This window comes from Halopseudomonas sp. (genome assembly GCF_036961105.1).
Classification (GTDB): domain Bacteria; phylum Pseudomonadota; class Gammaproteobacteria; order Pseudomonadales; family Pseudomonadaceae; genus Halopseudomonas.
This window is the reverse complement of the sequence record NZ_JBALWW010000010.1, coordinates 55,024-112,694: the sequence shown is the minus strand read 5'-3', so window position 1 is coordinate 112,694 and position 57,671 is coordinate 55,024. Positions and strand designations below refer to the sequence as shown.

Sequence of the window (57,671 nt, the reverse complement as noted above, 5' to 3'; positions counted from 1 at the left end):
GCGGCGAACCAGGCAGGGTCAAAGCGCAGCTGGGCGTCCATACGCATGGCCAACATGCCCAGATAATGCATACAGCCGATGCCGGCGCCAACCAGAATGCCACCCAAGCCAAGCTCGACCCAGCCCAGTTCAGCCCGCGACAACAGCTGCAGGGCCACCAGGGACGCGCCCATGGCGGGCAGGATCGAAAGCAGGGTAATCACCGGATCGAAGCTGATCTGCATGCCGATATCCAGCGCCAGCATGCCGATAAAGTGCATGGCCCAGATACCGCCCGCCAACGCCGCAGCGCCACTGACCACGGCGCCATTGTGGGTCGAGCGGGTAGCCGCCTTGCGCGCCAGCCCGGCGACCTGCAGGGCCAGCCACGCGGCGGCAATGGCAAGCATGATCGACAGGAACATCAGCGAATGGAGGTGATGGGCGTGCAGCAGCGGGCCGGGATTCAATTCGGCCTGATAAAACCAGGAACCTGTCAGCAAGGCTTACTCCCGCTCTGCGCCAGTGCCCGGGGACGGGCCAGCGTCGTCTGCTACCTGTTAAAGAGGAGGCACAATGTCATCATAAGGCCACCCGGGCAGGCTGCCTAGTCGGCAGAGGAGTAGCTGTGTATCACACTGTATCGGCGGAGGAGGTGCCGGCTTTACTACCGTTCAGCAGGTATTGCCAATGGGTACGAATGGTGGTGAGCGACTGCTCGCCACCCAGCTGGCCGCGAAACAGCAGCACGCTGCCGAGCACCGTCGAGTATTGAATCAGTGCCATGGCCCTGGCCGTGCCGGGGGCGACCAGCGGCTCCAGCAATTGCGCGGTCTGCTCCACCCTGGCGGCATCGACTCTTGCCACTACCTCACGCGCGTAGGGGGCGCGCTGGGCGTAATCACGAATGGCAAACTCCACCTTCATGCGTTTGAACTCCACCGCCGGGCCTTCAAACATCAACTTCAGCACGCGGTCGACTTCCTGCTCCGGGCCCAGATCCGGGTTCTGCCCGGGCTGCCAATAGCGCAATCCCTGCATGCGCAGCGCTTGCCATTGATCGAGAAATAGCTGAATGAAGCTGCCAAGATCATCGAAATGCCAGTAGAAACTGCCGCGCGTTACTTTCAGGCGTCTGGCCAGCGGCAGTACGCGCAACTGATCGAACCCGCCTTCCAGAATCGCCTCGGTCGCGGCGATGAACCAGTCCTGCTGGCTGAGGACCGCCCGTCCGGTAGGGCGGCCGCGTGGTTTGGGTTTGCTGGGTGCGGGCATTACGGCTGTCTCGTTGGTACGCAAAGGCGGCATTATAAGCCAGACAAAGGCAGCGTCATACGGCTTTCCATACACAGTTGACAATACACATGTGTATTGAGACTTTGGTTGCCAGGACGCCCGCAGCCGGGCGATTGCGAACCGAGTCAGGAGTCACGTCATGTATCAGCAAACCGAACGGGGTCTGGATCTGCAGAAGCGCGTTGCAGCCTTTATGGATGCGCACATCTTCCCCAACGAACAGGCCTACGAGGAAGAAATCCGCGCCAACGAAAAGGCCGGCAACGCCTACACCACCGTCAAGCTGATGGAAGAGCTCAAGGCCAAGGCGCGTGCCGAAGGCCTGTGGAACCTGTTTCTGCCGGAAGCCGAGCACGGCCCGGGATTGACCAACATGGAATACGCGCCGCTGGCCGAGCTGATGGGCCGGGTACCGGGCATGTGGGCATCGGAAGTATTCAACTGCGGCGCGCCGGACACCGGCAACATGGAAGTGCTGGCGCGCTACGGCAGCAAGGAACACCAGGAACGCTGGCTGACACCCCTGCTCAACGGCGAGATTCGCTCCGCCTTCGCCATGACCGAGCCGTTGGTAGCCTCTTCAGATGCAACCAACATCGAAACCCGTATCGAGCGCGATGGCGACGAGTACGTGATCAATGGCCGCAAGTGGTACATCTCTGGCGCCGCCAATGACCGCTGCGAAATCATGATCGTGATGGGCAAGAGTGACCCCGAGCATCCCAATCGCCATCAGCAGCAATCGATGATTCTGGTGCCCAAGGACACGCCCGGTGTGACCATCCTGCGTGACCTCGGCTGCTACGGCTACATGGATCCGCCCTACGGCCATCCGGAAATCGTCTTCGACAACGTGCGCGTGCCAGCCAGCAATATGCTGCTGGGCGAGGGCCGGGGCTTCGAGATCGCCCAGGGCCGCTTGGGGCCTGGCCGCATTCACCATTGCATGCGCGTAATCGGCCAGGCCGAACGCGCGCTGGCGCTGATGTGCGAACGCCTGAGCAAGCGCGTGGCCTTTCACAAGCCGCTGTCGGAGCAGGGTGTATGGCGCGAGCGTATTGCCGAGTCGCGCATCATGATTGACCAGGCACGCTTCCTGGTAATGAACGCGGCCTACCTGATGGATACCGTGGGCAACAAGGTGGCAGCCAAGCAGATTGCGATGATCAAGGTGGCGGCGCCGAACATGGCCTGTCAGGTGATCGACTGGGCGATCCAGGCGCACGGCGCCGGTGGCTTCTCGTCTGACTTCCCGCTGGCGCAGCTCTATGTCTACGCCCGTCATCTGCGTACCGCCGATGGTCCGGATGAGGTGCACCGCAATGCGATCGCCAAGGCCGAGCTCAAACGCTTCCAGTAATGTGCTGACCGGTGAGCAGCCCGCAGTGTCACTCGATGCTATGGGTTTGATCGTTCCCACGCTCTGCGTGGGAACGCTGGTGAGGACGCTCCGCGTCCGTTTTTGAGTTGCATTGCCGGAAGGAGTGTCTTCTGGCGAGTCGTTTTTCGCCTTGACGGCGAGCCAAGGGGGACCGCTTGCCCGGCCCCCCTTAGCGATCCCCCGGGGCACCCGGCTACGCGGCCCTTCGGGTTCGCTGCGTTGCTCGAACGACCGGGGATGCTCGCAAACTCGGCGCTGCGCACCTCAGACATCGCGAGCACCTTTTTCCCGGTAGTTCTGCGCTACTCGCCCGCGTAGACGGGACGTTGGTTCGTGCATTCTGAGAGTTTCGATCGTTCCCACGCTCTGCGTGGGAATACCTGCCAGGACGCTCCGCGTCCGCTGTGCTGGTGCGTGCAATGAGAGGCCTCGGAGGGAGTGGACGCGGAGCGTCCAGGCGGCGGGTTCCCACTCGGAGCATGGGAACCATCGTGCGTTACTCGCAGCACCACCAGTATCACCGTGCGATCAGCGCCTCAACCTCGGCAATGCGCGCTTTCAGCGTCGCCATATCATCACAGCGCAGCGTGGCGTGACCAACCTTGCGACCGGCCTTGAAGGCCTTGCCGTAGTGGTGCAGGTGGCATTGCTCGATGGCGGTGACCTGGCTGGCGTCGGGCACTTCACCGATGAAGTTGAGCATGGCGGCTTCGCCCAGGGTGGCGGTGGCGCCCAGCGGCAGACCGGCGATGGCGCGCAGGTGGTTTTCGAACTGGCTGCACTCGCTGCCTTCGATGGTCCAGTGGCCGGAGTTGTGTACGCGCGGCGCGATCTCGTTGGCCTTTAGGCCGCCATCCACTTCAAAGAACTCGAAGGCCATGACGCCGACATACTCGAGTTTGCTCAGCACCTTGCTGACGTAAGCCTCGGCCTGCGCCTGCAGCGGGTGCGCGGTGCTGGCCACCGACAGCTTGAGGATGCCGTTCTCGTGGGTGTTGTGCACCAACGGGTAGAAACGGGTCTCGCCATCGCGGGCGCGCACGGCGATCAGCGACACCTCGCCGGTGAAGGGCACAAAGCCTTCCAGAATACAGGGCACGCTGCCCAGTTCGGCAAAGGCACCGACCACGTCTTCGGGATGCCGCAGCACCTTCTGGCCCTTGCCGTCGTAGCCCAGGGTGCGGGTCTTCATCACCGCCGGCAGGCCGATGCGCTTGACTGCGGCATCCAGATTGTCCTGCGACTGAATGTCGGCGAACTCGGGGGTAGGGATGCCGAGTTCCTGGAACATAGACTTCTCGAACCAGCGGTCGCGGGCGATGCGCAGGGCTTCGGCGTTGGGGTACACCGGGACGAACTGCGACAGGAAGGCCACGGTTTCGGCGGGCACGCTTTCAAACTCGAAGGTTACCAGATCAACCTCATCGGCCAGCTGGCGCAGGTGGTCCTTGTCGCTGTAGTCGGCGCGAATGTGCTCGCCGAGGGCCTGGGCGCAGGCGTCCGGTGCCGGATCAAGGAAGACGAACTGCTGCCCCAGCGGGGTGCCGGCCAGGGCCAGCATGCGGCCCAGCTGGCCGCCACCGATAACACCGATTTTCATGGTCGATTCCTCAGGTCTGACGCGGGTCGTCGTTGTTCAGCACGTTCTCGGTCTGCTGCGCGCGAAAATCCTGCAGCGCCTGGCTGAACTCGGGGTGCTTGCCGCCCAGTATGCTGGCCGACAGCAGCGCGGCGTTGATGGCGCCGGCCTTGCCGATGGCCAGGGTGGCGACCGGCACGCCGGCGGGCATTTGCACGATGGACAGCAGCGAGTCGACACCGGACAGCATGGACGACTGCACCGGCACGCCGAGCACCGGCAGATGGGTCTTGGCCGCGCACATGCCGGGCAGATGGGCGGCGCCACCGGCGCCGGCGATGATCACCTCGATACCTTTGCCTGCCGCTTCTTCGGCGTACTGGAACAGCAGGTCGGGGGTGCGGTGGGCAGAGACCACCTTCACTTCGTAGGGAATGCCCAGTTGATCCAGCATATCGGCCGTATGGCTCAGGGTGGACCAGTCGGACTTGGAGCCCATGATCACGCCAACCAGTGCGCTCATCTGTTTTGTGCCTCGCTCAGTGTTGCCGCCCGCGGGCGGTAAAAACCAACAAGCCACGGCAGCGAGCTGTCGTGGCTTGGAGAACACAGTTCGGGCGCTTCGGAGAACCGGCCGAGCTGCAAAATAGAATCAAGCGGCGAAGTATACCCCGATTGCCGACAATGCAGAATGCCGTATTGCCACATAAGCAGCTAGCTGGGGTCCCAGCCCCCTCAGCGCCGGGAGGAAACCGGGTAACGCGCCCGCGGAGTGGCCATCGGCAAGGGACCATCACCGATCTGGCGAAACTCGTTGGTTTCCGAGTCGTAGGCGCGAATCTGCGCGGTCTCGATGTCGTACACCCAGCCGTGGATAAACAGCTCGCCACGGGCCAGCCGCGAGGCGACCGACGGATGCGTTGCCAGATGCTGCAACTGCGCGATCACGTTCTCTTCGGTCATCATGCCGAGCTGCTCTTCCTGGCAGCTGCAGTTGTCTTCTACCACGATCTTGGCGACTTCGGCGTGGCGCAGCCAGGCCTTTACCGTGGGCAGCGAGTCCAGCGTGGCGGGGTTGAGCACCGCTTTCATGGCGCCGCAGTCGGAGTGGCCGCAGATGATGATGTGATGCACGTTCAGCGCCAGCACCGCAAACTCGATGGCGGTGGATACGCCCCCCATCATCTGGCCGTAGGGCGGCACCACGTTGCCGACGTTGCGCGAGACAAACAGATCGCCCGGCGAGCTCTGGGTAATCAGCTCGGGTGCGACGCGCGAATCGGCGCAGGTGATGAACATGGCGCGCGGCGTCTGCTCGTGCGCCAGTTTCTTGAACAGCTCCTGCTGCTCGGGATAGACCTCGTGGCGGAAGCGGTTGAAGCCGTCGACAATCTGCTTGAGGGCTTCTTCGGCCGTTTCAGTATGATTTGCATCGTTATTCATGTCGTAAGTCTCAATCATCGGTTTGGGCTATAGACGATCACTGTGGCACAGACGACACCGGCGCCAGGAGGCGCCGGTGCAGTAATTTGTCAGCCAGTGTTTCCACCGGCTGCCGGCGCGTGGATCAGGCTTCGATTTCGATCAGGATATCGCCGGGGGTTACGCGGTCTCCCTTGGCGACGTTGACCGCTTTCACGGTGCCGGCGATGGCGGCCTGAATCTCGCTCTCCATCTTCATGGCTTCGCTGACCAGTACCGCCTGGCCGGCCTTGACGCTGTCGCCCACGGCAACCAGTACGTCTACCACGTTGCCAGGCATGCTGGTGGTCACGTGGCCCGGCTCGCTCGCCTGCTTGCGCTTGCCGCTGCCTTCGCCGACGAAGGCGTTCAGCGGCTCGAAGACGGCCTCTTCCGGCATGCCGTCCAGGCTCAGGTAGAAGTGACGCTTGCCATCGCCCTTGACGCCCACGCCGGTGATATCGACGCGGTACGACTCACCGTGCACGTCAATGATGAACTCGGTAGGCACGCCTTCGCTGGCTGCGGCGGGAGCGCCTTCGCCTGGCAGCGGCAGCAGTTGTTCCGGTTTCAGGGTGCCGGCTTCGCGTTCTTCGAGGAACTTGCGGCCAATATCCGGGAACATGGCGTAAGTCAGCACGTCTTCTTCGGACTTGGCCAGCGCGCCAACTTCACCGCGCAGGCGATCCATTTCCGGCTTGAGCAGGTCGGCGGGGCGTACATCGATGACCTCTTCGCCGCCGATGGCCTGGCGTTGCAGCTTCTGGTTGATCTGGCCCGGCGCCTGACCGTAGCGGCCTTGCAGGTACAGCTTCACCTCGTTGGTGATGGTCTTGTAGCGCTCGCCGGCGAGCACGTTGAACACCGCCTGAGTGCCGACGATCTGCGAGGTGGGCGTCACCAGCGGTGGGAAACCGAGGTCTTCACGCACCCGCGGAATTTCCGCGAACACGTCCTGGATGCGGTCCAGCGCGCCTTGCTCCTTCAACTGGTTGGCCAGGTTGGACATCATCCCGCCCGGCACCTGATTGACCTGCACGCGGGTATCCACGCCGGTGAAGTCACTTTCGTACTGGTGGTACTTCTTGCGCACGGCGTGGAAGTACATGCCGATTTCCTGCAACAGCTCCAGGTCCAGACCGGTATCGAACTCGGTGCCCTTGAGCGCGGCCACCATGGATTCGGTGCCCGGATGGCTGGTGCCCCAGGCCATGGAGGAAATCGCGGTATCGATATGGTCGGCGCCGTTCTCGATCGCCTTGAGCTGGCACATGGAGGCCAGGCCGGCGGTGTCGTGCGAGTGGATGAACACCGGCAGGTCGAGCTCGGCTTTCAGCGCCCTGACCAGTTCGCCGGTGGCGAAGGGGGTCAGCAGGCCAGCCATGTCCTTGATGGCAATGGAGTCCACGCCCATGTCGGCCATGGCGCGGGCCTGCTTCACGAAAGCCTCGACCGTGTGCACCGGGCTGGTGGTGTAGGCGATGGTGCCCTGGGCGTGCTTGCCGGCGGCCTTGACCGCTTCAATGGCAACCTTGAGATTGCGCACGTCGTTCATGGCATCAAAGATGCGGAACACGTCAATGCCGTTCTCGGCGGCCTTGGCGACAAAGGCGCGAACTACATCGTCGCTGTAATGGCGATAGCCGAGCAGGTTCTGGCCGCGCAGCAGCATCTGCAGGCGGGTGTTCGGCAGCGCGGCGCGCAGTTGGCGCAGGCGCTCCCAGGGGTCTTCCTTGAGGAAGCGCACGCAGGCGTCAAAGGTCGCGCCGCCCCAGACTTCCAGCGACCAGTAGCCGACCTGATCCAGCTTGTCGCAGATCGGCAGCATGTCTTCGGTACGCAGACGGGTCGCCAGCAGAGACTGGTGGGCGTCGCGCAGGATGGTATCGGTAACGGTGATTTTGCGTGTGTTGCTCATTTTCTGTTCCTCATCAGCTGCAAGCTTCAAGCGCCAAGCTGCAAGCGGTGTGTCTTGTCGCTTGCGGCTTGAAGCTTGCCGCTAGTGTCATAGTCCGGCGTGGGCGGCAATCGCGGCTGCGATGGCGAGCGCCAGCTCCTCGGGTTTGCGTTTGATCGAGTAGTTCAGCAGCTCGGGGTGGGCTTCCACGAAGCTGGTGTTGAACACGCCGGAGCGGAACTCGGCATTACGCAGGATTTCCTGGTAGTACGGGGTTGTGGTCTTGACCCCCTGCAGGCGCATGTCGTCCAGCGCACGCAGGCCGCGGTCCAGCGCCTCTTCCCAGGTCATGGCCCAGACGATGAGCTTGAGACACATGGAGTCGAAGTTCGGCGGAATGGTGTAACCGGTGTAGATCGCGGTATCGACCCGCACGCCCGGACCGCCCGGTGCGTAGTAGCGGGTAACCTTGCCGAAGGAGGGGAAGAAGTTGTTCTTCGGGTCTTCGGCGTTGATCCGGAACTGGATCGCAAAGCCCTGGTGCTGGATGTCTTCCTGCTTGATCGACAGCGGCAGGCCGGAGGCGATGCGGATCTGCTCGCGGACGATGTCGACGCCGGTGATCTGCTCGGTAATGGTGTGCTCGACCTGAACCCGGGTATTCATTTCCATGAAATACACTTCGTCGTCGGCCAGCAGGAATTCGACGGTGCCGGCGTTCTCGTAACCGACCGCCTGCGCGGCCTTGACCGCCAGATCACCGATGTAGGCGCGCTGTTCCGGGGTTAGCTGCGGGCTGGGCGCGATCTCGATCAGCTTCTGGTTGCGGCGCTGGATCGAGCAGTCGCGCTCGAACAGGTGCACGGTGTTGCCGAAGCTGTCGGCGAGAATCTGCGCTTCGATGTGTTTCGGGTTGACGATGCACTTCTCGAGGAAGACTTCCGCGCTGCCGAAGGCCTTGGTGGCCTCGGAGATGACTCGCGGGTAGGCCGATTCCAGCTCTTCGCGGTTGTTGCAACGACGAATACCGCGACCACCACCACCGGACGTTGCCTTGAGCATGACCGGGTAACCGACGCGCTCGGCTTCGCGCAGCGCCTCGTCAAGATCTGCCAGATTGCCTTCGGTGCCGGGGGTGACCGGTACGCCGGCGGCGATCATGCTGCGGCGTGCTTCGGTCTTGTCGCCCATGCGGGTAATCACATCGGCTGCCGGACCGATGAACTTGATGCCGCGCTCGGCACAGATCTTTGCCAGCTCAGCGTTCTCGGACAGGAAGCCGTAGCCCGGGTGCAGGGCGTCACAGCCGGTTTCTACCGCCAGGTTAACCAGTTGGCGCGGGTTCAGATAACCGGCCAGCGGGTCGCTGCCGACGTTGTAGGACTCGTCGGCGCGTTTGACGTGCAGGGCATAGCGGTCGGGATCGGTGTAGACCGCAACCGAGGTGATGCCCATCTCCGCGCAAGCGCGGACGATGCGAACGGCAATCTCGCCCCGGTTGGCAATCAGAATTTTCTTGATCACGTACGCGTTCCTCGTGTGGGTGATCGAGTGGATGCTCGAAAGCTTTGCGTATCACCACGCCGGTGCGTGGCCGACGGGCGATACATTGCAAAATATTTCTTTGCTTACCCTAGGGGGCTGGCCTGCACATGTGAAATGAATAATATTTGGCTTATCTATAAGTAATTGCTTATACATGAGCCATGAGTCATCATTTCCGCCGCGTGGCGCGCTGTCGTCGAGCTTGTAAGAGCCTCCATACAGGATAGACCCTATGCGTAAATCGCTGCTGCGAATGACCCTGCGCCAATTGCAGGTGTTTCGCGCCGTGTGTGAAAGCCGCTCCTATAGCCGCGCGGCCGAGGCCATGTCGTTGACTCAGCCGGCGGTGAGTTTGCAGGTTCGCCAGCTGGAGGAGCAGGTCGGGCTACCGCTGTTCGAGTACGTGGGGCGCAAGCTGTACCTGACCGAGGCGGCCGAATCCCTGCTGCAGGCCAGTGGCGACATCTTTGATCGGCTGGACAGCCTCGAGATGAACCTCTCCAGCCTGCAGGGGAGCTTGCGTGGCGAGTTGCGGCTGGCGGCGGCGAGCAGCATCCAGTACGTGTTGCCGCACCTGTTGGCGGCGTTTCGCCGGCGCTTCCCGGAAATCAGCTTTCGCGTGGACGTGGCCAGCCGCGCACAGATCATCCAGCGGCTGAACGACAACCGCGATGATCTGGTGTTGATGGGGCTGGTGCCGGCGGATCGCGCGCTGGAGTTCTTTCCCTTTCTGAACAATCCGATTGTCGCGGTGGCCGCGCCCGATCATCCGCTGGCCAGTCAGCAACAGCTGCCGTTGTCGCGGCTGGAGGATGCCATGGTGTTGCAGCGCGAGGCTGGCTCGGGCATTCGCAAGGCCTGCGACGAATTCCTGCAACTCAAGCGCGTGCATCTGCAGCAGACGATGCAGCTGGGCTCGACCGAGGCGCTGGTGCAGGGCGCGATTGCCGGACTGGGCGTGGCATTGGTGCCGGGGCACGCGGCGGCGCCCTATATTCGCCATGGCGAGCTGGTGTGCCTGAATGTGGTGGAGCTGCCGCTCATGCGCAGCTGGTGCGCGGTGCATGCGCGCGGCAAGCGCCTCAGCCCGGTGGCCGAGGCGTTTCTGGCCTTCCTGCGGGAAGAGCGGGCACTGATTCGCCGTCTGGCCGAGCCCTTCGAGCCGCCAATCCCAATGGCCACCAGGGCAGCGGCAGCGCCTCAGTAAAGTCGCTGCGAGCGCTGGTCGGTCTGGCCAAGCAGTTCGGGGAAGTCGCAGAAGGTCGCCTGCAAGTGCTGGCTTTCGCGGTAATCTTCAATGGCGCGCCGATAGGCCATGCGCCGCTTGTCTTCCTGGCGGCGCCGCTCGCGGCGCAGATTGTTAGTCGAGCTGCTGTCACTGAGGTAGTCTGGATCAAAGGCCATGAGGCTTTCTCCCGCGTCACTGAGTTTTGGGCAACGGGCTCATCTTGCAGCGCACGGGATGACGTGATGATGACAGGCGATGACCGTCTGTCGCCAAATATGGAGAGCATGGAATGTTCGAGCTGGACCGGCACCTGGCGCAGGACATTGTCGACCGCGCCATGGCAATCCTGCCCTACAACGTCAACGTGATGGACCGCCAGGGGCTGATTATCGGCAGCGGCGACAGCAGCCGGCTGGATACCCGCCACGAGGGCGCGCAGCTGGTGCTGGCCAACCAGCGGGTGGTGGCGCTGGATGAACAGGCTGCTGCCTGTCTGGAAGGCGTCAGGCCCGGCATCAACCTGCCGCTGCTGCATGGCGGTCGTCTGGTGGGCGTGCTGGGTATTACCGGCGATCCTGATCAGGTACGGCCCTTTGCCGAGCTGCTGCGCATGACCGCTGAGATGCTGGTCGAGCAACGCGTGCTGCAGGCCGAGCAGCACTGGCGTGGCCAGCAGCAGGAGGCCTGGCTGGTCAACCTGCTGGACCGCAAATATGGGGTCGACAACCTCACCGAAGACGCCGAGCGCCTGCGCATGCGCTGGAGCTGGCCATTGCAGCCCTGCCTCATCTGTCTGGCGGCGGAAACCGATCATCAGCATGCCCAGGGACAACTGGTGATGCAGATGCGCAGTCGGCACCCCGCCGACATCATTCTGCCGCTGGGCCTGCATGATGTGCTCTGGCTGCGCAGTGGCAAGACCCACGCGCCCAAGCAGAGCTGGCTGGATAACGTCGACAAGCGCGAATGGCCGGTAGGACGCCTGCTGATTGCCGAGCCGGTAGCCAGTCTCGCCGATTTGCGCGAGGCCGGCGAAGCGCTGCTCAACCTGCGTGACTATGCGCAGGATCTGCGCCTGTCCGAGCGCCTGATTCGCCTGGTTGACTATCGCCTGGCAGTGCTGTTGCATCATCTGCAACCCTCCTGGACCGTCCATCAGCTGCTGGCGCCGCTAGAACCGCTGCGCCAGGCTGACGGCACCGGTCAACTGCTGCATACCCTGCGCATCTGGCTGGCGCACAACGGCCACGCGCAGAGCTGCGCGGCGGCTTTGGGCATTCATCGCAACAGCCTGCGTTACCGCCTGGAGCGCATTGCCGAGATCACTGGACTAAACCTTGATGCCATGCCGCATCGGGTCCTTCTGAGTATCGGATTGTCCCTGTTGCCCGAGCAATAGAGTCTGACAATTTGGGCATCTGACCAGATTCAGGCGCGAAATTACCCTATTTTGTAGTGCTTATGCATAGGGCATTTGTTGTGCGGCTGGGCAACAATGTTGACCTGGCTGCGCACTTTCGTGCTGGCAGCGCTATAACCCATTACGGCACACACAATAAAAAGGAGTTCAGTCATGGGTCTGGTCCTGATTCTGGTCGCCCTGATCGCGTTTATCGTTCTGGCGACTGCCCGCCTCAAGTTACATCCCTTTCTGGCCTTGCTGGCTGCCGCCCTGTTGGCGGGTTTTGCCTATCAGGTGCCGACTATGGAGATCGTCAAGACGATCACCTCGGGCTTTGGTGGCATCCTCGGTTACATCGGCATTGTCATAGTGCTGGGCACCATCATCGGCGTGATTCTCGAGCGCAGCGGCGCCGCCATTACCATGGCCGAAACGGTCATCAAGCTGCTGGGTGAACGCTTCCCCACGCTGACCATGTCGATCATCGGCTATCTGGTGTCCATCCCGGTGTTCTGCGACTCCGGTTACGTGATTCTCAACTCGCTGAAGAACGCCCTGGCGGCGCGCATGAAGATCTCGGTGATCGCCATGAGCGTGGCGCTGGCGACCGGCCTCTACGCCTCGCACACCTTTGTGCCGCCCACGCCCGGTCCGATTGCCGCCGCCGGCAACCTGGGGCTGGAGAACAATCTGGGTCTGGTGATTCTGGTCGGCCTGGTGGTCTCCATGGTCACGGCGCTGGCGGGCATGCTCTGGGCCAACCGTTTTATCGGCAAAGACATCGAGCTGGTGGATAACGGCACCCACGTAATGGACAGCGAAGACTACGAGCAGATCCGCGCCAAGTACGGCGTGCTGCCCAGTGCCACCAAGGCCTTTGCGCCGATTTTCCTGCCGATTGGCCTCATCTGCCTGGGTACCCTGGCCAACCTGCCGGCCAAACCGGTGGGCGAGGGCTTGGTGTTTACCGTACTGGCCTTTCTGGGGCAGCCCGTGGTGGCGCTGGCTGTGGGTCTAGGCCTGGCGTGCACGCTGCTGCGCTCGGACAACAAGCGTGAGGAGTTTCACCAGCGGGTGGTCGAAGGCATTCAGGCTGCGGCGCCCATTCTGCTGATCACCGGTGCCGGCGGTGCCTTTGGCGCCATGCTGAAAATCACCCCGCTGGGCGATTATCTGGGCGCCACGCTGTCGGCGCTGGGCATAGGTCTGTTCATGCCCTTTATAGTCTCGGCCGCGCTGAAGTCGGCGCAGGGCTCGACCACGGTCGCGCTGGTCACTACCTCGGCGCTGGTCGCGCCGCTCCTGGGCCAGTTGGGTCTCGACAGCGAGATGGGCCGGGTGCTCTGCGTCATGGCCATTGGTGCCGGTGCCATGACGGTATCGCACGCCAACGACAGCTTCTTCTGGGTCGTCACCCAGTTCAGCCGCATGAGCGTTGGCACTGCCTATAAAGCGCAGACCATGGGTACTCTGATGCAGGGCATTGCCGGCATCATCACCGTCTGGCTGCTGAGCCTGGTACTGCTCTGATGAAACTGGTTATCGCCCCCGATTCCTTCAAGGAAAGCCTCAGCGCCCGCGCCGTGGCCGAGGCCATTGCCACCGGCTGGGCGCGGGTCTATCCCGATGCCGAATTGCTGCTTTGCCCCATGGCTGACGGCGGAGAAGGCACGGTGGATGCGGTACTCGCGGTCACTGCCAGCGAGCGCCGCACATGCGCTGTACAGGGTCCGCTGGGAGCGCCGGTACAGGCGCACTGGGGCTGGCTGCCGGGACGCCAGGCGATGATCGAGATGGCCGCGGCCAGCGGTTTGCATCTGGTACCGGCCGCCGAGCGGGATGTGCTGCGCGCCAGCAGCCACGGCACCGGCGAGCTGATTCGCGCCGCGCTCGACGCCGGTGCGCGGCGGCTGGTGCTGGGCCTGGGCGGCAGTGCGACCAATGACGCTGGCGCCGGTCTGCTGCAAGCACTGGGCGTGCGTTTTCTGGATGCCGATGGCAAGGAGCTGCCGCCGGGCGGCGCGGCGCTGCAGCAGTTGCAGCACATCGATCTGACCGGACTCGATACGCGGCTGGCGCAGCTCGAAGTGATGGTCGCCGCCGATGTGGATAACCCGCTATGCGGCCCCACGGGCGCCTCGGCGATCTTTGGTCCGCAAAAGGGTGCCAGTGCGCAGCAGGTCGCTCAGTTGGACCAGGCACTGGCGCACTTTGCCGATGTAATGAGTGCCACCCTGGGCGAGGACGTACGGCACTTTCCGGGCGTCGGCGCCGCCGGCGGTCTGGGCTTCGCTGCCAAGGCGGTACTCAAGGCGCAGTTTCGCCCCGGCGTGGAGCTGGTGGCTGAGCTGTGCGGGCTGGCCGAGATGCTGCAAGGGGCTGATCTGGTGATCACCGGGGAAGGCCGGCTGGATGGCCAGAGCCTGCACGGCAAAACCCCGGTCGGCGTGGCCCGGCTGGCGCGTAGCGCCGGGGTGCCGGTGATCGCTCTGGCGGGCAGCCTGGGGGAGGGTTATCAACGGTTGTACGCTGAAGGCATTGCCGCCGCGTTCAGTCTCGCGCCTGGCCCGTTGACGCTAGAGCAGGCAATGCAGGAAGCTGCCGATCAGTTGACCGCACGGGCTGCCGATCTGGCGCGGCTGTGGCAGATTGCCGGTAGCGCGGGCCTGTCGCGGGCTCAATAAAAAACGCCCTTCGCAGCAGCCGGTTGGCTGGCGCGAAGGGCGCGGGTACTGCTCAGACGCGCACTACCGCTTAAACGGTCAACATCTGATAGATGCTGGTAACACCGTTACTGCCAACCCTGTCAGCGGAGTCCAGCGGTGACCAGTTGCGGTTTGAACCCATGAAGGAGCGGTGGTCCAGTTCCAGCAAGCCGATGATGACCTCGGCCACCAGACGCGCACCGACCGGGCCCAGACCTTCGCCTTTGCTGAAACTCTTTACGCCATCCATACGCCCGATCACCCGACCCTCCGCCAGCATGTAGAGCCAGAGCGGGGTGGCCTTGGGCAGTCCCAGTTTATCGCCGGCTTCGCGCACCTTGGCAATATCGCCAGCGTTGATTTCGCTGGCGCCACTAGCCGCCATGCACTCCGCTACCTGCTCACCCGAAGGCACCAGAAAGCTCTGCGCGCGCAGCAGGTTGCGTACCGCCAGCGAACGCTCGAAGGCCGGCGTGCTGGGGTCCATGAAGGGCAGGTCTAACAGGGCGCTGGCCAGTTTGGTATCCACCTGACCGGCGCGCTCGTAGTCGCCATTGCCGCTGTCGAACAGGGCTTCCCAGTCGACTACGCCATCGGTACTGGCCACTGGGCTGAAGCCGCGCCCCAATGCCGAGCTGGGGCTGAACAGCACATGCTGAACCCCGCCAGGTTGCACCCGCATCTTCTGCGGAATCATGGTGTGGCCGAAGCGATAGGCTGCAGTGGCAAACTCGATGGGAATGTAGGCGGCATGGCTGCCGTCGCACTCGGGCCGGTAAACCTTGCGTCCGTTGGCGAGAATGTCATCCACCACCCAGTCACCGCAGATGGTGCGCAGAAACTCGTTCACCACCAGCCACTGATAATGCCAGGTGGTGACACGCCTGGCGTCTTCCCAGTCACGGTGCACCTGGTCATACACATGATTGTGAAAGCGCAACATGCCGAGCTGCATCTGAGAAATCACTCGATTTTCATCGTTGCGTGGGTCGCCGATGATAGCGGTGCCCTTGGCGTTGCGTGGTAGGTCGTGATGACGCAAGTCGTTGGGGTCGGCGGGGGTGACGTAGTCACTGCCGGTCAGCAGCTTGTGGCCATCGTAGAGGTAGGGGTGCGCCTCCGGCCCGTCGCCGTAGATGCAATCCAGGTCCAGCGTGGGGGTCCGAACGTTGGTAATCTCACCGGGTTCGTTGTTGTTGCGCAAGGATGAGCTGGCGTCCAGGGTGACGTCGTGGTCGACAAACTGGCCAAAGAAGATCAGTCCGGCAGCCACATTCTTGGTCAGATTGGGCAGGCCGGTATCTTCCATTACGCCGCCGGCTTTGCCGATCTCGTGCAGCAGGGCAGGGTTGAGGTACAGCGGGGGGAGTTGCGGGAACAGGCGACCGAAGCGATCAGCCTGGTTTTCACCGAACAGGCAGAGATGACTCATACCCTTGAACGGCATGGTACCGTGATGTTTTACAGCCATAGCGCTATCTCCTTTAGTGCGTTGGGCTTATTGTTCTGCGTGGCTAAACACAGGCTCGCGTTGCACAACTCCAATCTGCGCAGCGGACAGCAGCGTTAATAAATCTAGGCCTGTGACGCGGTTAGCACAAGCTATTGATTTTTAATGTCTATTTGATATCAAAAAGACATTACCCCGGCATGTTGCATGGGTATTGTCGAAGCGGCGAACTCGGCGTGCCGTGATATAGAATGCCGACCCGAATGGCCCGGCACCGAGGAAGACAAGGCACATGGAATTGCGCGGTAAGCTGATTAACTGGAATGACGACAAGGGGTTCGGCTTCATCCAGCCGGCAGACGGCAGCGAGCGCCTGTTCGTGCACATTTCTGCGGTGCGCGGTGACGCCCGTCCGGCGGCTGGCAGTGCGGTGTATTACATCGCCGGCAAGGATGAGCGCGGCAGAGCGCGAGCCGAGCATATGCGCGGTGAAGGCTTGAGCATCGATAACGCCGGGATCAGGCAGAAGCCTCAGAGCAAGCCGCGCAGCCGGGTGTCCAAGGGCCGCACCGAGCCCGTCCGCGCAGCGGCAGCGCGACGCTCCAAGCCGCGCGCGGAACCCGCTCGGCTGCAGCGCCTGCCACTCAAGCTGGGCATATTGGCCCTGCTGCTGGCGTTGCCGGTGCTGGGCAGCATCAGCCTGCTGATGCAGCGGGCGACCCTATGGCCTTTGCTGGCGTACCTGCTGGTGAGCATCGCCAGCTTTGTGCAGTACGCCATCGACAAGGGCAGCGCCGAGACCGGCCGCTGGCGCACGCCGGAAAACACCCTGCACATTACCGAGCTGCTCGGTGGCTGGCCCGGCGCCCTGATCGCCCAGCAGGTGTTTCGACACAAGACGCGCAAGGCCTCGTTTCAGACGGTGTTCTGGTTGATCGTGCTGCTGCACCAGCTGTTCTGGTTTGATCGGTTGGTGCTCAATGGGCAATTCATCAGGACCGTGGTGACCGGCTGAGAAGAGCAAGCGCCAGGCTGTCGCGGGCTTGCTGCGCAACGGCGAGCTTTTACTCGATCAGTACAGGTCGCGCCGGTAGCGCCCGCTCTGGCTCAGCTCGGCCAGGGTCTGCTCACCGAGCAGCTGGCGCAGACAGCTATCGACATCACGGCCCATGCCTTCGAGACTGCCGCACAGATAGATGACCGCACCCTCGGCAAGCCAGCTGTGCAGGACGTCGGCAGCATCGCGCAGGGCATCCTGAACGTAGCGCTGGCGACCGTCGCGTGAGTAAACCAGATCAAGCCGCTGCAGATGGCCGCTGCGCAGCCAGGCCTGCAACTCGTCAATCAGCAGCGCGTCGCGACTGGCACTACGCTCGCCAAACAGCAGCCAGTTGCGCGATGAAGGATTGCTGGCGCGCTCCTGCAGGTGCGCACGCAAGCCAGCGAGGCCGCTGCCGCTGCCGATCAGGATCATCGGCGTGGCGGCGTCCGGGCCGTGAAAGCCGGGGTTGCGCCGGATGCGCAGGTCGATGCTGTTGCCGACCTCGGCATGCTGACACAGCCAGCCTGATCCCAGGCCAGGCTGGCCATCGGCCTGTTGCTGCAAGCGCACCAGCAGATCCAGGCTGCCCTGATCCAGGCTGGAGGCTATCGAGTACTCACGGTGGGGCAGGGGCGCAAGTTCAGCCAGCCACTGCTCGAGGCTCTGGTCAGCGGCTACCTGGCGGCGCTGCGGCAGATGACGCCGGCTCAGCGCTTCCTGTAGCGACTGCCCGTTTGGCAAGGTTGTCTGCCCAGGCAGGCCCTGTTGCTGCAGCCAGTCGGTGACTTTCTGCGCGGCGTGACGCGGGCCAATTTCCACGATGTCGCCGGCGCACCAGTCGACGGCCTCGGGGCTGTGCAGGCACAGATGATAAATCGGCGCACTCTGGCTGTCGGGGTTGAGGCAGATACGCTGGCGCAGTTGCCAGGGGTGGTAGTGCGCCGGTTGCCAATCGACAAAATCGCTGTTGCCGCTCAAATGGCCCAGCTGTTGCTGCCAGTGCCGCAGCGCACCGGGATCGAGCCGGTCAACGCTGAGCAGATCAAATAACGGTCGGGCGCCAAGCTGCAACAGACGTTGCTGCAGTCGTTGGCCAAAGGCGCAGAAGTGCGAATAGTCGCTGTCGCCGAGCGCCAGCACAGCGAACTGCAATTGCGGCAACGTGGCCTGATTCAACAGCTCGCGCTCGAAGCGGGCACCGCTGTCTGGCGCCTCCCCCTCACCATAGGTACTGACGACCAGCAGCAGGCGCTCCAGGCGTGCCAGCTGTGCCGAATGCAGCTGATTCAAGGCGATGCAGCGCGCCGCCACGCCGCTGTCGATCAGTTGAGCGCAGCTGCGCTCGGCGAGCAACTGGGCCTGGCCGCCCTGGCTGGCGTGGGCAATCAGCAACTCCCCAGCTTGAGTGCTGACTGTGTTGCGCTGCCGTGGCCAGCAATAATGCAGGCACAGGGCGAGATAGGTGACGCCGATCAGCGCGGCGCAGAGCTCGCGCGCCGGCTCCAGCCAGAGCAGCAGCGCAGCCAGGAACAGGCTGACGGGCAGTGGCCAGTGACGCAGCAGGAAGGAACGGCGGTTGCTCAATGTCGGTCGTTTCGGTTGAAGAGTGGAGCGTGCTGGCGCCGGGCTGGCGTCAGTACGCAGGCGAACATCAGGGCGCCAGGACTTCCAGGGTGGCGCTGTACGAGGCATTGCGCTCGGTGGCTGGCGCACTGACCCCGGCGCTGCTGCGCAGCTCGGCTTCCAGCCAGTACATGCCGGCTTCTGGCCAGGTGATGCTGACCTTGCCATCGGCATCGCTGGTGGTGGTGAGTTCACCCAGATCGTCACGATAGCGGCTGCCGCCGCGAATGACGCTTACGGCAACACCGGGTGCCGGTGTGCCGTCCAGCAGGAAAATGAATTGCGCCGCTTCACCGGCATACAGATCATTGGGGTGGGTAACGGGCGCCAGTTCCAGGCCCTTGCCGGTGGGTTCCAGTACGCTGTCGGTCGGGTTGCCGGAGGTGACAAAGACTTCCATGCGGCTGTTGCGCTGGGATACTTTCAGCTCTTCGGCATCCGCTGGCACCTGCTTGGCGAAGTCCTCGGCCGAGCCCATCCAGCGCTGGGTCTTGCCTTCTGCCTTGTAGCTGGCGAACAGGCCGTTATTGGCAATGGCCAGCTTGTAGGTACCCTTCTCGGTTAGGTGCACGTCGAAGGTGCTGCGGTAGCGGCCGATGCTGCCATTCTCCGCTTCCACGGCGCTGCCGTCCGGCGCCAGAATCTGCAGTACGGCCGGCGTGCGGCGGGCGTCCGGGTTGCTTTCGATCTTGCCGATGCCCTGAATGCGCATGGGGAAGTGCTCGAAGTAGAACAGATCGTTGGAGACCGCTGCGTCCACGGTGATCCAGGGGTCTTCACCCGACAGGACAGTGGCCGAGGGCAGCATCCAGGCGCGGTGCGCCTGGGCCGAAAGCGGAAGGCAAACGGCGAGGGTCAGAGCGGTCCATCTTACGAAGGGGTGCATGGCATATTTCCTTGATTGGTTGAGTTTCACGGGGTCATGTTCAGGCTGATCTGGCCCAGTTCGCTGCTGCCCCGGGCACTATGACTGGTCGCTTCCCGCGGTGGCCAGGTAAAGGGCACGCGCAGCAGTTCGCGGCCGCCAACTTCGCGCGCGGCCTCTACCACCAGGCGATATTCACCGGCGGGCAACTGCTTGAGCGGCGCCTGCGCATCGGTAAAGGTCAGGCTGTGCTGGCCGGCAGTACGGGTCGCGCCGCTGACGCCGTCAACCGGCATCTCCAGGCTGCGGCCACTACGCCGCCACCATTGGCGCATGTCCTTGAGCCACTTCTCACCTTCCTTGTCCTTGAGCTTGACGTCGTACCACACAGCCAGATCAGCCACATGGGTCTGGTCCGGCTGCTCCAGCCAGATCGCGACATAGGGACGGTGATATTCCGCGACCTGCAAGCGCGGGATCTCTACCTCAAGTTGCAGCTCGGCAGCCAGCACAGGCGTGCTCAACAGAGCGCACAGGGGTAGCAGCAGACGTTTTGACATGGCGGTGTCCTTAGTGAATAAACAACAGGGCTAGAAGAACCGGAATGACCAGACCCAGGGCAACCAGGGGCCAGGTGCCGGGGCGGTTGCCGGCGTAGCGTTGCAGCAAAAACAGGCCGCTGAGGCAGAAGATGCCGCACAGACCGGCAAAGATATCGATGAACCAGGACCAGGCCGCGCCGGTATTGCGGCCCTTGTGCAGGTCATTCAGATAGGCGATCCAGCCGCGGTCGGTGCTCTCGTATTCCAGCGCGCCGGTTTCGGTATCCAGGCTCAGCCAGGCGTCTCCGCCGGGGCGGGGCAGGCCGATATAGAGTTCGCTGTCCGACCACTCGGCCGCGCGCCCATCGAGGCGAATGGCCAGCTCGGCTTCCAGCCACTGGCGCAGCTTCAGCGGCAGGCCCTGGGTGGGCTTCTTGCCCTGCAGCTCCGCCAGCAGTGCCTCGGGCAGTTGCGCCAGGTGATTGGTGACGGCAGGCGTCGCCTCGATCTGCGCCGCGTGATTCAGCGTGATGCCGGTAGCGGCAAACAACAGCATGGCCACCAGACACAGCGCGGAGCTGATCCAGTGCCATTGCCGCAAAGTGCCGAGCCAGAGAGAGGAGAGCATGACGTCCTTGTGCGCAGTGAGTGGCAGTGAGTGGTTTGCGGTCATGCCTGTGCGCAATGCGCATAGGCCTTCGTGCAATAGCTGCCGGCGATGACAGGGTGCCGCCGCCGCAACAGACAATAATGAGGATGATAATGAATCGCAAATAAAAAAGATTCAATTTTCAATTGGCGCGCAGAACCTTGGCAGTCACGGCAGGACCGCGCAAAGGCTGTTGCTCAGTGGGTTTGAGCGATTTGTAAGCTATGTAAAGTCGCGCCCCGATCCTGGAGCGGGCGGCCTGGGCACAGACCAAAACGGGCTTAAGAGCGGCTATGCGTCGGCGGCTTCTGCCATCCATCAAATGGCGGTCTGGCGCGGTTAAGGTGAATATTCCAACCGCGGGAGGAAACGCACAGAGGGCGCAGCAGCGAGCGGATCCGCTGCCGGCAAACAGGCGCCAGGCCTGCCGCACGCCGGGTGGGAGCGGCGGCAGGCCTGCGCGCGAAGGGCTTTAAATCAGCACGCCCTGGCTGCGCAGGTAATCGTCGTAGCTGCCGCTGAAGTCGGTCACGCCGTTATCCGACAGCTCGATGATGCGGGTCGCCAGCGAACTGACGAACTCGCGGTCATGGCTGACGAATACCAGGGTGCCGGGGTAGTTCTCCAGCGCCAGGTTGAGTGCCTCGATGGATTCCATGTCGAGGTGGTTGGTCGGCTCATCCATCAGCATCACGTTGGCCTTGCCGAGGATCAGCTTGCCGAACAGCATGCGGCCCTGCTCGCCACCGGAGATCACCTTCACCGATTTCAGAATCTCGTCGTTGGAAAACAGCATCCGGCCGAGGGTGCCTCGCACCAGCTGCTCGCCGCCCTGGGTCCACTGGCTCATCCAGTCGAACAGGGTGTAGTCGTCCTTGAAGTCCTCGGCGTGATCCTGGGCAAAGTAGCCTATATCGGCGCTTTCAGCCCATTTGACCTCGCCCTTCATCGGCGCCATTTCACCCACCAGGGTGCGCAGCAGGGTGGTCTTGCCAATCCCGTTGGGGCCGATGATGGCGACCCGTTCGCCGGCTTCGATCTGCAGACTGAAATTCTTGAATAGCACCTCGCCATCGTAGCCCTGGCTGACGTTGTCGAGTGTTACCGCCTGACGGTGCAGTTTCTTGTGCTGGTCGAAGCGAATGAAAGGGCTGACGCGGCTGGACGGCTTGACCTCATCCAGTTGGATCTTGTCGATCTGCTTGGCGCGGCTGGTCGCCTGCTTGGCCTTGGAGGCGTTGGCCGAAAAGCGACTGACGAAGGTCTGCAGTTCGGCAATCTGCGCCTTCTTCTTGGCATTGTCCGACAGTAGGCGCTCGCGCGACTGGGTCGCTGCGGTCATGTACTCGTCGTAGTTACCGGGGAACAGACGCAGCTCGCCGTAATCCAGATCCGCCATGTGCGTGCACACGCTGTTGAGGAAGTGACGGTCGTGGGAGATGATGATCATGGTGCTGTTGCGCGCCGTGAGAATATTTTCCAGCCAGCGGATGGTGTTGATATCCAGGTGGTTGGTTGGCTCGTCGAGCAGCAGCAGGTCCGGATCGGAAAACAATGCCTGCGCCAATAGCACCCGCAGCTTCCAGCCGGGCGCCACTTCACTCATCGGGCCAAAGTGCTGTTCCAGCGGTATGCCCAGGCCGAGCAGCAGCTCACCGGCGCGGGACTCGGCGGTGTAGCCGTCCATCTCGGCGAACTCGGTCTCCAGCTCGGCTACGGCCATGCCGTCTTCCTCGCTCATTTCCGGCAGCGAGTAGATGCGGTCGCGCTCGGCCTTGACCCGCCACAGCTCTTCGTGGCCCATGATCACGGTGTCGATCACGCTGAAGTCTTCATAGGCGAACTGGTTCTGCCGCAGTTTGCCCATGCGCACGTTCTGCTCCAGCATTACCTGGCCGCCGGAAGGCTCCAGCTCGCCGCCGAGGATCTTCATGAAGGTCGACTTGCCGCAGCCATTGGCGCCGATCAAGCCATAGCGATTGCCATTGTTGAATTTGACGGAAACGTTCTCGAACAGCGGCTTGGCGCCGAACTGCATGGTGATATTGGCGGTGGAGATCAAGGAAGAGTCCTGCTGGAGCTGAAGATGGCTGGGCACGCCAGAAAAGGCGCGCGGCGCATTGTACTGGCTATGAGGCGCCAGTGACAGGGGAGCGGGCTGCGCACAGACCGGCGGATGGACAGCGCCCGGGTTTATGGTTGTATAATGATTCTCATTTGTGTCAATTGGTCTGTTTATGCTCGCGCGCCACGCCCATGCAATCCTGACTATCGAAGACGATCCGGTATTGGGAGCCCATCTCAAGTCCTCGCTGGAATCCAAAGGCTTTGCGGTTACCCTCGCTGCCGACGGCGACCTGGGGCTGTCGCTGGCTTTCAAGCGGCAGTTCGATCTCATTCTGCTCGACGTCATGCTGCCAGGGCTCGGGGGCCTGGATTTGCTGGCGCGCCTGCGTCAGCGGCAGCGCACGCCGGTGCTGCTGATGTCGGCGCTGGGCGAAGAGAGCCATCGCATCCGCGGGTTTGACAGCGGCGCTGATGATTACCTGCCCAAACCCTTCAGCCTGGCGGAGCTACAGGTGCGGGTGGCGGCTATCTTGCGCAGGGTGGCTTATGAGCAGCAACCAGCGCCGCAAGCGCCGCCGTCCGAAGGTTTTGACGAGGCCTGTTGCGATCTGCTGCACGCCGGCCGATGGCTTGAGTTGACCCCTTCCGAATTTCGCTTGTTGAAGCTGCTGCACAATCATCTGGGTGAAGTGCTGAGCAAGGCTTTCCTGTACCAGCAGGTACTGCACCGGGGCTATTCCCAGCACGATCGCGCGCTGGACATGCACGTGAGCAACATCCGCCGCAAACTGGCGCGCTGCAATGTCGACAGCTGGCGCCTGGAAGCGGTGTGGGGCCAGGGCTATGTGTTGCGCGAGCAATGCAGCTGATGCTGCGTCGGCACTCGCTGCTCTGGCGTCTGGTGATTCTGGTGGTGGCGTTCTGCCTCAGTCTGATCGGCGCCACCCACTACCTTAGCGCGCGCATCGATCATTACATCGCGCATTTGCCCGAGCGCTCGCTGGCGCAGTTGCGCGGCTACGCTGCCGAGGCGAACACCGCCCTTGCGGCTGGGCCGCAGGCCTTGGCCGCGTGGCAGCGAGAGCGCCAGGCATTGTCACCCGAATTGTGGGTGGTGGTAGACGCAGCACATCAGCCGTTGCCCGGGCAACGGCTCAGCGCGCAGCAGCATGAGCGATTGTCCTTCGTGCGCGACTACGACGGGCTGATGAGCATGCGCGGCGATGGGCGCCCGATGATTCAGGTACCGCTGCCCCATGCCGAGGGTTATCTGGTGCTGCGCTTGCCCGTTGAACTGGCACCCTGGGGGCAGCGGGCCTTGCTCAACGCGCTGGTGCTGTACCTGCTGCCAGCGGTCCTGTCGGTACTCTTTGGCGGCTTGCTTTACTGGTTGCTGATCTCGCCACTGGAGCAGTTGCGGCGCCAGGCCAACGCGCTGCGTGCCAATCCCCTGGAAGCGCTCTTGCCGGAGTCCATGGCGCGCCGGCGTGATGAGCTGGGCGAGCTGGGCCGTTCGCTGGAATACCTCACCCAACGTCTGCGCAATTCGGTCGCGCAGCAGCGCCAGTTGCTCTGTGATCTGTCGCATGAGCTGCGCACGCCGCTCAGCCGACTGCGCGTGGCCAGCGAAAGCGACCTGCCACTGGCCGACATGCATGAACGGTTGGAGCGCGAAACCAACCTCATGCAGTCGCTGGTCGACAATACTCTGGAACTGGCCTGGCTCGACAGCGAGCAGCCGCGTCTGGAGTGCGAGCCGGTGGATGTCGCCGCGCTCTGGGATCTGCTGCGTGAAGATGCGCTCTTTGAGTCTGGCTGGGCACCGGAGCGCATCGGTTCCAGCGCCATGCTGCCGCCGGGCTGTGTGGTGCGGGGCAACCTCAACGGTCTGGCCCAGGCAATGGAGAACGTGCTGCGCAACGCCATTCGTCATTCCCCACCGCAAGGCCAGGTGTGCTTGAGCGCCCAGCGCGAGCAGCGGCATTGGTGCTTGAGTATTGTTGATCAGGGGCCCGGCGTGCCGGACAGCGAACTGGAGGTCATCTTCCGACCCTTTGCCCGTTTTTGCGAGGCCCGTCCCGGCGGCAGCGGCTTCGGGTTGGGATTGGCCATCGCCGAGGGCATGCTCAAACTGCAAGGCGCAGACATCTGGGCCGAAAATGCCCAGCCTGGACTGCGGGTCAATATCCGGCTACCAGCTGTATAGATTGTAAATGCGCTTTACTCTCGAATGCGAATGACTAGCATTTGCGCACTGGTTGGCGAGTCTCACTCGCCTGCTGGTGTGTGGCGCCCGCCTTTTCTGGCGCCGCTCACCTGATGGATTTTCTGCCAAAACGGGGAGTAAGAGAGTATGGGAAGCTTCAAGCGCAGCAGTCTGGCTTGTGCGGTCAGTGTAGGTCTGGCAACAGTCGCAGGCATGGCCCAGGGTCAGGAAAGTGACGAGTCGGCAGTCGAATTGGCGCCGATAACCGTGGTCAGTGCGGCCGGCTATGAACAGAACATCGCCGACGCGCCCGCCAGCATTTCGGTGGTTACTCGCGAAGAGCTGGAAAAGCAGTCTTACACCGACATCACCGATGCCGTGAAGAACATTCCCGGGGTTTACGTTACCGGTGGCGGTAACGCACAAGACATCAGCATCCGCGGCATGTCTTCTTCCTACACTCTGTTTCTGGTCGACGGCCGTCCGATCTCGGCGGGCCGCGCCGTCAACACCAATGGCGCGGACGGCGGCAAGCAGATTGGTCTGCCGCCGCTGTCGATGGTCGAACGCATCGAGGTCATCCGCGGGCCGATGTCGTCACTCTATGGCTCCGAGGCGATGGGCGGGGTGATCAATATCATCACCCGCCGGTCCACCAACGAATGGGCTGGTACCCTCTCCACCGAATATACCCACGCCATGAATGATGTCAGCAGCGATGGCTACCTGGGCAACTTCTTCATTGGCGGCCCGCTGATTCCGGATCTGTTGGGCCTCGAGCTCAATGGTCAGTACCTGGCTACCGAGGAGAGCGATTTCGCAGGCGGCGGCGATAGCGCCGAGAGCACGCCGGAGAGCACCCGCAAGCAGGGCGGAGCCAAGTTCTACCTGACGCCCGACGAGCGCAACCGCTTTGGTCTGGGCTACGACCACTCCGAGTTGGAATACACCCACACGCCAGGCGAGAGCATCGCGGCGGATGGCACCGAATCAACCTACCGCTACGAAAAGGATATCTACGTACTCAGCCATGACGGCCAGTACGACGATCTCATCGTCTCCAGTTACCTGCAGCACGATGTGTCCGACAAGATCCAGGCCGACACCAAGCGCGAGAAGATCAGCCTGGTGAACTCGCAAGCCAGCTACTTCTGGGGCGATCACGTGGTGACCTTTGGCGGACAATACAAGCAGGAAGAGTTTGCCGACGAAACCAACGGTCTGCTGGACGCCAATGTGGCCGGCGCCGTGGATACCGTGGACCGCTGGATCGCCGCGCTCTATACCGAAGTCGACTGGGCCATGACCGACCGTTTGTCGGTGACCACCGGCCTGCGCTACAACGATGACGAGCTCTTCGGCGGCCACCTGTCACCGCGCCTTTACGGGGTTTACCACTTCACGCCCAACCTGGTAATCAAAGGTGGTGTTTCAACCGGCTACCAGCAACCTAGCCTGTCCCAGGCGACCGAAGGTTTTGGCCGTGGCACAGGTGGTGGCGGCTCCCCGGCGCCCCATTCACGCGCGCTGATCATCGGTAATTCCGATCTCGAACCGGAAACCAGCACCAGCTATGAAGTCGGTTATGTCTACGACAATGTGGAAATGGGCTTGAATACCAGCCTGATGCTCTTCCACACCATCTACAAGGACAAGATTGCCGAAGAACGCCTGTGTGAGAGCCCAGGTGGTGACCGTAACGATCCGGCAACCTGGAGCTGCGCCTATGGTGGCAACGAGTATCTGTTCCTGAGCACCAACATGAACGTCGATGAAGCCATCATGCAGGGCGTGGAAGTTACCCTGGACTACATGATCCTGCCCGAGCTCGATTTCATGACCAGCTACACCTACACCGAGTCCGAGCAGAAAACCGGTGATTTCAAGGGCGAGCCGCTGAACAAGCAACCCAAGCACATGGTGAACGCGCTGTTTGACTGGAGCGTAACGCCGCGCCTGAACGCCTGGTTGCAAGGCAACTACCGCAGCGAAACCTCCGATTATCTGAGCCGCACATCCCTGAGTGAAGGGACGCCCGGTTACGGCTTTGTGGATGTGGGTGGTGTATACCAGTTGACCAAGAATCTGGACCTCAAGGCCGGCCTGTATAACGTCGCAAACAAGGAAGTGACCGATGAGGACTACGGTGTAGTGCTCGATGGTCGCCGGGTGACGGTTGGCTTGAGCCTCGACTTCTAGCCCCCCAACCTCAGCGCCTGCCGTGTTCAGGCGCAGATAGCACAGCGGCGCCCGCAGGAAGATTCCTGTCGGGCGCTGCGTTCGTTCAGTGATTCGTTAACGAGAAGATGCCATGTCCAAGTCTTCCAGCGCAGGGCTACCGGTCTGGCCGACCACCCTGACGCGTATTCTGCTGGCGGTGCTTGGCGGTTACGCCTTGACCTACAGCTTCACCGCCGCTCTGGCCCGCCTGTTGCCGGGTGAGCGGATTGACGCGGCGATCAGCGCCACCCTCGCGTCCTTTCTGGTTTACACCTGCTACGTGCTCTGGGTCTATGCGGTGCCGCTCCGGCGCGGTCTGCTGAGCCTGCTGGCGATCCTGCCGCTGGCGCTGATCGGCTTCTGGCCGCAGCTGTTTGGAGGGCAGAGCTGATGGCCAGACAAGCATCCTTGACCCAATCCATGTCCGGCTTGCACACCTGGGCCGGGCTGATCCTCGGCTGGCTGCTGTTCGCCATCTTTCTGACCGGCACCCTGGCAGTATTCGACGAGGAGTTGAACTGGTGGATGCAGCCTGAATTGCGCGATAGCGGTCTGGATCAGACCAGTGCAGTACAGGTGGCGGAAGACTGGTTGCGCACGCGCCATCCGGACGCCAGCGCCTGGAATATCGGCTTGCCGACCGAGCGCGGCCCCGATCTCAGCGTGTCGGCTGGCGAGCAAAGGCGCGGTCAGCGGACGATCATTGATCCTGGCAGTGGCGAGGTGGTGCAGCCCCGCGAAACCCTGGGCGGCAATTTCTTCTTTCGCTTTCACTACACACTGCACATGCCGCGCAGTATCGGTATCTGGGTGGTCGGCTTTGCCGCCATGGCCATGCTGGTGACCAGCATCAGCGGCATCATCATCCACAAGAAGATCTTCAAGGACTTCTTCACCTTCCGTCCGGCCAAGGGCCAGCGCAGTTGGTTGGATGGGCACAATGCCAGCGCCGTGCTCTTGCTGCCGTTTCACCTGATGATTACCTATACCGGCCTGGCGATCTTCTTCCTGATCTACATGCCGGCGGCGACCGACGCACTCTACGGCGGTGACCGCCAGGCGATGTTCCGTGAGCTGCGGCCCGGCGCCGAGCAGCAGCAAGAGCGCGGCGGCCGGCCGGGCGAGGGCGGCCGCGCTGCGCGTGTCGCGGCGCCCGCGACCATGTTGCCGCTGGACACCTTCATCGCACGCGGCGAGGCCTATTACGGTGTCGGCATGCTGGGCTCGCTCTCGGTCAGCAACCCGGACCGGGCGAACGCGCAGGTTGAGGTGCGGCCCGTGCTCGGCAGCCGCCTGGAGCTGACCAAGGGTGAGTCGCTGAGCTTCAATGCAGTGACCGGCGAGTCGCTGGCGGTGCCCACGCCAACGCGTGCCACGCTGCTCACGCAGAAGGTAATGGCGGGCCTGCATTTTGCCCAGTTCGGTGGCTACGCCATGCGCTGGATCTACTTTATCTGCGGCCTGATCAGCTGCGCGATGATCGCCAGTGGGCTGGTGCTCTACACCGTCAAACGGCGGCGCCAGGCGAAGAGCCGGACCCGCTGGCTGCGTCAGGCCGAGTGGCTGAACGTGGCGGTGGTTAGCGGCTTGATGCTGGCCTGCACCAGCTTGTTGTGGGGCAATCGCCTGTTGCCAGCCGCGCTGGATGCGCGCGAGACCTGGGAGCTGCGGGTCTTTTTTGGCAGTTGGCTGTTGGCGCTGCTGCACGCCCGTTTACGCGCCCCCTTGCGCGCCTGGACTGATCAGTTGGGGCTGGCCGGGGTACTGCTGCTGGCCCTGCCGCTGCTTGATCTGCTGCGAGCGAGCGAGTCGCTGGACAGCCTGCGTCTGGGGGTAGACGTCAGCGCCGCGGTCATGGGGCTGCTGTTGCTATGGGCGAGTTTTCGCGTGGCCAACCGTCCTGCGGTTGCCGAAAAACCGGCCAGAGTTCGGCCAGCGACCACCGGAGTGGCATCATGAGTCTCAGTCTGTTTGCGTTTGCTCTGACCGTCACCTATAGCGGCATGCTGGCGCTGTGTCTGGCCATGGAGCGTCATTGGAAACAGTTGGCGAGCGGCTTGCCGGTCGGTTGGCGCCGCGTCTGTCGCCCACTCGGTTGTGTGCTGCTGGTGCTGGCCTGTTACCTGACGATGCAACTCTGGCCGGTCGCCATGGCCTGGGTGGCCTGGCTGGGGTTGATTTCGCTGAGTGGTGCCGGGCTACTGTTTCTGTTGCCCTACGCGCCGCGTCTGGTGCTGTGGTTGCCGCTATTGGCACTGGCGCTGCTGGCACTGGCAGCGCTCTGGTAGGGAGCTGCCAGTGGCGAAAGCGCGCGGCGTTCGGGATTGCCTGCAGGCCGCGCGCACCTTTGGTCATGTCGCGGCTGGCCTTTGCCGGCCCTCTCTGTATAATGCGAATCGTTTCTATTCCCGACGACCCTGCTGCTGCGGTTTGGCTACGGTTGAACCTGCGCGTCTTTCAGAGAGCCACCTTATGAATCCTTCCCCTGCTGTAAAGTGCACGGTGTTCAAGAGCACGGCGCTGTCACTCGCCTTGTCTTCCCTCTTCGTTGCTGCCGTGGCGCATGCGCAGGAACCGGACACTACCGAGCCGAACGCCGATGCCGTCGAGCTGTCTGCCATGACCGTGAGCGCCAGCGCTGACGCTTCGGCGGACGGCCTGCCGCCAGCCTATGCCGGTGGCCAGGTGGCGGCGGGGTCGCGCGTGGGCGTGCTGGGCAATCAGGACTACATGGAAACCCCTTTCACCACCACCAGCTATACCCAGACGCTGATCCAGGACCAGCAGGCCGCCAGCATTGGCGATGTGCTGTTGAACGATCCGGCGGTTCGCGTGGCAAGGGGTTTTGGCAACTTCCAGCAGGTGTATATGGTGCGCGGTCTGCCGATTTTTTCGGACGATATCGCCTACAACGGGTTGTACGGTTTGCTGCCCCGTCAGTACATGGGCACCGAGTTTGTCGAACGGGTAGAAGTATTGCGCGGCGCCAACGCCTTTCTCAATGGCGCTGCCCCTGGCGGTAGCGGTTTGGGTGGCGCCATCAACATAGTGCCCAAGCGCGCCCCCAACGAGGCGCTGAATGAAGTGACCGCCGGTGTGCGCTCTGGTGGCCAGGCTTACGCCGCCGGCGATTTTGCCCGCCGTTTCGCCGATGATCGCATCGGTTTGCGCTTGAATATGGCGCGCCGTGACGGCGACACCGCCGTGGATGGCGAGTCCAGCGAGCTGAGCTTGCTGGCGCTGGGGGCAGATTATCGCGGAGACAAGCTGCGTGTTTCTGCTGACCTGGGTTATCAGAAGCATGAGATAGACGCCGGGCAGCCGAACATCACTATTGCGGCCGGTGTGCCCGTCGTGTCAGCACCCGACGCGGACGAGAGTGTGGCGCAAAGCTGGACTTATTCCGATGCGGAAGACACTTTTGGCACGCTGCGCGCCGAATATGACTTCAATGACGCTCTGATGGGTTGGGTTGCCGCCGGTGTTCGTGAAAGCGAAGAAATGAATTCCTTTGCAAATCCGACTGTAAATAACACCGCTGGTGATTTCTCTGCCTACCGATTCGATACCGCCCGTGAAGACAGCGTAGTCACAGGCGAGACCGGATTGCGATTCGGCTTCGATACCTGGGCCATAGGCCATTCTGTTAGTGCGTCTGCGTCAGCATATGAAATGAAATCGCGTGCTGCGTATATGTTCACCGGCTCTATCACCGGCAATATTTACGATTTCAACCAGGCTCCCAAACCTGCAGACGTCCCAACAGTGGGATCCTTTTCCGACCCGGAAACCACGCTTCGCATCCGCACGCATAGCCTGGCCTTGGCCGACACCCTTTCTTTTATGGATTCCCGTTTGCTGGTGACGCTCGGTGCCAGACACCAAACCATAGCGCAGAAAGATTATGACTACGTCACGGGTGCAGAGCAGAGCTCCTATGAGGAAAGCGCCGTGACCCCCATCGCCGGCGTGGTCTATCGCATCAATCCGGAGCTTTCGGCCTATGCCAACTACATCGAAGGGTTGGTCAAGGGCGACGTAGTCAGCGAGTTTTCCGGTTCTACGCCCATCGCCAACGCCGGTGAAGCGCTTGACCCCTACATCACCCGCCAGGCCGAGCTGGGGCTGAAGTACGACGGTGGACGGGTGGGCGGCAGCCTGGGTGTGTTCCGCAGCCGCAAGTCTGAAGCCGGGCTGGATGTCGCGACCAATATTTACGGCGTGATCGGCAAGCAGACCAACCGTGGGCTGGAATTCAACGCCTTCGGTCAGGCCACCAACGACCTGACGGTGCTGGGCGGCTTCAGCCTGCTCGACACCGAACTGGAAGGCAACGAAGGCATAGGCGCTCCCGAGCTGCAGGCCAACCTGGGATTGGATTATCTGGTGCCCGGCGTGGACGGTCTGGCCCTTGACGGTCGCATGATCTACACCAGCGAGCAGTACATCGATGCCGACAACAGCCGCGAAATCCCGTCCTGGATGCGCTTTGATCTGGGAGCGCGTTACAGCATGCTGATCAACGACGCTCAGGAGCTGACAGTGCGGGCTCGGGTCGAGAACGTGGCCAATCGCGATTACTGGGCCTCGGCTGGCGGTTATCCGGGTGCCGGCTACCTGACGGTGGGTGCGCCGCGCACGTTGGTGGTATCGACCACGCTGGATTTCTGATCGCGGCTGACGCCCGCTCGTCCAGCACGGCCGCTGAGCCGCATCAGCGGCTGAACCTCAGTTGATCGCGCGCGGCAGGCAGCAGACAAAGCAGAGCGTTTCCTCGTTCTGCTCGGCCTGCAGGCTCCCGCCGTGCGCGCGTGCTATTTCCCTCGCCAGATAAAGGCTAATGCCCAATCCACTACGGTGGAGGGGGCCTTCCGCATGGCTGTGCGGGTTGAACAGAGTATTCAGGGGCAGATTCTGTTCGCTGGTCTGATTGGCAACCTGCAGACAAAGCATCCTGTCCGCCTCGCTCAGGCTGATGCTCACTGGTGTGCCCCGGCGGCGATGGCCGAAGGCGTTGTTCAGCAGAATATCCAATAGCTCGCTGCAGCGAGATGTGTCCAGGGTCGCGGTCATGCCGGTTGGAATATCAAGGTGCGACTGCGCGGTATCGTTATTCGGCTGACAGGCAATCAGGCGCTCGTGGATGAGAGCCGAGAGATCGCAATCTGCCAGGCTGAGGTTGATCCTCTCGCCCTCATGCAACCGATTGACTTCCAGGGTGCGACGAATCAGTGCTTGCATACGTTGGCTGGCGTCGCGAATGTGCTGTTGCAAGTCGAGGTTGCGATCACCGCTCACGTGCAACAGACCCACCGACATGCCGATCGATTGCAGCGGGTTGTACAGGCTGTGACCCAGCGCCGATATCCAGCGCCGCTGAGCTGCCACGGTCTGCTGCATCTGCGTCAGGCGCAGTTCCAGCAGGTCGGTGCGGAGGCGCTCAGCCTGGGTCAGGTCTTCCGTTCTCCACGCCAGGCTGCGGCTGGCATCTGGTTTGCGAAACCAGAACAACCAGCCGTCATGGTGCGCATCAAAACGTATCGCCAGAACCTCGCTCAAGTCTTTCACCGGGCGTTCCAGCCGTTGAATCAGACAAGGCGCATTGCCATCCTGCGCAGCCAGGGTATCGGCAAGATGACGGGCGAGCGGCGCAAGGGCGGGGTCGGAGCCGCGCGCCTCGCCGTCCAGCGTGGCGGCTACGGCATCGCATGGAAGCAGTTCGCTTAGGTAATCGCTGGATGTTATCAGGGTATCGAGCAGTTGATCACTGTGTTGCAGCCGCTTTAGCAACTGCAAACGTGCGCGCCGTGCGGCATCAGATTGGAGCGAAGACGCCGAAGCGCTGCGATGGGATACATTCATTAAAAATCCGGGAAACGGTGAAGGTAAAGAGGTTGAAGCCCGGCTTGACGCCTACCTGTCCCAAGGCTGCCAAGTGAAGACTTGCTCCGATGCGTTAACCCAGTATAGGCCTGGATGTTTCAACCTGCCCGCCAGTGGGATAGGAAATTGGAACTGTCGGACAATATCTGTACATTGGCTAGCTCGCAATGAGCTAGACGGGCATGCAGGATGCTGGCGAACTTTCAGGGAACGCAAGCAGGCGCACGATACTCTTCTGACAATGCGGCACCCTTTTTTATAGCAATACGAGAACGCCATGGCCAAGCAACCTCCACGCACCCGCTCGCGCGGCGCCCAGTCGGTACCGCAAAATCAGCCCCAGCTGCAACCCAGCGGGCTGGACTTTCCGGTGGTGGGCATCGGCGCCTCGGCTGGCGGTCTGCAGGCAATCATACGGTTTCTGGAACATTTGCCAGCCAAGAGCAATATGGCCTTTGTGGTGGTCATGCACCTCTCGCCGCGTCACGAAAGCAACGCAGCCAAGATCATGCAGGGTCATACCTCGATGCCGGTGCAGCAGGTGACCAAGGCCGTGCCGATCGAGAAGAATCGGGTGTATGTGATTTCGCCGGCTCAGCAACTGTTGATGAACGACGGGCATCTGCGGGTGCGCGAGCCGGAGCCTAGCCGCGGCGGTCATGTGGCGATAGATCTGTTCTTTCGCGATCTGGCCGATGTGCACAAGGAGCGCGCCTTCTGTGTGGTGCTGTCCGGCACGGGCAGTGACGGTGCGGTGGGGCTGTCGCGCATCAAGGAGCAGGGCGGCGTAACCCTGGCGCAGGCACCGGATGATGCCGAGTACGATGACATGCCGCGCAGCGCCATCGCCACCGGCAACGTGGATCTGGTGCTGCCGGTAGTGGAAATGCCGCAACGCTTGATCGAGCTGTGGCAGAACGCCCGCAGCATTCACCTGCCCCACGCCGAGGAGACAGATCTGGCTTCGGCCTCTACGCCCGAAGGGCAAGTGCAGGACGCTGAGAATGCATTGCGCGAGATCCTCCATCTGCTGTTCAACCGCACCGGTCACAACTTCCGGCATTACAAGCGCGCCAAGGTGCTGCGCCGCATTGAGCGGCGCATGCAGGTCACGGCGCAGCCGGATCTGAACACCTACCTGAGTTATTTGCAGGAGCACCGTGAAGAGGCCAAGGCGCTGCTGGGCGACATGCTGATCGGTGTGACCAATTTCTTCCGCGACCGGGAGGCCTTCGAAGCCCTGGAGCGCGATGTTATCCCCAACCTGTTTGGTGAGCCGGACGGTCTGCGGGACGACGAAGGGGAGATTCGAGTCTGGTCTGCCGGCTGCTCGTCTGGCGAGGAAGCCTATTCACTGGCCATGCTGCTCGTGGATCAGGCGCGCCTGGCAGACCATCCGCCCAAGCTGCAGGTATTTGCTACCGATATCGATGAGCGTGCAATTGCCACTGGTCGGCATGGGATCTACCCGGAGTCAATCCTCACCGATGTGCCGCCGAGCCGTCTGCGCGAATACTTCGTCAAGCAGCAGCAAAGTTATCAGGTAAAGAAGGAGATACGTGAACGGGTACTTTTTGCCCAGCACAGTTTGCTGCGTGATCCGCCCTTTTCACGGTTGCAGTTGATCGTCTGCCGTAACCTGCTGATCTACCTGAACCGGGACGTGCAGCGCCAGATCCTGCAGATGTTCCATTTTGCTCTGCGCCCGGGAGGCTACCTGTTTCTGGGCAACTCCGAGTCGGCGGACCTGTGTCAGGATCTGTTCGCCCCGGTAGACAAAAAGAACCGTGTTTTCCGCGCCAAGGCTGGCCTGGTAGCGCACCGGCCCATGTCTACCATGTCGACGGTGGTGGGTCAGAAACAGAGTGCTCCGGCGCAGCAACGCTTCAGCGAGCCACGCCGTCAGTCGCTGGCCGAGGTGCATCAACGGGTACTGGAGCAGTATGCGCCGCCAAGCGTGATCGTCAATCCGGAGTCGGACATAGTGCACATGTCGGACCGCGCCGGGCATTTCCTGCGGTATGTCGGTGGTGAGCCTTCGCACAATCTGCTCACCCTGGTACGGCCCGAGCTGCGCCTGGAACTGCGCACCGCGCTGTTTCAGGCCATTCAGTCGAACAAGAGCGTGGAGGCGCGCCGGGTCAAGGTCAAACGCGAGGGCAAGCGCTATTACATCAACATGATCGCGCGGCCGTTCAAGGAGGAGGAGACCAACAGCGAGTTCGTGCTGGTGTTGTTCGACGAAGTTGAAGACACCATGGGTGACGAAACCGAGGAGTCGCACGAGGGCGCCAAGGACAGCGTGCTCTCGCAGCTTGAAGAAGAACTGCAGCGCACCAAACTGCAACTGCAGGACACGCTGGAGCAATCGCGGGTCTCCACCGAGGAACTAAAGGCATCAAACGAAGAGTTGCAGGCGATCAACGAAGAACTGCGCTCGGCCACCGAAGAGCTGGAGACCAGCAAGGAAGAGCTGCAGTCGATCAACGAAGAGCTGATCACGGTCAACCACGAGCTCAAGATCAAGGTCGAGGAAACCGACAAGATCAACGACGACCTGCAGAATCTGATCACTTCGACCGACATCGCCACCGTATTCGTCGACCGCAGCCTGCGCATCAAATGGTTTACCCCGCGTGCCACGGATATTTTCAGCATGTTGCCGGTGGACTCCGGGCGCTCGCTGATGGATATCACCCACCGCCTGGATTACGCCGAGATGGCCGATGACGCCGACCACGTATTCGAGTCACTGACGACGGTAGAGCGTGAAGTGCGCAGTAGCGACGATCGCTACTATCTGGCGCGGCTGCTGCCTTATCGCACCAGCGAAGACTATATTGAAGGCGCGGTCCTTACCTTCATTGACGTGACGGCCCGCCGCGCCGCTGAGGCGGAGCTACGTCTGGGTGAGGAGCGCATGCGAGTCGTGGCGGAAAGCACCGAGGACCATGCGATTATCGTGCTCGACCCCGAGGGCCTGATCACCAGCTGGAACCGTGGCGCAGAATTGATCTTCGGCTACGACCGCAATGAGGTCATCGGCCAGAACTGTGATCTCATATTCGTCCCGGAAGATCGCGCCAACGGTGTGCCCGAAGATGAACTGCGCCGCGCGCGTGAAAACGGCCGCGCGGATGACGAGCGCTGGCACCTGCGCAAGGATGGCTCGCGCTTCTATTGCAGCGGTGTGGTCAATGTACTCGACAGCGACAGTTTCAAGGGCTATGTGAAAATTGCTCGTGACCTTACCGAACGCCAGCGCATTCTCGATGCCCAGCAGATGCAGCTGGATGAGACGCGCAGTGCCAGCCAGCTGAAGGACGAGTTTTTCGCCGTCATGTCGCACGAGCTGAAACATCCGCTGAATCTGATTCAACTGAATGCCGAGCTGATGAGCCGGCTGCCGGCCACGCGCGCGGTGCCGGTAGCGGCCAAGGCGGTACGTACCATTCAGGAAGCGGTCAGTGGGCAGGCGCGCATCATTGACGATCTGCTGGATGTCTCCCGGGTGCGTACCGGCAAGCTCAAATTGCAGCGCAGCGCCGTGGACCTGGGGCGGCTGTTGCAGGACATCCACCGCGTGGTGAGCAAGGATGGCGAGACGCGCACCATCAGCCTGCAGATCGACAAGCCGGCCGACGGTGTGCTGCTGGTGCATGCCGACCCGGTACGGGTAGAGCAGATCATCTGGAACCTGCTGCACAACGCATTGAAGTTCACGGCCGAGGACGGACAGATCGAGCTGCGCGCCAGCCTGGAAGACCAGCAGGCGCGTGTTGTGGTGGCCGACAACGGCCTGGGCATAGCGGCTGATTTTCTCGACAAGGTGTTTGATCTGTTCGGTCAGGCCGATACCCAGCACGTGCGCCTGCATCGCGAAGGCCTGGGTATAGGGCTTTCGCTGGTGCGCCAGTTGGCCGAAGCACAGGGCGGCTCGGTGGCGGTAAATTCAGCCGGTCTGGACAAGGGCAGTACCTTTACCGTCTGGCTGCCCCTGTATCAGGAGCGTCCGCTGCCCGACGACCAGCCACAACCCAATGACGGCGAGCGTCTGCGCGGTGTGCAGGTATTGCTGGTAGACGACTCGGTGGAGGTGCTGGAGGTAATGAACATGCTATTGCAGGCCGAAGGCGCCACCGTTCACGCGTTCAGTGAACCGGCGCAAGCACTGGAACAAGCCAGCTCGCTACCGGTGGAGTTGATCATCTCCGACATTGGCATGCCCCACATGAGCGGTCATGAGCTGATCAAGGCCTTGCGCAAGATACCGGCGCTGACCTCGGTGCCAGCGCTGGCCATGACCGGCTACGGTAGCCAGGACGACGTGCGTAAAGCCTTGGCTGCGGGCTTTGATCAACACGTTGGCAAGCCGGTTTCCTACGAGGGGCTGATCGACGCCATCAAGCAGCTGGAGCTGGACCGCAAGCGCTAGCACCTGCGGCCAGTCATGCTCAGTAGCGCTCGAGCCAATGGGCGTAAGGCGCTGGCAGTGTGGCCCAGGATGGTTTTTCGACCTGCAGCTCGCGGGCAGCATGGTAGGCCCAATGCGGATTGGCCAGGTGCGCCTTGCCCACCATCACCAGATCCAGCTGTCCGTCTTGCACCGCCTTTTCCGCGATCTGCGGCTCGCCAAAGCCCCATGCCGAGGATACCGGCACTGCTGCCTCGTCACGCACCCGTTGCGCAATCGGACCCATGAAGGCCGGTGCCCAGGGGATCTTTGCCGTCGGGATGTTGAAGCCGATGCTGACGCTCATCATGTCCATGCCGTGCGTCTTGAACTGCCGTGTCAGGCCGATGGCCTCGGCCAGCGTCTGCTCGTCGCGACCATCAAACTCGATCACACCGAAACGAATGGTCAGCGGCAGACGCTCGGGCCACACCTCGCGCACCGCGCGCAGGGTTTCCAGCAGAAAACGGCCGCGGTTCTCGGCATTGCCACCGTAGGCATCGGTGCGCTGGTTGGCGTGGGCCGAGAAGAAGCTCTGCGCCAGGTAGCCGTGGGCGAAGTGCAGCTCCAGCCATTCGAAGCCGACTGCCAGGGCGCGCTTGGCCGCGGCGACAAAATCGTTACGCACCCGGGCAATGTCGTCCAGCGTCATCGCCGTGGGCACCTTGGGCAGATGCGCGCCGAAGGCCAGCGCGCTGGGCGCAATTGTCTGCCAGCCACGGACATCGTCATTGGCGATATGATCGTCGCCTTCCCAGGGCCGGTTGGCGCTGGCCTTGCGCCCGGCGTGGGCAATCTGGATGCCCGGCACCGCGCCGTTGGCCTTGATGCCCTGAACCACAGGCACGAAAGCCTCTGCCAGGCGATCATTCCAGATACCGGCACAGGCGGGCGTAATGCGGCCTTCTGGCGACACCGCCGTGGCCTCCACTATCACCAGACCCGCGCCGCCGCGTGCCATGCCCGTATAGTTGGCTACATGCCATTCGTTGATCAGTCCCTCGGTTGCGGAGTACTGGCACATGGGCGGCACCGCAATACGGTTGCGCAGGGTGACGTCTTTCAAAGTGAAGGGTTGGAATAGTGCGGACATGAAGACTCCGGTAGAGAAAGAAAACCCGGTTGGGCTTGTTTAGTTGTTCGATAATATTGGAACTATGGATCATAAGTAAAGCCTTGTGTATGATTCGGCCCATGCGACCCTTCAAACATCCTCCGGTAAGTGACTTCAGCCTTGAGCGCGTGCTCTATGCGCTGAGCGACCCCGTGCGTCTGGAAGTGGTGCAGCGCCTGTCCGAAGTGGACGAGGCCAGCTGCGGCGAGCTGGACGGCGGCCGACCCAAGTCGAGCATGTCGCATCACTTCCGGGTATTGCGTGATGCCGGGCTGGTCTGCACCAAGGGCGTGGGCACCACCCACATGAATTCGCTGCGTCGCGCCGAGCTGGATCAGCGCTTCCCGGGATTGTTGACAGCCATTCTTGCGCAGCACACACCAAGCGCCTGAAGCGGCTGCCCTGACGCTTTACCAATCCCTGAAGCCGGGCTATGTTTGAAACAAATGGCAGGACGCTACTGTCGAGGAGTCAGGGATGGCCCGCAGTCAACGCACCACTTCTTATGCCGATGTGTTCATGCTCATCGGGCGGCTGCCCTGGTGGAGCCATCTGCTTTTCGCTGTGCCGAGCTGGTGGCTGCTGCGGCATTACGCCAGCAGCCCGCTGCCGGCTGCAGAGGCCGCCCTCTATGGCGGCTTGCCCGATTCGTTATTTACCCAGCTCGCTCTGCGTCAACTGGCCCAGGTGGCGCAGTATCTGCTGCCGCTGGCGCTGATCTGTAGCGGCCTGTTGAGCCGGCATCAGCAGCTGGCCTGGCGCCGGCGCCAGGCCTTGGCGCAAGATCCGGCCGCGCTCTTGCAGCGCATGGCGTGGCCCGAGTTTCAACAACTGCTGGAAGAAACCTACCGGCCCAAGGGCTACGCCCTGCTGAGCGCTCACGGCGCCGCGGCCGAGGGCGCAGCAGATCTGCTGCTGTACCGTGGCGATGAGCGTTACCTGCTGTGCTGCCGGTACTGGCGCGCAGGTCGTATCGGGGTTGCGCCGCTGCGTGAATGCTTCACGCAACTGGTGGCTACCGGCGCGGTGGGTGCGGCTATGGTCAGCATCGGCGCATTCAGCGACAAGGCCAGGCGCTTTGCGGCCGAGCGCAACCTCCTGCTGATTGATGGGGCGTTGTTGCAGCAATGGCTGCTGGTCAGCCAGCCTCCAGCGCCGCAAGCCATCACTCCAGCACCGCCACCGACTTGATCTGCGCCCATAACAACTGTCCCTCTTGCAATCCCAGCTGCTCGCCGGAATAGCGGGTGATCCGCGCCAGCAGCGGCGAGCCTTGCAGGTCCAGGCGTACCAGCAGGTGCGCCGGGTTATCGGCGGGCGTCAGCATCACCACGCGCGCAGGCAACAGGTTGAGTATGCTGCTGTGCTGCGGCTGCTGCAGGCTGAGGCTGACATCGCGAGCCTGCACCCGCACGCGCAACGGCTGGCCAATGGCAAGTGGCCGATGGGCCACACGGATGCAGTGTTCGCTGCCGGGCAATTGCAAACTGAGCAGTTGGTAGTGACTGTCGTAGCCGACCACCAGACCCTGTATCACCACGCCAGCGTCATCGCCCTGCGCCAGTGGTAGATCAAGACGTGGTAGCAGCGCGTTGAGTCGATCGCTGGCCAGCGCCCGGCCATGCTCCAGCAGCACCATGTGATCGGCCAGCCGGGCAACTTCATCCAGCGCGTGGCTAACGTACAGAATCGGGATCTGCAGCTCGCCATGCAGGCGCTCCAGGTAGGGCAGCACCTCTGCCTTGCGCGGTGAATCCAATGCGCTCAGGGGCTCGTCCATCAGTAGCAGCTGCGGGCTGGTCAGCAAGGCTCGGGCAATACCCACCCGCTGGCGCTCACCACCGGACAGGTGAGCGGGCAGGCGCGGCAGCAGCGGCGCAATACCCAGCAGCTTGACTGCCTGATCCAGGCTGATACGCCGTTGCGCTGCGTCGATACGGCGGTAGCCAAACAGCAGGTTGTCCTTCACCGACAGATGAGCAAAGAGGCTGGCTTCCTGAAACACGTAGCCCAGGGCCCGCTGATGGGTGGGCACAAAACGGCTGTTCTGGCTATCCTGCCAAGATTCACCGTTGAACAGCAGCCTGCCTTGCGGCGCCTGCTCCAGCCCGGCAATGCAGCGCAGCAGACTGGTCTTGCCTGAACCGGAGGGGCCAAACAGCGCGGTAACGCCCTGCGCCGGTAGTTGCAGGTCGACATTCAGCGTGAAGTTGTCGAGCGGCAGATGGAAGCGGGCTTCTAGCATAGGTCGGGCTCAGTTGATGGCGCGGTTGGCGGCCAGCCCGCGCGCCTGCAGGGCAAGCAGAATGGCAAAGGAAAATACCAGCATGCCGGCGGCGAGCCAGTGCGCCCGGGCGTACTCCATGGCCTCCACGTGATTGAATATCTGTACCGACACCACGCGTGTCTGATCGGGAATATTGCCGCCGATCATCAGCACCACGCCGAACTCACCCAGGGTGTGCGCGAAACCCAGCACGCTGGCGGTTACCAGACCTGGCCGTGCCAGCGGCAGGGCGACATGGAAGAAACGGTCGAGCGGCCCGGCGCGCAGGGTGGCCGCCACTTCCAGGGGCCGCGGCCCCATGGCGCTGAAGGCGTTCTGTATCGGTTGCACGACAAAGGGCAGCGAATAGAACAGCGAGCCCACCACCAGGCCGGCAAAGGTAAAGGGCAGGGTGCCCAGGCCCAGGCTCTGGGTCAGCGCGCCTACCGGGCCCTGCGGCCCCATGGCGACCAGCAGATAGAAACCGATCACCGTGGGCGGCAGCACCAGTGGCATGGCGACCAGAGCGCCTATCGGCGCCTTCAGCCAGCTGCGCGTGTGTGCCAGCCACCAGGCCAGGGGTGTACCCAGCAGCAGCAACAGCGCGGTGGTGATGCTGGCCAGTTGCAGGGTCAGCCAGATGGCGGCGAAGTCGGCGCTGGTAAGTGGCATGGCTGCTAGAGCTGGTCGCCCAATTGGTAACCGAAAGAGCGGATGATCGCAGCGGCGCGTTCACCGTGCAGATAGTCCACCAGGGCCTGGGCTGCGGGATTATCGGCAGCCTCGCGCAGGATTACCGCGTCCTGACGGATGGGGTCGTGCAGCTCGGCTGGGACCAGCCAGGCGGAGCCTTCCGCGAGCTTGCCGTCGCGGTAGACCTGCGACAGCGCGACAAAGCCCAGCTCGGCATTGCCGCTGGCAACAAACTGATAGGCCTGGCCAATACTCTGGCCTTCCACCAGCCTGGGTGCGAGCTGCTTCTGCAGCCCCAAGGCCTGCATTACCTGGGTGGCAGCAAAACCATAAGGGGCGGTTTTCGGGTTGGCGATGGCCAGATGCTTGAATTTGTCGCTGCGCAGCACAGCGCCGCTGTCATCCACCAGTGTCGCCTGAGCGGACCACAAGGCCAATGCACCTGTGGCGTAGGTAAAGCGCGAACCCGCTACCACCTGACCCTCGCTTTCAAGCCGGGCCGGGGTGCGGTTATCGGCGGCGAGAAAAACATCGAAGGGCGCGCCGTGCTTTATCTGCGCATAGAGCTGACCGGTGGATCCAAAAGAGGCGATCAGCTGGTGACCGGTATCCTCGGCGAAAGCGCTGGCAATAGCCTGCGTGGGCGCGGTGAAATTCGCTGCGACGGCGACCCGTACCTCTGCGGCCAAGGCGCTGGTGGCCGGCAACAGTATCAGAAGTAAAATGCCGATAATCTGACGCATGGTGGTTCCTTCGGGCACACGAGCCATGGGCTCGAATAGTGACTGGAACCGCTATATTATTGTTTATATAACGAAGCGCAAGCGGGTTGTCGCTCTGACGCTGGCACGAGGGGAGTGATAACGGCGCTGGCGTCTGGAAAATTACCGCGATCAGCAGGCTCAGTACGCGCAATGCAGCGGCTCACTCACGGCATCCCAGGCGATGGCACAATCAAAGGACACCTGTTGATGAAACTCGAAGGACAACTCTGGTTTGCCCATGAAGGTCGTAACCTGGCCGGGCAGGCGCGTATCGAACTGTTGCAGCAGATAGCACTTACCGGCTCCATCAGTCAGGCCGCCAGGGCTGCCGGCATGAGTTACAAGACCGCCTGGGACGCAGTGGATGCGATGAACAAGGCCACCGGCGCGCCGCTGGTACAGCGCTCGGTAGGCGGCAAGGGCGGTGGTGGCACGCGGCTGACGGCTGCGGGCGAACAACTGGTTGCGGCTTTCGAGCGCTATCAACAGGAGCATCAGGCGTTTATTTCGCGGTTGGCAGAAGACCAGAGCCTGGAGCCCTACCTGCAAGTGATGAACCGCCTGCGCCTGCGCACCAGCGCGCGCAATCAACTCTACGCCCGGGTAACGCAGGTCGAAGCGCAGGGCCTGAATGATCGTATTGCGCTGCAGCTTGATGGCGGCCAGCAATTGGTGGCGCTGGTAACCCACGCCAGCACCGAGCGGCTGGATCTGCGCCCGGGCGTGGAGGTGTTCGCTTTGATCAAGGCTCCCTGGGTGCGTCTGGCCCCCCCGCAGCCGACGCTGAATCGGTTGGAAGGCGAGATAATCCACCTTGCAAAGGGCAAACAGGGCGCTGAGTTGCACGTGCAATTGCTAGAAGGTCCTTTGCTGATCGCCTTAGTGACAGACGATCAGGTATTGCAGGGCGTTGGGCAGTCGGTCACTCTCTGGGTGGAGCCTGAGCAGATTATTCTCTGTGCGGTTTAAGGGCAGATGAATGGCGTCACGTTGAGCAGGAATATATTGCCCGGATTGCGGTTTTTCCGGATAGTTGTCAGGTAGTTGATCGCGCGTTGCCCCCGATTGATAAGGATGTTTTTGATGATAAGGATATTGTTGCCGCTCTGCGTTTTACTGTCAGGCTGCATTGCCTACCAAGTCTCTCCTCCCCTTGATGACCAATTGAGTGCGTCAGCACATACGCTGCGAGCAAACCCTGCGGTGAGCATCAATACCTCCGTGGAACGGGTTGGGGATGGCAATCTCTGCGCTATGACGTCAGGCTTGATTCCAAGCCCGACGCCGGGGTGTCCCTATTTGCTAAAAGCACGCTTGCTTGTTTCTGATGGCGCTGGTCAGCACAGAATTGAGCAGGAGTATCGAGTCAATCGGTTGCAAGGATTTGACGCCCTCTTTGGAGCGCCAAGTTCAGCCTGGATTTATCGTGGAGAGCTTGATGCCCGTGCTGTCGAGCGCACACTGCTCAACCGTTATGTCGAGACGAATAACAATAACCCTGTTGGGAGTCCATGATGCTTAAAATCCTTGTTTCCCTTACGTTGTTTGGCTTGCTAGCAGGTTGCGTTGCGGCACCGGTGGTGCCGCCGATACAAGGCCCAAAGGCTGTTATTGACGACAGCTACTTGCGAGAGGGGCAGGGGCAAGCGCACTTTTTTTACGTAGAGAGTATCGACGGGAAATGGGTAAAAAATACCTATAGTGAAACTTACCTCAAGTCGATCAGTACAGGCGCGGCCTTCGTCATGACCGGTCAGTCCAGAGAGTTACGCGCAGAAGATACCCGTCTGGCTTTGGTCGGCCGCATAGGCTTTGCCGTCGGTCTCCAGGAGATGATGTATAGCGGTGAAAGGTATCTGGTCGAAGGCAGTGTTAATTTTAGCCCCAAGGCTGATACGCACTACCTGGTAAAGGGCGCGCTGACACCTGAAGGATCAGCTGTCTGGGTAGAGGATACTCAAGGCAATCTCGCTTCCAGCGTGGTTGGTTCAGAGCAGGCTTATGTCAGCGATATTCAGCGTAGGGGCGTGGGTATGGACGTTGATGGGGAGAGCGGCAATAACAGTCAGTCCTCCGCCAGAGACGCTCTGTTTGCTTCGATTCAGAGCGGGGAGAGCAGCGACGCTGTGAAGGCGCGCATGGGCGAGCCGGATAGGTATTCGCGACAGGACCCCAATCCATTGTTGGTGGGGCGTAAAGGGTATTCCAGTTACCACTATGATGGGTTGGGCGAGGTGCAGATTCGTGACGGGTTTGTTTTCAGGATTCTGCCACAGGTGGTAATACCCAATGAGCTGGCAGATATACGCAGTGGCCTTTACACCGGAGACAGCGAATCCCTGCGTCAATTAGCACAAAATCTATTCAAGGTCGGAGAGGCCCGGCAGGACGCGCTCGACTTAGTAGCGCAAAGACTCTGGGACGGCAAGGCAGAAGAGGGGCACAATACCGTCGATGCCATGGCCTGGTTTTGTCGTTTACTGGGTAAAAGCGGAAATTCGCGTTATCGGAAACTCATGGCGCAACTGGAGCAGCAGGCGGAAACGCGCAAACTGCGCCGTTATGCTGGCAACGCCCTGCAAGAGTTGCCGGTCAGCAGCGTTGAGCAATTTGAACCGCGGCAGGGCTGATTTCCCGGGTAACGAGCTGCTATTTGCGAGTGTGTTTATCAGGAGTCGGTACAGCAGGGTTGCTGAGCTGTGTGGAATGGCTCAGCGCAGATTATCTTCATTGCAATATCAGTTAGCGCCTAATCCATGGAAGTGGTCTAAATGTCCTCAGATACACCTGAGCAAGAGCAAATCCGGCATACAACCAGCCACCATCTGCGATTTCACCGCGCCAGCCTGCATCTGGGTTCAGTGTTCGGCGATGGCTGGTTTGCCTTGAAGGCCGAAGCCTTCGCGCGCTTTTTTGGCACCCCGGTATTTCTTGTCACACAGACGTTGGTCGTGGGATTGTGGATAGCAGTCAACGTTAGCGGCCTGGTGCAGTTCGATCTTTATCCCTTCATTCTGTTGAATTTAGCGTTCAGCCTCCAGGCGGCCTATGCAGCGCCGCTGATTCTTTTGGCGCAAACTCGCCAGGCCGATCGCGACAAGGCGCTGGCGCAAGCCGATGCGCAACACCGCGAAGCCCTCGCGCAAGCGGCTGAGGAAAGGGCGCAGCAGTCTGCGCAGCACACCCAAACCCTGCTGCTGTTGCTGGAGCAGAACACTCGATTGACCGAGCTGACTCACCAGTTGAGTCAGCGTATTGAAGCGCTGACGCTGCAGGTACATGGCGAGCTGGTCAGCCGCCCGCCGGCGGCGCGGTAGTTAACGCGCCAGGCGACGTAGCTGCAACACCAGCATGCCCAGCACCAACCCCCAGAATGCGCTGCCGATATGGAACAGCGACAGCCCCGAGGCGGTGATCAGAAAAGTGATAAAGGCCGCCTCGCGCTGGTGTTCATCCTGTAGCGCGCTGGCTAGACTGTTGCCGATGGTGCCCAGCAGGGCCAGGCCGGCGATGGCCATGATCAGCGCCTGCGGAAAGGCGGCGAAGAGGCTGGCCACGGTGGCGCCGAACAGCCCGGTGAGCAGATAGAAGAACCCGCCCCAGATGGTGGCGCGATAGCGCTGCGCGGGGTCCGGGTCGGCGTCCTTACCGGCGCAGATGGCTGCGCTGATGGCAGCCAGGTTGAAGGTGTAGCCGCCGAAGGGAGCCAACAGCAGGCCGGTGATGCCGGTGGTGGTCATCAGCGGTGATGCCGGCACCTGATAACCGTTGGCGCGCAGTACCGCCATGCCGGGGACGTTCTGCGAGGCCATGGTGACGATGAACATGGGAATACCCACGCCGATCAGCGCAGTCAGCGAGAAGGCGGGCATGGTCCAGATCGGCTGCGCCATGGACCAATCCAGTGCGTCCATGTGCAACTGGTTGCCCAGGGCAGCGATCAGCACGCCCACCAGCAGGGCCAGTGGCACCACATAGCGCGGCAGTAGTTGGCGGCCCACCAGATAGGTGGCCAGCATCGCGGCCACCATCAGCGTCTGCTGTTCCAGCGCGACAAAGAGATTCAGACCGAAGGGCAGCAGCACGCCGGCCAGCATGGCGCCCGCCAGGGACGTGGGGATCAGTCGCATGATGCGGTCGAACCAGCCGAGCAGACCACAAAGCGTAATCAGCGCTGCGTTGAACAGAAACACGCCAATCGCCTCATTCAGGCTGAAGCCCGGCAGGCCGGTAGCCAGGAGTGCGCCGCCGGGTGTGCTCCAGGCAATCAGAATGGGCGAACGATAACGCAAGGACAGGCCAATGCTGGTAAGCGCCATACCCACGCCCAGTGCCCATAACCAGGAGCTGATCTCCTGCGGCGAGGCGCCTGCGGCTTCGGCGGCTTGAAAGATGATGACCGCTGAACTGGTATAGCCGACCAGCACGGCAATAAAGCCGGCGGCAATATGCGAAGGGTTGAAACAGGCCCGAATCACGCGCATCTCCGACACTAAACGTGGTTGTGCGCTATAGCGCACAGATGGACAATGTAGCACTCGTGCGTTATAACGCACAAAACAAATTACAGGTTTTTGCATGCAATCAGTGGGTGATTATCTGGGCCAGGCGCTCAGGCAGTTGCGCGGCGAACGAGGCTGGAGCCTGGATCGCGCCGCCCAGGCCTGTGGTGTGAGCAAGGCGATGCTGGGGCAGATCGAGCGTGGCGAGTCGAGCCCGACCCTGGCAACGCTGTGGAAGATCGCCGGCGGTTTCCAGGTCTCTCTTTCTGCCTTCATTGCAGCGCCACCGGCCGAGCTGGAAGTGCGCAATGCCGACCTGTTGCGCCAACGCCCGACCAGCGACGCCATGCTGGTCGCGCCGCTGTTTCCCTTTGATCCACGCTACGGTTTCGAGCTGCTGGAGCTGACCTTGCCGCCCGGTTACGAGCGCCTGTCCGAGGCACATGATGGCGGCGTAACCGAGCACGTCACCGTGATTCGGGGCGCAATGGAGCTGTTGGTCGATGGTCGCTGGCAGGAGCTGGAGCAGGGTGCCGCCGTGCGCTTTGCCGCCGATGCCGCGCACGGCTATCGCAATACGGGCAGCGTGCCTGCGGTGTTTCACAACCTGATCTGCTATCCCGGCAATCAGTCGCGGTAAAACACTTGCACCAGGTGGTAGCCGAACTGTGTTTTAACCGGGCCGTGTACCACCTTCAGCGGTTTTTTGAAGATGATCTGGTCGATCGCCTTGACCATTTGCCCCGGTCTTACCTCACCCAGATCGCCGCCGCGCTTCTTCGACGGGCAGGTAGAGTGTTTCTTGGCCAGCACATCAAAGGCCTCGCCGGCGGCAATGCGCTTCTTGAGCGCGGCAGCTTCGGCTTCGGTCTTGACCAGAATGTGGCGGGCCATGGCGACGGGCATGGGGGCGTCCTCGGATTGCGGGCTGAGAGCTGCAATTATGCCAGAAGCGACGGGTGCGTATTACTCGGCGCTGTCGCTGCGCGCCTTGTTCGACAGGCGCAGGCCACGCAGGCTGCGCTTCACACTTTTGAGGTGATTGACCAGCTCGGGACCACGGCGCATGGCCATGCCCATTGCCAATACATCGATCACCACCAGATGGGCAATGCGCGAGGACAGCGGCGTGTAGATGTCGGTGTCTTCCGGCACATCAATGGGGATGTGAATGCGACCCAGCTCGGCCAGGGGCGTGCGGCTGGGGCAGAGGCTGATCAGAGTGGCGCCTGTTTCGGTCACCAGCCCGGCCGAATGCAGCAGATCCTTGGTGCGCCCGGTCTGTGAGATGGCCACGGCAACATCTTCCGGGCCCAGGGTCACGGCCGACATGGCCTGCATGTGCGGATCGGAATAGGCGGCAGTGGACACCTGCAGGCGAAAGAACTTGTGCTGCGCGTCGCTGGCCACCGCGCCTGACGCACCGAAGCCGTAGAACTCCACGCGGCGGGCGTGGGTCAGGGCGTCGATTGCCTGCTCGATGGCGGCAGGATCCAGGCGCTCGCGCACATCCATCAGGGTCGCCAGGGTGGTATCGAATATCTTGTGTGACAGGGTATCGACGCTGTCGTCCTCGTTGATCGAGAACTGCCCGAAGCTGGCGCCAGCCGCCAGGCTTTGCGCCAGCTTGAGCTTGAGATCCTGAAATCCGCTGCAGCCGATGGCGCGACAGAAGCGTACTATGGTCGGCTCGCTGACACCCACCTGCTGCGACAGATCGGCCATTGACGAGTGCATGACCTGCGCCGCCTGCGCCAACACGTAGTCGGCCACCTTGAGCTCGGACTTTCTGAGCAGGTCGCGGTTGGCGGCAATATGCTGGAGTAGGTTCACTGTGGCTTCATGTTAGGCTGCGGGTGAATGGTCGGGTTCGGCCACCGAACGTTGGTGTCAGAACAGGCGGTAAACAGGTGTCGCTCAGGCGGCGTCGAATGTGTAGCTAGGCTGCCCCCTTGGCTGACCGGTCTTGTAGTTATACTACAAAAATGGTCGGGGCGCTGTTTTCCGGAGGGTGACGTGGCGGCGCAAGACAGTATCAGCTGTGACATGGTGGTGTTTGGTGGCACCGGCGACCTGGCAATGCGCAAGCTGTTGCCCGCGCTCTATTACCTGCACCGCGACGGCCATCTGCACGAAGGTACGCGGATCTTTGCGCTGGCGCGCGCCCAGCATTCGGCGGAAAGCTACCGCAAGCTGGTCCGCCGGCACGTCAGCCAGCACGTCGCGCGTGGCGACTTCGAAACGGGCACCTGGGACAGCTTCGCTGCGCGTATGGATTATCTGTCGCTGGATGTCAGCCAGCGCGTCGAATTCCCCAAACTGACCCGCCTGCTGAAGAAAAACAGCGGCCGGGTGCGGGTCTTCTATCTGGCCACTTCCCCCGGACTTTTCGCGCCAACGGTAAAACACCTGGCGGCGGTCGGTCTGGCTGATGAACAGGCGCGAGTGGTGCTGGAAAAGCCGCTGGGCGAAAGCCTGGAGACGGCCAATCAGATCAACGACCAGATCGGCGTCGTTTTCGATGAGGCCCGGGTTTTCCGTATCGACCACTATCTGGGCAAGGAGGCGGTGCAGAACCTGCTGGCGCTGCGCTTTGGCAACGCCCTGTTCGAGCCGCTCTGGCGCAACGCGCATATCGACCATGTGCAGATCAGCGTGCTGGAAAGCGTGGGCGTGGAGAACCGCGGTGATTATTACGACCGCGCTGGCGCGATGCGCGACATGGTGCAGAACCATTTGCTGCAGCTGCTCTGTCTGGTGGCCATGGAGGCCCCGGTGCATTTCGAGCCCGAGGCCGTGCGTAATGAAAAACTGAAGATTCTCGAAGCCCTGCGGCCGATCACCGGGATGGATGTGCAGGATCGCACCGTGCGTGGCCAGTACGCCGCCGGCGAGCGCGCCGGTGAACGCCTGCCAGCCTACTACTTTGAAAAACGCGTGGACCACGACAGCAACACCGAAACCTTCGTCGCGCTGAAGACCGAGATCGACAACTGGCGCTGGGCCGGAGTGCCCTTTTACCTGCGCACCGGAAAATGCCTGGCGCAGCGCAAGTCGGAGATTGTCATTCAGTTCAAGCCGGTGCCCTATCGTCTGTTTCCACGCAGTGGCGACAACCCGGAAAACAACCGCTTGATCATCAGCCTGCAACCGGATGAGGGCATACGGCTATCGCTGATGGCCAAATCGCCGGGGCGCGGCATGGGCCTGCAGAACGTGGATCTGGATCTGGATTTTGCCGACGCCTTCAAGCGGCGTCGCTGGGATGCCTACGAGCGCTTGCTCCTGGATGTCATCCAGGGCGACGCCACCCTGTTCATGCGCCGCGACGAGATAGAAGCCGCCTGGCGCTGGGTAGACCCGATCATCGCCGGCTGGCAGGACTGCTATCGCTCACCCAAGCGCTATCCGGCGGGCAGCTGGGGCCCCGACGCCGCCGACAGCCTGGTGGAACGCCAGGGTCACGCCTGGCTGGATGAGCGCTGAGCGCGGTGGGTAATGGCTAGCGGCGGTTGCGCAATATCGGCATGTCGCTGCTACCGGCCAGCAGCGCAGTAAACTCGTCGGCGGGTATCGGCCGGCTGATCAGATAGCCCTGCACCTCATCGCAGCCGTTGGCCTTGAGGAAGTTCAGCTGGCTCTCGTGCTCCACGCCTTCGGCCACCACGTTCAACGACAGGCTGTGCGCCATGGCGATAATGGCGCGAATGATGGCGTCGTCGCAGTGCTCTTCGTCCAGCTCGGCGACAAAGGCGCGATCAATCTTCAGCGTGCTGATGGGGAAGCGTTTGAGGTAGGCGAGCGAGGAATAGCCGGTGCCGAAATCGTCCACCGAGAGAATCACCCCCAGTTCCTTCAGCGCGTCTATGTTGCTCGATACCGTGGGGCTGTGCTCCAGCAGCATGCTTTCGGTCAGTTCCAGCTCCAGCAGGCGCGCGGGCAGCCGGCTGGCGCGCAGAATCTGCGCGACGTCGCGGGCAAAGCCTTCCTGGCGCAATTGCTGGACCGAGAGATTGACCGATACCGCCACCGCTTCCGGACCCTTCTGGTACCACTGGCTGGCCTGTTGGCAGGCCTGGCGCAGCACGCAATCACCCAGGGCGCCAATCAGACCCGACTCTTCGGCGATGTTGATGAACTCGCCCGGCATGATCAGACCGCGTTCCGGATGCTGCCAGCGCACCAGTGCCTCGGCGCTGCGAATGCGATCGCTGGCCAAGTGCAGCTTGGGCTGGTAGTAAACCAGCAACTGATCATCTTCCAGCGCCTTGCGTAGCTGGTTCTCCAACTGCAGGCGGTCCAGACTGTAAGCGCGCAGCTCGTGGGTAAAAAACTGCGCATTGTTGCCCCCCAGCTGCTTGGCGTGCTGCATGGCCTGGTTGGCCTGGGTGATCAGTAACAGACTGTCGCGTGCGGTCGCCGGGAACAGGCTGATGCCGATGGAGGCGGTCATTACCAGCTCCTGCTCGCCGATCAGCATGGGCTCGCGCAGCTTCTCCAGCACCGAGTGGGCCAGTACCGCCAGGGTTTTTTCATTCTCCGGTTGTTCGATGATCACCACAAACTCGTCGGCGGACAGCCGTGCCAGCAGATTCTGCGGCTGCACCGCCGCGCGCAGCCGCCGTGCGACCTCCTGCAGCAGGTTGTCGGCCACGGCGTGGCCGAGGCTGGCGTTGATCTGCTTGAAGCGATCCAGGTCGATATGCAGCAGCGCCACCTGATGTTCGTGCTGGCGTGCGCGGCTGGTGGCGTCCTGCAGTCGCTCGTTGAACAGGCTACGGTTGGCCAACTGGGTCAGGGCGTCATAGTTGGTCAGATACTGCAGTTGCTCTTCGGTCTGCCGATGGGTGGTTAGGTCGGCGAAGAAGCCCACGTAATGAGTGACCTGGCCGCTGCTGTCACGCACCACCGCCAACTGCAGCCAGATCGGAAAGGGCTCGCCGGTGCGTCGCCGGGCAGTGAGCTCGCCCTGCCAGCGATCCTGATTGCCCAGCAACTGCTGCAAGTGAGCAAAGTGATCACGGATTTCCGTGTCGCCGCTGAGATCGAGAATGTTGCGGCCCACGGCCGCCTCGCTGGCCAGCCCGGTAATTACGCTGTACGCCTGGTTGACGGCCAGCACATTGAACTGTGGATCAAGGATGAAGATGCCTTCGGAGGTGGCCTCGAAAACCGTCGCAGCCAGCACCGCCTGTTCGTTCTGGTACTTGCGCGCGGTGATGTCCCGGCGGGTGCCTATCATTCGTGTGGCGCGGCCGTTGGCATCACGTTCGACTACCTGGCCGGCGTCTTCCACCCAGACCCATTGCCCATTCTCGTGCCGTACCCGGTATTCCATGCGGTAGGCTTCGGTCTCACCTTTCATGTGGCGCACCAGGGTCTTGCGAACCATGGCGGCATCGGCCGGGTGCAGCCTCGGCTTGAGCTCAAGCAGCATGCTCAGACCTTCATTGGCGATGATGCCGAAAATGGTATCGATCTGTGAATGGTAGACCTTGTCGCCCACCAGGTCCCAGTCCCACAGCCCCAGTTGGCTGGCATCCATGGCCAGACTCAGTTGGGTCTGGCTGGCTTGCAGTTCGTGGGAGGCGCGTTCCAGCTCGGCGGTGCGGTCGCGCACCCGCGCTTCGAGTTCCTCATGGCTGTCGCGCAACGATTGCTCGGCGCTGCGGCGTTGAGCTACTTCCCGCGCCAGTTGCTGGTTGAGTTCTTCGCTGCGCTGTTGAGTGCTGCTCAGATTGGCCACCAGGGCTTCGTTGCGCAGATGGTTGATCTGGGCCTCAAGCACCGAGCGGTGAATGAAAATGGCGCACAGCACGATACATACGAACAGAATGAGCCCCATCAGCGCCCATGCCTGGCTGAATTCGTCCGCTTGCAGCAATAGAAAGGCGACCGGCGGCAACCAGGCGGGAATGATGAAGCTGGCAAAGGCAGGGAAGCGGCTGGCATAGATCACCCCCACGCACAGCGAGACACCACCGGCCAGGCTGTAAACGGGTACCTGCAAAGTGAAATTGCCGAGTGGCGTCAGCCCGATATAAACCCAGGCCAGGCAGAGGCCGGAGGCGAGATTGCCGAGGTGGAAAAAGAACCGCCAACGTGCGCGCAGGCGATCATGCGCCTGACAGGCGTGGTAACGAGCGACCAGGCGCTGGCGCAGCAGCGCCAGCAAGCAGACCACCGCGGCCCATGCCATCAAGCCGCCGACACTGGTATGCCCCCACAGCAGCGCGACTATCAGGCAGGCAGCACCCAGCATCAACCATTGCGGCAGGCGTGAGTAGGCGTACAGCTGGTTCATTTGCTGTAGGCGCAGTTCGACCGCAGAGATGGGTGGATTACTGGGGCGCAGAATCGTCATGACGACGTGGGTTTCCTGGAACGCTGTGCGTTTCTTTTTATCATGGATTGATCTTGAGAAAGAGCGAAGCCGTGTCTCAGGCAACCTTACACCAGCGGTTCGCTCCGGCACAGCCCCAAGCCGGAGAAAACTACCGCGCGGCTGTCTGGCACAGCGGATACAGCCGCCGCTTTCGGCCGGCGCGCGGTCGCTGGTAGAATGCCGCAATGGATATCTCCCACCTGCTTAATTCTCTCAATGACGCCCAGCGCCAGGCGGTTACCGCCAGTCTCGGCCAACAGCTGGTGCTGGCTGGCGCCGGCTCCGGCAAAACCCGCGTGCTGGTGCACCGTATTGCCTGGCTGGTGGAGGTCGAAAAGGCCTCGCCCTGGAGCATTCTCTCGGTCACTTTCACCAACAAGGCTGCCCACGAAATGCGTGGGCGCATTGAACAGATGCTCGGCATTTCGCCGCAGGGCATGTGGGTGGGTACCTTCCACGGCCTGGCGCACCGTCTGTTGCGCGCGCACTGGCGCGAGGCGGGTCTGGCCGAGCAGTTTCAGATTCTCGACAGCGATGACCAATTGCGGCTGGTCAAGCGGGTCATCCGCGAGCTGGGCCTGGATGAAAACCAGTGGGCGCCCAAACAGGCTCAGTGGTGGATCAATGGCCAGAAGGACGAAGGTCTGCGGCCACAGAATATTCAACCCGCCGGCGATCTGTTCCTGACCACCATGGTGCGCATCTACACCGCCTATGAACAGGCCTGCGCGCGGGCTGGTGCGGTCGACTTTGCCGAGCTGCTGCTGCGCTCGCTGGAGCTATGGCGCGACAACCAGACCCTGCGCGAGCAATACCAGGCGCGCTTCAAGCACATGCTGGTCGACGAGTTTCAGGACACCAACGCCGTGCAGTACGCCTGGCTGCGGCATCTGGCTGGCAAAAGCCCGAGCCTGATGGTGGTCGGCGATGACGATCAATCGATCTACGGCTGGCGCGGCGCGCGGATCGAGAATATTCAGCAGTTTCAGACCGATTATCCCAATGCCGAGATGATCCGCCTGGAGCAGAACTACCGCTCCACCGCGACCATCCTCAAGGCCGCCAATGCGCTGATCGACAACAACGCCGGGCGTCTCGGCAAACAGCTGTGGACCGATGGCAACGAGGGCGAGCCGATTGCGCTCTATGCCGGCTTCAACGAGCAGGACGAGGCGCGCTTCATTGTCGAGCGCATCGAACAGGCGGTGCGCGATGGCATGAGCCGCAGCGAGATTGCCATTCTTTACCGCTCCAACGCCCAGTCGCGGGTATTGGAAGAGGCGCTGCTGCGCAGTGGCGTGCCCTACCGCATCTACGGCGGCCAGCGCTTCTTCGAGCGCGCCGAGATCAAGAACGCCATGGGCTATCTGCGGCTGATCGGCAATCGCGGCGATGATGGCGCCCTGGAGCGCATCATCAATGTGCCGACACGCGGAATTGGCGACAAGACCGTGGAAGCGCTGCGCCAGCACGCTCGTGAGCAGGATGTTTCCCTGTGGCAGGCAGCCTGCGACCTGCTCGACAACAAGGGCCTGCCGGGGCGCGCCGCCAATGCGGTGCAGGCTTTCATGGTGCTGATTGAAGAACTCGCCGAGCGCGCCGAGGGCGTGCCGCTGTACAGCAAGGCGCAGATTGCCATCGAACACAGTGGGCTGTTGCGTTTTCACGAGCAGGAAAAGGGCGAGAAGGCGCAGGCACGGGTCGAGAACCTGGAAGAGCTGGTTTCGGCCGCGCGCGGCTTCGAGAACGACATGGCCGACGAAGACGAAGAGGGCGATGTGCTGCTCGCTTTCCTTGCCCATGCCTCGCTGGAAGCCGGCGAAACCCAGGCCGACCGCTTTGAAGACAGCGTGCAACTGATGACGCTGCACAGCGCCAAAGGCCTGGAGTTTCCGCTGGTGTTCATGGCCGGCGTGGAGGAAGGCCTGTTCCCGCATAAAATGAGCCTGGAGGACCCCGGTCGGCTGGAAGAAGAGCGCCGCCTGGCATACGTGGGCATTACCCGCGCCATGCAGCAATTGGTCATCACCTGGGCCGAGACTCGCCGCCTGTATGGCAGCGAAACCTTCAACAAGCTGTCCCGCTTCGTGCGGGAAGTACCAGCGGAGCTGATCCAGGAAGTGCGCCTGGGCAACCAGGTCAGCCGTCCCTTTGGTCCCGGCAAGACCGGCCTGTTTGCCGCCGACGCCAGTGAAAGTACCGGTTTTGCGCTGGGTCAGCGGGTGATGCATTCGTTGTTTGGCGAGGGCGTGGTACTCAACTACGAAGGCCAGGGCGCGCAGGCGCGCATCCAGGTCAACTTTGACGATGAAGGCAGCAAGTGGCTGATGGTGGCTTATGCCAAGCTGCAACCGCTTTAGGCGGTTGCAGCAGCTGGAAGCTGGAGGCTAGAAGCTGGAAGTTGGCCGTGCAAGCGGTGGTTTCGTTGTCTGGTTTGGATGCGGCGTGAGCTACAGATTTTTCAGAAATGAAAGCGGACAGTCAGCACGGTCGCTACGCTTTTTGCTTCAAGCTTCAAGCTTCAAGCGCTGCGACTGCCACAAAAATAAATTAATCGATTGCTGCGTGACGCCTTGTCGCTTGCAGCTTGACGCTTGGAGCTAAGTTTATGGATCGTCGCAAACTATTGACCGCCGCCGGACTGGGTCTGGGCGCTGCAGCGCTGGCCGGTTGCAAGGATGAGGCTGCCCCGGCAGCGGGCGGTGCTGACGCAGCGCAGCCGGAACAGCGCTTTCGCTGGAAGATGGTCACCTCCTGGCCGGAGAACTTTCCCGGGCTGGGCACTACCGCACAACACTTTGCCGATACCGTCACGCGCTTGTCCAACGGCCGCTTGAGTATTCAGGTGTTCGCCGCCGGCGCTCTGGTGCCGGCGCTGGAAGTCTTCGATGCGGTCTCCAGCGGCACCGCCGAGCTGGGCCATAGCGCGGCTTACTACTGGAAGGGCAAGAGCGCCACGGCACCTTTCTTTACCGCCGTGCCCTTTGGCCTCAACGCGCAGGAAATGAACGCCTGGCTGTATGAAGGCGGCGGGCTTGAGCTATGGCAGAAAGCCTATGAACCCCTCGGTGTGGTGCCGCTGCCCTGTGGCAACACCGGCGTGCAGATGGCCGGCTGGTTCAACAAGGAAATCAACAGCCTGGATGATCTGCAGGGGTTGAAGATCCGCATGCCCGGCTTCGGCGGCGAAGTGCTGTCCCGCGCCGGCGCCACCACAGTGAATCTGCCAGGCAGCGAGATTTTTACCTCGCTGCAGACCGGTGTGATCGACGCCACCGACTGGGTCAGCCCCTACAACGATCTGGCCTTCGGCCTCTACCAGGCCGCCAAATACTATTACTACCCCGGCTGGCAGGAACCCTGCGCCGTGCTGGAATTGACTATCAACCAGCAGAAGCTGGCCGAGCTGCCAGCTGATTTGCAGGACATAGTGCGCACGGCGGCGCGGGCCACCAACCAGGCCATGCTGGATGAATACACCAAACGCAACGCCGATGCGCTGGACACCCTGGTGAACCAGCACGGTGTGCAACTGCGCCGGCTACCGGATGCAGTGCTGGACCGGCTGCGCGATATCAGCATGGACGTACTGGAAGAAACCGCCGCCGCCAGCCCCCTGAACCGCGAAGTATGGGATTCCATGCAGGCCTTCCGCGACAAGGTGAATGCCTGGCACGCGATCAGCGAGCAGGCGATGTACGCGCTGCGCACTCGCTGAGCCCGACGCAATAAAACATCTGCCGGCGCCAGGGCATACCACTGCGCTACAGGCTGTACCCGGGACGGCCAGAAACGGCAACACTTGATGGCGGCGAAGCTTCTTGCGGTGTGTCTGCTTACCGGAAGGCTCGTGCACTGAAATGAAGAACACAGCCTTTGCCAAGTCGATGCCAATTGTCATAAATTTGTTCATGGTCTCCTCCTGTCTCCGTTCGGTTTCAGTAGATGTTTAGCATCTATCCCCTGGCGCATCGACGCCGTAGAAGGGAGAGGGAGGAGACCATCTCATCGGGTTCCATCCCGGCCAGCGGTGGTGCGGTTGCGATTGCTGGTCGAGAAGGCTCGACTCTCCCGGAGGAAAGGCCGGATCAGGTAACCCAGGACCGCCGAGCGTTATTCGGGGCTGGGCGGCTGGAGCACTGTCTCGGCGCCAGCCGCGCTGCTGCTCCCATGAGCTGAACTCTGCACCAATCCAGCCAGTCGGAAAAATGACACCGAGGTAATCCCGGCGGCTTGGCAGAGGCGGTTTAGATGACGGGCACTATCTATATCGGCATTTCCGGCTGGCGTTACAAGCCCTGGCGCGGCGACTTCTACCCTGAAGGTCTCAAGCAGCGCCAGGAACTGGCCTACGCCTCGCGCGCGGTCAGCTCCATCGAGATCAACGGCTCCTTCTATGCGCTGCAGACCCCCGAGCGCTATGCCGACTGGTACGCGCAGACGCCCGATGACTTTGTGTTCAGCGTCAAGGCGC

The 57,671-nt window shown here is 62.0% G+C and carries 48 protein-coding genes (2 of these 48 only partly in view); 25 read left to right on the top strand and 23 right to left on the bottom strand.

All coding sequences use genetic code 11. The features are described 5' to 3' along the window. Both V7756_RS11695 and V7756_RS11690 read right to left on the bottom strand, forming a co-directional pair. Window positions 1–482 carry the 5' end (the start) of a PAS domain S-box protein gene (locus V7756_RS11695; protein ID WP_335610351.1) on the bottom strand. 3,178 nt of this gene lie to the left of the window's left edge, so only the first 482 of its 3,660 coding nucleotides appear in the window; it begins with the start codon at window positions 480–482; its stop codon lies off the left edge, out of view. A 130-nt stretch (window positions 483–612) separates the two neighbouring features. Beyond that, window positions 613–1,254 (bottom strand): TetR/AcrR family transcriptional regulator, encoded by a 642-nt coding sequence (locus V7756_RS11690; protein ID WP_335610350.1) that lies wholly within the window; start codon window positions 1,252–1,254, stop codon window positions 613–615. Between the two features lie 160 nt (window positions 1,255–1,414). Here V7756_RS11690 and V7756_RS11685 point away from each other — a divergent pair, with 160 nt between their 5' ends. After that, entirely contained in the window at window positions 1,415–2,635 is a 1,221-nt protein-coding gene (locus V7756_RS11685; protein ID WP_335610349.1) for an acyl-CoA dehydrogenase family protein, read from the top strand. Window positions 2,636–3,173: 538 nt separating this feature from the next. Here V7756_RS11685 and V7756_RS11680 read toward each other — a convergent pair. The 5 genes from V7756_RS11680 to V7756_RS11660 all read right to left on the bottom strand — a co-directional run bounded on the left by V7756_RS11680 (window position 3,174) and on the right by V7756_RS11660 (window position 9,117). After that, window positions 3,174–4,256, bottom strand: coding sequence for a 5-(carboxyamino)imidazole ribonucleotide synthase (locus V7756_RS11680; protein ID WP_335610348.1), 1,083 nt, complete (start codon window positions 4,254–4,256; stop codon window positions 3,174–3,176). Window positions 4,257–4,266: 10 nt separating this feature from the next. Continuing rightward, entirely contained in the window at window positions 4,267–4,758 is a 492-nt protein-coding gene (purE, locus tag V7756_RS11675) for a 5-(carboxyamino)imidazole ribonucleotide mutase (protein WP_335610347.1), read from the bottom strand. A 212-nt stretch (window positions 4,759–4,970) separates the two neighbouring features. After that, the gene (locus V7756_RS11670) at window positions 4,971–5,678 is read right to left on the bottom strand and encodes a carbonic anhydrase (protein WP_335610346.1); all 708 of its coding nucleotides are present in this window, start codon (window positions 5,676–5,678) and stop codon (window positions 4,971–4,973) included. Window positions 5,679–5,802: 124 nt separating this feature from the next. Further along, complete coding sequence (gene oadA, locus V7756_RS11665; RefSeq protein WP_335610345.1) at window positions 5,803–7,614, bottom strand: sodium-extruding oxaloacetate decarboxylase subunit alpha; 1,812 nt, start codon at window positions 7,612–7,614, stop codon at window positions 5,803–5,805. An 87-nt stretch (window positions 7,615–7,701) separates the two neighbouring features. Beyond that, window positions 7,702–9,117: an acetyl-CoA carboxylase biotin carboxylase subunit gene (locus tag V7756_RS11660; RefSeq protein ID WP_088275855.1), complete on the bottom strand. Its 1,416-nt coding sequence runs from the start codon at window positions 9,115–9,117 to the stop codon at window positions 7,702–7,704. 253 nt (window positions 9,118–9,370) lie between these two features. Between V7756_RS11660 and V7756_RS11655 the strand changes: the two genes are divergently transcribed. Beyond that, window positions 9,371–10,345 carry a LysR family transcriptional regulator gene (locus V7756_RS11655; RefSeq protein WP_335610344.1) on the top strand — a complete coding sequence of 325 codons (975 nt, stop codon included), beginning with the start codon at window positions 9,371–9,373 and terminating at the stop codon, window positions 10,343–10,345. Here V7756_RS11655 and V7756_RS11650 read toward each other — a convergent pair. Beyond that, complete coding sequence (locus tag V7756_RS11650; protein WP_335610343.1) at window positions 10,339–10,542, bottom strand: PA3496 family putative envelope integrity protein; 204 nt, start codon at window positions 10,540–10,542, stop codon at window positions 10,339–10,341. The two genes, V7756_RS11655 and V7756_RS11650, sit on opposite strands and share 7 nt — an antisense overlap. A gap of 113 nt (window positions 10,543–10,655) precedes the next feature. Between V7756_RS11650 and V7756_RS11645 the strand changes: the two genes are divergently transcribed. The 3 genes from V7756_RS11645 (at window position 10,656) to V7756_RS11635 (ending at window position 14,452) form a co-directional block, all read left to right on the top strand. Further along, window positions 10,656–11,765: a sugar diacid recognition domain-containing protein gene (locus V7756_RS11645; protein ID WP_335610342.1), complete on the top strand. Its 1,110-nt coding sequence runs from the start codon at window positions 10,656–10,658 to the stop codon at window positions 11,763–11,765. 174 nt (window positions 11,766–11,939) lie between these two features. Further along, window positions 11,940–13,298: a GntP family permease gene (locus tag V7756_RS11640; protein WP_335610341.1), complete on the top strand. Its 1,359-nt coding sequence runs from the start codon at window positions 11,940–11,942 to the stop codon at window positions 13,296–13,298. Then, complete coding sequence (locus V7756_RS11635; protein WP_335610340.1) at window positions 13,298–14,452, top strand: glycerate kinase; 1,155 nt, start codon at window positions 13,298–13,300, stop codon at window positions 14,450–14,452. The genes V7756_RS11640 and V7756_RS11635 overlap by 1 nt, the downstream gene beginning before the upstream one ends. A gap of 70 nt (window positions 14,453–14,522) precedes the next feature. Here the strand turns inward: V7756_RS11635 and V7756_RS11630 are convergent, their stop codons facing one another. Beyond that, entirely contained in the window at window positions 14,523–15,944 is a 1,422-nt protein-coding gene (locus V7756_RS11630) for a peroxidase family protein (RefSeq protein WP_335610339.1), read from the bottom strand. A gap of 271 nt (window positions 15,945–16,215) precedes the next feature. Here V7756_RS11630 and V7756_RS11625 point away from each other — a divergent pair, with 271 nt between their 5' ends. After that, complete coding sequence (locus tag V7756_RS11625; RefSeq protein ID WP_335610338.1) at window positions 16,216–16,938, top strand: DUF1294 domain-containing protein; 723 nt, start codon at window positions 16,216–16,218, stop codon at window positions 16,936–16,938. A 57-nt stretch (window positions 16,939–16,995) separates the two neighbouring features. Here the strand turns inward: V7756_RS11625 and V7756_RS11620 are convergent, their stop codons facing one another. The 5 genes from V7756_RS11620 to V7756_RS11600 all read right to left on the bottom strand — a co-directional run bounded on the left by V7756_RS11620 (window position 16,996) and on the right by V7756_RS11600 (window position 22,706). Next, entirely contained in the window at window positions 16,996–18,549 is a 1,554-nt protein-coding gene (locus V7756_RS11620) for a sulfite reductase subunit alpha (protein WP_335610337.1), read from the bottom strand. A gap of 67 nt (window positions 18,550–18,616) precedes the next feature. Then, entirely contained in the window at window positions 18,617–19,474 is an 858-nt protein-coding gene (locus V7756_RS11615) for a DUF4198 domain-containing protein (protein ID WP_335610336.1), read from the bottom strand. 26 nt (window positions 19,475–19,500) lie between these two features. Beyond that, window positions 19,501–20,013 (bottom strand): DUF2271 domain-containing protein, encoded by a 513-nt coding sequence (locus tag V7756_RS11610; RefSeq protein WP_335610335.1) that lies wholly within the window; start codon window positions 20,011–20,013, stop codon window positions 19,501–19,503. Between the two features lie 10 nt (window positions 20,014–20,023). Then, entirely contained in the window at window positions 20,024–20,623 is a 600-nt protein-coding gene (locus V7756_RS11605) for a PepSY-associated TM helix domain-containing protein (RefSeq protein ID WP_335610367.1), read from the bottom strand. A gap of 493 nt (window positions 20,624–21,116) precedes the next feature. After that, window positions 21,117–22,706: an ABC-F family ATPase gene (locus tag V7756_RS11600; protein WP_335610334.1), complete on the bottom strand. Its 1,590-nt coding sequence runs from the start codon at window positions 22,704–22,706 to the stop codon at window positions 21,117–21,119. A 175-nt stretch (window positions 22,707–22,881) separates the two neighbouring features. Here V7756_RS11600 and V7756_RS11595 point away from each other — a divergent pair, with 175 nt between their 5' ends. From V7756_RS11595 to V7756_RS11565, 7 genes are all read left to right on the top strand, one after another. After that, the gene (locus V7756_RS11595) at window positions 22,882–23,580 is read left to right on the top strand and encodes a response regulator transcription factor (protein ID WP_335610366.1); all 699 of its coding nucleotides are present in this window, start codon (window positions 22,882–22,884) and stop codon (window positions 23,578–23,580) included. Then, window positions 23,571–24,917: a HAMP domain-containing sensor histidine kinase gene (locus V7756_RS11590; protein WP_335610333.1), complete on the top strand. Its 1,347-nt coding sequence runs from the start codon at window positions 23,571–23,573 to the stop codon at window positions 24,915–24,917. The genes V7756_RS11595 and V7756_RS11590 overlap by 10 nt, the downstream gene beginning before the upstream one ends. 147 nt (window positions 24,918–25,064) lie before the next feature. Then, complete coding sequence (locus tag V7756_RS11585; protein ID WP_335610332.1) at window positions 25,065–27,116, top strand: TonB-dependent receptor domain-containing protein; 2,052 nt, start codon at window positions 25,065–25,067, stop codon at window positions 27,114–27,116. A gap of 112 nt (window positions 27,117–27,228) precedes the next feature. Continuing rightward, the gene (locus V7756_RS11580) at window positions 27,229–27,528 is read left to right on the top strand and encodes an iron transporter (RefSeq protein ID WP_335610331.1); all 300 of its coding nucleotides are present in this window, start codon (window positions 27,229–27,231) and stop codon (window positions 27,526–27,528) included. Further along, window positions 27,528–29,096 carry a PepSY-associated TM helix domain-containing protein gene (locus tag V7756_RS11575; RefSeq protein ID WP_335610330.1) on the top strand — a complete coding sequence of 523 codons (1,569 nt, stop codon included), beginning with the start codon at window positions 27,528–27,530 and terminating at the stop codon, window positions 29,094–29,096. The genes V7756_RS11580 and V7756_RS11575 overlap by 1 nt, the downstream gene beginning before the upstream one ends. Beyond that, window positions 29,093–29,425 carry a DUF3325 domain-containing protein gene (locus V7756_RS11570; RefSeq protein ID WP_335610329.1) on the top strand — a complete coding sequence of 111 codons (333 nt, stop codon included), beginning with the start codon at window positions 29,093–29,095 and terminating at the stop codon, window positions 29,423–29,425. The genes V7756_RS11575 and V7756_RS11570 overlap by 4 nt, the downstream gene beginning before the upstream one ends. A 184-nt stretch (window positions 29,426–29,609) precedes the next feature. Next, window positions 29,610–31,808 carry a TonB-dependent receptor gene (locus tag V7756_RS11565; RefSeq protein ID WP_335610328.1) on the top strand — a complete coding sequence of 733 codons (2,199 nt, stop codon included), beginning with the start codon at window positions 29,610–29,612 and terminating at the stop codon, window positions 31,806–31,808. Window positions 31,809–31,865: 57 nt separating this feature from the next. Here the strand turns inward: V7756_RS11565 and V7756_RS11560 are convergent, their stop codons facing one another. Further along, window positions 31,866–32,999 (bottom strand): GAF domain-containing sensor histidine kinase, encoded by a 1,134-nt coding sequence (locus V7756_RS11560; RefSeq protein WP_335610327.1) that lies wholly within the window; start codon window positions 32,997–32,999, stop codon window positions 31,866–31,868. Between the two features lie 298 nt (window positions 33,000–33,297). On the opposite strand from V7756_RS11560, the gene V7756_RS11555 reads away from it, so the two are divergent. Then, a complete protein-coding gene (locus tag V7756_RS11555; RefSeq protein ID WP_335610326.1) occupies window positions 33,298–37,455 on the top strand; it encodes a CheR family methyltransferase in 4,158 nt (1,385 codons plus the stop codon). Between the two features lie 19 nt (window positions 37,456–37,474). Here the strand turns inward: V7756_RS11555 and V7756_RS11550 are convergent, their stop codons facing one another. After that, window positions 37,475–38,566 carry an NADH:flavin oxidoreductase/NADH oxidase gene (locus tag V7756_RS11550; RefSeq protein WP_335610325.1) on the bottom strand — a complete coding sequence of 364 codons (1,092 nt, stop codon included), beginning with the start codon at window positions 38,564–38,566 and terminating at the stop codon, window positions 37,475–37,477. A gap of 101 nt (window positions 38,567–38,667) precedes the next feature. Between V7756_RS11550 and V7756_RS11545 the strand changes: the two genes are divergently transcribed. Together V7756_RS11545 and V7756_RS11540 are read left to right on the top strand one after the other, a co-directional pair. After that, window positions 38,668–38,979 (top strand): ArsR/SmtB family transcription factor, encoded by a 312-nt coding sequence (locus tag V7756_RS11545; protein ID WP_335610324.1) that lies wholly within the window; start codon window positions 38,668–38,670, stop codon window positions 38,977–38,979. 85 nt (window positions 38,980–39,064) lie between these two features. Continuing rightward, window positions 39,065–39,778, top strand: a complete 714-nt coding sequence (locus V7756_RS11540) for a restriction endonuclease (RefSeq protein WP_335610323.1) — start codon at window positions 39,065–39,067, stop codon at window positions 39,776–39,778. Here V7756_RS11540 and modC read toward each other — a convergent pair. Genes modC through modA form a run of 3 tightly spaced genes read right to left on the bottom strand, consistent with a single transcriptional unit; the run spans window position 39,753 to window position 42,289 of the window. Beyond that, window positions 39,753–40,832, bottom strand: a complete 1,080-nt coding sequence (gene modC / locus V7756_RS11535) for a molybdenum ABC transporter ATP-binding protein (RefSeq protein ID WP_335610322.1) — start codon at window positions 40,830–40,832, stop codon at window positions 39,753–39,755. The genes V7756_RS11540 and modC overlap by 26 nt on opposite strands. Before the next feature lie 9 nt (window positions 40,833–40,841). After that, window positions 40,842–41,525, bottom strand: coding sequence for a molybdate ABC transporter permease subunit (modB, locus tag V7756_RS11530; RefSeq protein ID WP_335610321.1), 684 nt, complete (start codon window positions 41,523–41,525; stop codon window positions 40,842–40,844). A gap of 5 nt (window positions 41,526–41,530) precedes the next feature. Further along, window positions 41,531–42,289: a molybdate ABC transporter substrate-binding protein gene (gene modA, locus V7756_RS11525; protein ID WP_335610320.1), complete on the bottom strand. Its 759-nt coding sequence runs from the start codon at window positions 42,287–42,289 to the stop codon at window positions 41,531–41,533. 228 nt (window positions 42,290–42,517) lie between these two features. Between modA and V7756_RS11520 the strand changes: the two genes are divergently transcribed. From V7756_RS11520 to V7756_RS11505, 4 genes are all read left to right on the top strand, one after another. Then, complete coding sequence (locus V7756_RS11520) at window positions 42,518–43,279, top strand: TOBE domain-containing protein (protein WP_335610319.1); 762 nt, start codon at window positions 42,518–42,520, stop codon at window positions 43,277–43,279. A gap of 114 nt (window positions 43,280–43,393) precedes the next feature. After that, the gene (locus V7756_RS11515) at window positions 43,394–43,825 is read left to right on the top strand and encodes a hypothetical protein (RefSeq protein ID WP_335610318.1); all 432 of its coding nucleotides are present in this window, start codon (window positions 43,394–43,396) and stop codon (window positions 43,823–43,825) included. Continuing rightward, on the top strand, window positions 43,825–44,940 hold the full coding sequence (locus V7756_RS11510; RefSeq protein WP_335610317.1) for a hypothetical protein: 1,116 nt from the start codon (window positions 43,825–43,827) through the stop codon (window positions 44,938–44,940). The genes V7756_RS11515 and V7756_RS11510 overlap by 1 nt, the downstream gene beginning before the upstream one ends. 141 nt (window positions 44,941–45,081) lie before the next feature. Beyond that, a complete protein-coding gene (locus V7756_RS11505) occupies window positions 45,082–45,627 on the top strand; it encodes a DUF1003 domain-containing protein (RefSeq protein WP_335610316.1) in 546 nt (181 codons plus the stop codon). Here the strand turns inward: V7756_RS11505 and V7756_RS11500 are convergent, their stop codons facing one another. Next, window positions 45,628–46,788, bottom strand: coding sequence for a benzoate/H(+) symporter BenE family transporter (locus tag V7756_RS11500; protein WP_442908995.1), 1,161 nt, complete (start codon window positions 46,786–46,788; stop codon window positions 45,628–45,630). It abuts the gene before it with no gap. 100 nt (window positions 46,789–46,888) lie between these two features. Here V7756_RS11500 and V7756_RS11495 point away from each other — a divergent pair, with 100 nt between their 5' ends. Beyond that, a complete protein-coding gene (locus tag V7756_RS11495; RefSeq protein WP_335610314.1) occupies window positions 46,889–47,452 on the top strand; it encodes a helix-turn-helix domain-containing protein in 564 nt (187 codons plus the stop codon). Here the strand turns inward: V7756_RS11495 and V7756_RS11490 are convergent. Together V7756_RS11490 and hexR are read right to left on the bottom strand one after the other, a co-directional pair. Then, window positions 47,440–47,718, bottom strand: coding sequence for a peptidylprolyl isomerase (locus tag V7756_RS11490; protein WP_335610313.1), 279 nt, complete (start codon window positions 47,716–47,718; stop codon window positions 47,440–47,442). The two genes, V7756_RS11495 and V7756_RS11490, sit on opposite strands and share 13 nt — an antisense overlap. A 60-nt stretch (window positions 47,719–47,778) precedes the next feature. Further along, window positions 47,779–48,645 carry a transcriptional regulator HexR gene (gene hexR / locus V7756_RS11485; protein ID WP_335610312.1) on the bottom strand — a complete coding sequence of 289 codons (867 nt, stop codon included), beginning with the start codon at window positions 48,643–48,645 and terminating at the stop codon, window positions 47,779–47,781. A 213-nt stretch (window positions 48,646–48,858) separates the two neighbouring features. Here hexR and zwf point away from each other — a divergent pair, with 213 nt between their 5' ends. Further along, the gene (gene zwf, locus V7756_RS11480; protein ID WP_335610365.1) at window positions 48,859–50,298 is read left to right on the top strand and encodes a glucose-6-phosphate dehydrogenase; all 1,440 of its coding nucleotides are present in this window, start codon (window positions 48,859–48,861) and stop codon (window positions 50,296–50,298) included. 16 nt (window positions 50,299–50,314) lie between these two features. On the opposite strand, the gene V7756_RS11475 is transcribed toward zwf, so the two are convergent. Continuing rightward, entirely contained in the window at window positions 50,315–53,176 is a 2,862-nt protein-coding gene (locus tag V7756_RS11475) for a putative bifunctional diguanylate cyclase/phosphodiesterase (protein ID WP_335610311.1), read from the bottom strand. 206 nt (window positions 53,177–53,382) lie between these two features. On the opposite strand from V7756_RS11475, the gene uvrD reads away from it, so the two are divergent. The 3 genes from uvrD to V7756_RS11460 form a co-directional block, all read left to right on the top strand. Further along, window positions 53,383–55,557 (top strand): DNA helicase II, encoded by a 2,175-nt coding sequence (gene uvrD / locus V7756_RS11470; protein WP_335610310.1) that lies wholly within the window; start codon window positions 53,383–53,385, stop codon window positions 55,555–55,557. Between the two features lie 248 nt (window positions 55,558–55,805). Next, window positions 55,806–56,915: a TRAP transporter substrate-binding protein gene (locus V7756_RS11465; RefSeq protein WP_335610309.1), complete on the top strand. Its 1,110-nt coding sequence runs from the start codon at window positions 55,806–55,808 to the stop codon at window positions 56,913–56,915. A 533-nt stretch (window positions 56,916–57,448) separates the two neighbouring features. Beyond that, window positions 57,449–57,671: the 5' end (the start) of a DUF72 domain-containing protein gene (locus tag V7756_RS11460; protein WP_335610308.1), read on the top strand. The gene runs 698 nt beyond the window's last position; 223 of the gene's 921 nt are visible here — the first part of the coding sequence; the start codon lies at window positions 57,449–57,451; its stop codon lies off the right edge, out of view.

Bases quoted from the DNA above. Each gene is read 5' to 3' on its own strand.
- V7756_RS11605 (WP_335610367.1), bottom strand. From the start codon at position 20,623: ATGCTCTCCTCTCTCTGGCTCGGCACTTTGCGGCAATGGCACTGGATC.
- V7756_RS11540 (WP_335610323.1), top strand. From the start codon at position 39,065: ATGGCCCGCAGTCAACGCACCACTTCTTATGCCGATGTGTTCATGCTC.
- V7756_RS11550 (WP_335610325.1), bottom strand. From the start codon at position 38,566: ATGTCCGCACTATTCCAACCCTTCACTTTGAAAGACGTCACCCTGCGC.
- V7756_RS11635 (WP_335610340.1), top strand. From the start codon at position 13,298: ATGAAACTGGTTATCGCCCCCGATTCCTTCAAGGAAAGCCTCAGCGCC.
- modB (WP_335610321.1), bottom strand. From the start codon at position 41,525: ATGCCACTTACCAGCGCCGACTTCGCCGCCATCTGGCTGACCCTGCAA.
- oadA (WP_335610345.1), bottom strand. From the start codon at position 7,614: ATGAGCAACACACGCAAAATCACCGTTACCGATACCATCCTGCGCGAC.
- V7756_RS11655 (WP_335610344.1), top strand. From the start codon at position 9,371: ATGCGTAAATCGCTGCTGCGAATGACCCTGCGCCAATTGCAGGTGTTT.
- V7756_RS11570 (WP_335610329.1), top strand. From the start codon at position 29,093: ATGAGTCTCAGTCTGTTTGCGTTTGCTCTGACCGTCACCTATAGCGGC.
- V7756_RS11490 (WP_335610313.1), bottom strand. From the start codon at position 47,718: ATGCCCGTCGCCATGGCCCGCCACATTCTGGTCAAGACCGAAGCCGAA.
- V7756_RS11505 (WP_335610316.1), top strand. From the start codon at position 45,082: ATGTCCTCAGATACACCTGAGCAAGAGCAAATCCGGCATACAACCAGC.
- V7756_RS11510 (WP_335610317.1), top strand. From the start codon at position 43,825: ATGCTTAAAATCCTTGTTTCCCTTACGTTGTTTGGCTTGCTAGCAGGT.
- V7756_RS11685 (WP_335610349.1), top strand. From the start codon at position 1,415: ATGTATCAGCAAACCGAACGGGGTCTGGATCTGCAGAAGCGCGTTGCA.
- V7756_RS11520 (WP_335610319.1), top strand. From the start codon at position 42,518: ATGAAACTCGAAGGACAACTCTGGTTTGCCCATGAAGGTCGTAACCTG.
- zwf (WP_335610365.1), top strand. From the start codon at position 48,859: ATGGTGGTGTTTGGTGGCACCGGCGACCTGGCAATGCGCAAGCTGTTG.
- V7756_RS11545 (WP_335610324.1), top strand. From the start codon at position 38,668: ATGCGACCCTTCAAACATCCTCCGGTAAGTGACTTCAGCCTTGAGCGC.
- V7756_RS11610 (WP_335610335.1), bottom strand. From the start codon at position 20,013: ATGTCAAAACGTCTGCTGCTACCCCTGTGCGCTCTGTTGAGCACGCCT.
- V7756_RS11560 (WP_335610327.1), bottom strand. From the start codon at position 32,999: ATGAATGTATCCCATCGCAGCGCTTCGGCGTCTTCGCTCCAATCTGAT.
- uvrD (WP_335610310.1), top strand. From the start codon at position 53,383: ATGGATATCTCCCACCTGCTTAATTCTCTCAATGACGCCCAGCGCCAG.
- purE (WP_335610347.1), bottom strand. From the start codon at position 4,758: ATGAGCGCACTGGTTGGCGTGATCATGGGCTCCAAGTCCGACTGGTCC.
- V7756_RS11630 (WP_335610339.1), bottom strand. From the start codon at position 15,944: ATGGCTGTAAAACATCACGGTACCATGCCGTTCAAGGGTATGAGTCAT.
- V7756_RS11670 (WP_335610346.1), bottom strand. From the start codon at position 5,678: ATGAATAACGATGCAAATCATACTGAAACGGCCGAAGAAGCCCTCAAG.
- V7756_RS11690 (WP_335610350.1), bottom strand. From the start codon at position 1,254: ATGCCCGCACCCAGCAAACCCAAACCACGCGGCCGCCCTACCGGACGG.
- V7756_RS11650 (WP_335610343.1), bottom strand. From the start codon at position 10,542: ATGGCCTTTGATCCAGACTACCTCAGTGACAGCAGCTCGACTAACAAT.
- V7756_RS11590 (WP_335610333.1), top strand. From the start codon at position 23,571: ATGCAGCTGATGCTGCGTCGGCACTCGCTGCTCTGGCGTCTGGTGATT.
- V7756_RS11640 (WP_335610341.1), top strand. From the start codon at position 11,940: ATGGGTCTGGTCCTGATTCTGGTCGCCCTGATCGCGTTTATCGTTCTG.
- V7756_RS11680 (WP_335610348.1), bottom strand. From the start codon at position 4,256: ATGAAAATCGGTGTTATCGGTGGCGGCCAGCTGGGCCGCATGCTGGCC.
- modA (WP_335610320.1), bottom strand. From the start codon at position 42,289: ATGCGTCAGATTATCGGCATTTTACTTCTGATACTGTTGCCGGCCACC.
- V7756_RS11495 (WP_335610314.1), top strand. From the start codon at position 46,889: ATGCAATCAGTGGGTGATTATCTGGGCCAGGCGCTCAGGCAGTTGCGC.
- V7756_RS11575 (WP_335610330.1), top strand. From the start codon at position 27,528: ATGGCCAGACAAGCATCCTTGACCCAATCCATGTCCGGCTTGCACACC.
- V7756_RS11515 (WP_335610318.1), top strand. From the start codon at position 43,394: ATGATAAGGATATTGTTGCCGCTCTGCGTTTTACTGTCAGGCTGCATT.
- V7756_RS11580 (WP_335610331.1), top strand. From the start codon at position 27,229: ATGTCCAAGTCTTCCAGCGCAGGGCTACCGGTCTGGCCGACCACCCTG.
- modC (WP_335610322.1), bottom strand. From the start codon at position 40,832: ATGCTAGAAGCCCGCTTCCATCTGCCGCTCGACAACTTCACGCTGAAT.
- V7756_RS11465 (WP_335610309.1), top strand. From the start codon at position 55,806: ATGGATCGTCGCAAACTATTGACCGCCGCCGGACTGGGTCTGGGCGCT.
- V7756_RS11475 (WP_335610311.1), bottom strand. From the start codon at position 53,176: ATGACGATTCTGCGCCCCAGTAATCCACCCATCTCTGCGGTCGAACTG.
- V7756_RS11615 (WP_335610336.1), bottom strand. From the start codon at position 19,474: ATGCACCCCTTCGTAAGATGGACCGCTCTGACCCTCGCCGTTTGCCTT.
- V7756_RS11625 (WP_335610338.1), top strand. From the start codon at position 16,216: ATGGAATTGCGCGGTAAGCTGATTAACTGGAATGACGACAAGGGGTTC.
- V7756_RS11565 (WP_335610328.1), top strand. From the start codon at position 29,610: ATGAATCCTTCCCCTGCTGTAAAGTGCACGGTGTTCAAGAGCACGGCG.
- V7756_RS11555 (WP_335610326.1), top strand. From the start codon at position 33,298: ATGGCCAAGCAACCTCCACGCACCCGCTCGCGCGGCGCCCAGTCGGTA.
- V7756_RS11585 (WP_335610332.1), top strand. From the start codon at position 25,065: ATGGGAAGCTTCAAGCGCAGCAGTCTGGCTTGTGCGGTCAGTGTAGGT.
- V7756_RS11595 (WP_335610366.1), top strand. From the start codon at position 22,882: ATGCTCGCGCGCCACGCCCATGCAATCCTGACTATCGAAGACGATCCG.
- V7756_RS11645 (WP_335610342.1), top strand. From the start codon at position 10,656: ATGTTCGAGCTGGACCGGCACCTGGCGCAGGACATTGTCGACCGCGCC.